This window comes from Virgibacillus sp. Bac330 (genome assembly GCF_003667845.1).
Lineage (GTDB): Bacteria > Bacillota > Bacilli > Bacillales > Amphibacillaceae > Virgibacillus > Virgibacillus chiguensis.
Genome location: NZ_CP033048.1, coordinates 3,748,639 through 3,806,309, shown reverse-complemented (window position 1 = coordinate 3,806,309; position 57,671 = coordinate 3,748,639). Strand labels below are relative to the sequence as shown.

Genomic DNA, 57,671 nt, shown 5'->3' with positions numbered 1-57,671 from the left:
TGCGACTTCGAATTGTTAAGCTGTTATCAGAAGAAAATCGTACATTACAGGACTTAACAGACCAATTAAATATTGGTAAATCTACCATTCACCACCATCTAAAAATTCTTAGAGCAGCAAAATTAGTAGAGATATTGCATGCAAAATATGGTTTAAAAAAAGACGCCATACAGCTGCTATGTAAGGAGTTAGAAGTATATTTAGAGAAATAAGGGGAGGAGTGACATGCAGTCATCTGTTTTAAGGAATCGGTCTTTTGTTTCTGTATGGCTTGGAAATGGTATATCTGAATTAGGGGGAGCTTTTGGCACCTTTTGTAATTCGGTTTTAATCTACCAATTAACGGGTTCGACATTAGCATTAAGTAGTATGTGGGTAGTATACTTTATTCCTTCGCTGCTTCTTCAATTATTTATTGGTCCTTTTATTGATCGTTGGAGTCGCAAATGGGTGATGATCTTTTCGCAATGGATTAGAGGGATGATTTTTTTAGTTCCACTCTTAGCGTTACTTACAGAGACGCTTTTGCCTTGGCATGTATACATGGTGCAGGTGGTGGTTGGTTTAATCACTCCATTATATGTTCCTGCAAATCAAGCAATTTTACCTACCATTGTGACGAAAGAGCAGTTAGAGAAAGCGAATGCCTACATAGATGGAACAGTTAGACTTATGACTTTCATGGCACCAATAGTAGGGGGACTCGTCATTGAGTATATTGGAGTAACACGAACGCTTTCTTTCGTAACAGTTTTATTGATTGGAAGCGGCTTCACCTTGTTGTTTATCCAAGAAGCTAGAAAGAATCAAGGAATGAGAAAGACTTGGGTAAAAGAGTTTTTAGAAGGGATCGCTTATTTCTTTACAAATCCAATCATAGTATGGTTGGGCGTGTTTTTGGCAGTTGTACAGTTTGGAGTGGGTGTAACGATGGTTACCACACTTCCTTATATCACAGCGGAATTAAATGGAAGTTATGCAGAGTACGGATATTTTATGGCTGGGTTTCCCATTGGCTACATATTAGGTGCAATGTTTGTTGGCAAGATAACATCGAAAAACCGTCGCCTCGTCATGCTTGGTAGCTTATTTATTGGTGGACTGACATTTATCGCCTTGTTTTTTAATACGAGCATTGCCTTAGGTATAGCAACGGAAATAGTAGGAGGGATGGTTATGGCTATTTTTAGTATTCATAATACGACAATATGCCAAAAAGTGATACCACACGATGTAATGGGGAAGGTTTTTTCTGTAAGGTTATTCATTATTAGAGGGGTGATGCCTTTAGGTGTTATCGCTGGTGGCTTTCTGAGCGATGCGTGGGGAATTCGCCCTTTATATTTATGGATAGGTTCGATTATTTCCGTTGTTTCGTTATTAGGAATCCTGCTTCCGTATTTCAAGTTTATTAATCACTATCATGCTGAGGAAAGGGCTGCTTCATAATTTAGCATACATAACGCTTGAACCTTCACCTACTGGATATTATATCGTTTAAGTTAGCAAACAGCTTAGTTAGAAGCTAATGTATAGGAGGAGGTTTCGCGTAAATGCGTTTGTTTGAGATACTATTCATTATCGTTAATATTTTCATGTTTAGCTGGATTTTATTTGCCAAAAGAAAGCCGGTACGCAGATTGGTTATTGGATTTGGCGTTTCTGCCATTATTATGTTGTTGCACGGAATTATGGAAGGCTTGCGTTGGCAGATGCTCCCGACGTATGTAATAACAGTTATTCCGTTAGTATTAGTAGCTGTAAAACGCATGTCTAAAAGACAGGATGTTAAGTGGGAGACGAAAAAAACATCGCGGTTGCATTTTATAATGGTGACAGCGTTAGGGATTATTTATTCCGTCATTGCTGTGACGCTACCACTTGTATTGCCTGTATTTATCTTCGAGGAGCCAACAGGTCCGTATAAGATTGGTACCGTCACCTACGACTGGAAAGATAATCAACGAGAAGAGGTACTTACGTCCGATCCAAACGACAAGCGACGGTTGATGGTGCAAATCTGGTATCCAACAGATGCAGAAGTAAAAGGAGATGCAGTCCCCTATTTAGCTTACCCGGATGTATTGGCTGATGGCTACAGTAAACTTTTGCATATGCCAAAACTGTTATTTACTAATTTCGCTTATGTCAAAACACATGCCATGAAGCATGTAGCGCTTTCTGAACAAGAGAAGACGTATCCAGTGCTTATTTTCTCACATGGATTTAGTGGGCATAAGAATCAGAATACATTTCAAGTGGAGCATCTAGTTAGTCAAGGATATATTGTCGTTGCCATAGATCACACGTATAGTAGCACAGCTTCTGTTTTTTCAGATGGTTATGTTGCCAACTATGTACCACAAGATACAAATTCCATTGCCTACTTGGATAAAGCGAATGAGGGCTGGGTAGCAGATGCCAAGTTTGTGTTGGATCAAGTGGAGAAACTGGCAGAGAATGACCCAGACAACCGTTTTACAAATCGTATGGATATGAACAATATTGGAATGTTCGGTCACTCCTTTGGCGGGGCAACAAGCGCGCAAATGCTTATGACGGATGCTAGAATAAAGGCAGCAATTAATATGGATGGTGTCTTGTATGGCAAAGATCGTATTCCGAAAGAGGGGATGGACAAGCCATTTATGATGATGAGCGCGGATGACTCCATAAGGGAAGTGAAAAGTACGGATAGTGAAGAATATGCCAAATTTATGGAAGCCACTTTCCCTCGGTACCAACATGTAGCGACAGGGGGGAGCTACTGGATGAAAATTAAACATATGGATCATATGGGGTTTTCTGACTTATACCTATTGTCGCCAATGTTTGAAAAGATGACAGGAGTCGATGTTCGGAAGGCGCATCGTCTTATTAATGAATACACGCAGGATTTCTTCGATCATTATTTAAAGCAACTACCATCTAAACGACTAGAACAAAATATTGGTAAACAGTTAGATTTTATCCTATTACAAGAAAAATAAGTCCGAGTGAACAGCAGCCCAGTATATTTCTTTGGGCTGTTCCTTTTATTGTGCATATAAGAAACTGTAAGACTCGCGTATCAATGGTGCCGTACCGAACCTCTATGAAGTAATAAGTATCTCAAATCATAGTCATGTGGTGTTAATCATCTATGGGAGAAGCTCTCCTTTTCATGGATTCACTTTATCCGTCTGATAATTTTTTTAGTTTATGCTGTAAACTTTGAAAAAGCACGAAGTTACCCTTTGCAAGGAGGTTGAATTGCGGGCTAATGATGCAGCATAGCGTATTGCAACGTTCGAGTAGAGGCGTTCTTATTTTTTGAGCATATGCAGCAAAAGAACGGAGAAAGCCCTCTTTATCAATAGTTTGTTCTGTATTTGCATAAAGCATCATCATTTCCTCTACAATGGCTTGTACATATGGGCTGTCGGCAGACCTTTTCTGATCTAAAGCTTCATTCAACCGGTTATGAATATATTCCAGCTTTTTAATCCATGTGGTTGGATCGTAGCGGAGTTCATAGTCTGTATGAAAGAAGAAAAAGTCAATATTATTCAGTTCCTTCATAAATTGTGGGTCATTTATAAGTTCTTGTAGCTCATGCCAAGCAGCTGTTTGTTGAGCTGTTAGCTTGGCTTGATGAACAATATATTTATTAAAAAAATATAAAACCGAATTCATCCATATTGAAGGAATTTTGTTAAACATGTTACTATTCTTTATTTTTTTAGCGATGAAATGTTTTCTTTGTTCGACGTTTAATGCTGTTTCATGCACAAGGTCGTGCAGATGACGTAAATGCTCCTCTGGCTGTTGTTTTGCCTTCCGCAAAATGGTAATACTATTCGTTAGTGCGCTAACTTGTGTCGCAAGCGATTCAATCTGCCAGTCGATGGCTTTATCAACAAGCAACTCGCCGGAAAAGAGCTGACTTATTTCATCAATGCTAAAATCCAAGTAGCGCAAGGTTAAAGTTAGATGTAAACGCCATATATCTTCTGATGTATATAATCGATGTCCACCTTCTGTATGTGTAGATGGTTTTATGAAGCCAATTTCGTCATAGTAACGAATGGTTCTAACCTTCGTCCCAACCATTTTGGCTACTTCACCGATTGAGAAGGTGCTCGTCTTTGATTTAGGTTCAGAAACACATGACTTCTGTAAGCTTTTACTGTTATTAGAGTCCATCCATTCACCTCCAGCATTATATTTTACTAATTATCTTTGTTTAAATCATACCAAAATGAATATACAAAAAATAGCTGAAAAGGCACAACGGTATGCCCTCCAAATAATAGGCTATAAGGTGACTTTTTGTCTCTCTTAATTTAACAAATCAAAGGTTGGGGAGTGTATCCTTCTTTTTAGAGGTTCTTAGGTCATATCTTAGCTGCTAATCAGTTCTTAGCTGCTAATCAGTGGGATACAGGATGTTCTCGGTTATTGAAAGTTACCGACAGACGAATAATTATGGGCCAAGGTTATGTATAGTAACGGAGTAAAGGTCTTGTTTTCGGTTTTATCAACATACGATTAGCTTCTTGTTCCTTCTCATCCTGTAACCGTCCAATTTGTCCGCTTCGCTGTATTATTTGTCCCTGTTACGGAAATTGCGATGCTTAGCTTCGGATTTGCTCTTATACTTACAGTAACATGTGAGGGGAGCGAAGAAGATGAAAATATATATGCGTATTTTACTATTGTCATTAGGTGGATTATTTATGGTGCTGAGCAATGGGAAATTTTTAATGGCGCCAGCTGCTTGGATATTTCCGGTATTATTTTTGTTTGCCATTGAGAAGATGTCTTGGAAAAAAGCTTTGCCTGTCTTGTTGGTGGTAACGGCAGTAAGTAATCAGTTGAGCTTTCATAATATGCTACCGAGCTTGGACATCCCGATGTTTAGCTACATTCCAGCAATGGCGGGTTCACTTTATGCTTTCCCATTTGTACTACAACAACTTAGCTTTCGCAAAACGAACTCCTTTGTTGCGACATTGATCTTACCATGTACGTATGCGTTATTGGATTTTAGCAATGTATATTTTAACCCTTTTGGAACATTTGGTATTCTTGGTTACTCGCAGCACGGGTTTTTGCCAGTTATGCAAGTGGCCTCTGTAGTTGGTGTTACCGGAATCACCTTTTTGATTATATGGACAGCATCTATTGTGTATTGGCTTCGTTTAGATAATATGAAAGCAAAGAAGCGAAATGTGGCAATACTAACTACTACAGTGCTTTTACTCATCGTTACGTTAGGTGGTTTACGTGTCGTAACCAATGCAAATACGGAAACAGTGACCGTATCTGGTATTCATACGCTGGATCGGACGGATTCGGATGTGTTAGAGATTTTTAACCTACATGAACAAGAAAACAGTGATTTTTTACAGAAAACGGAAAAAAACCTGGAACAATTAATTGCCATGACAATTACGGAGGCAAAAGCGGGAGCGAAGATTATTCACCATTCGGAAGGGGTTGCTGTGCTGGATGAGACGCAAAAAGCAGATTACTTGGACAGTCTCCGAGAGGTTGCTAAGGAATGGGGCGTCTATATTGTTACGGTGCCTTATGTTTTTACAGAGGAAGGTTCGCCCAATGAAAATGTCTTATATATGATCGAACCGTCTGGGGAGATTGCGTTTGAACACTTTAAATATGGCGGCAATATTATTGAGAAGACGGTAGAAGGAGACAAGGAAATTAAATATGTCGATACAGATTACGGGCGTTTGTCAGGGATAATCTGTTGGGATAAAGATTTCCCATCTATCCTTAATCAAGCAGGTGAAAAGGACGTTGATATGTTGTTCATCCCATCTGCAGATTGGAAAGAGATTTCTCCGTACCATACGATTGTTGGTAATTTTAGAGGGGTTGAAAATGGTGCCAATGTGGTGACACAAACGGTAAATGGTATGTCCATGATTTCGGATTATAAGGGACAAACATTAGCGCAGATGGATCATTTCACCTCCGATCAATGGGTCATGCGAGGACAAGTGCCAATAGAAGGTAAGGAAACCATGTACGCAAAGTGGGGGAAATATTTTGCGGGTTATATTATAATAATCTTAATTATTTCCACGGTGTATATCCGTTTTATTGGTAGAAAAAAGATGGAATCATAAAAAGGAGCCCACATGAAATTAGGACTAGTATGCAACAATAATATACGTGACAACGTATTGGAAAAGTTCCAGTCTTTAGGTATTGAAGTATATCGTAAGGCAGACCTGTATGTCGTCGAAGAAGGGCTTCATACAGGTTTCCTGCCTTGTATCGTCTTTCACCCCGAGCAGCTAGATGAGTTATGGGAAATGCTCCAAGCGTTTGCAATAACGAGCGCCACTTCTAAGATTGTCGGTTTTAAAGATGGAGCGTACCATGTTATTAATCATGTAAGTATTCTTTATTTTGAAGCGTTGGATGCAGGGGTGCTTTGTCATACAGCCACCGATGTATATCGGTTAAAGGAAAAGCTATATCAATTAGAGGAACGGTTGCCGAGTGATCGATTTATTAAGGTAAGCCGATCATTCATTGTTCATATTGATGCCGTTACACGAATTATTCCGTGGTTTAACCGACGCTTATTACTTAAATTTGAGCGTTCAAAAAAAGAAGTGGAAGTATCGAAAAATTATGTCGGACATTTCAAAGCGTTTTTAGGAATGAGGTAGAATTAGTATGAAAAAATTTTATATCGAAGCCCTTGTTGTGTCCGTATTTATTGGGATCTTCATACGAGCATTCGCGCTGTTGTTTACTGGACAATCACTTGTAACTTATATAGAAGGTTATTTTTTTAGTGTGCTCATTGCCATCATTTCCTGCACGCTTTCATTTGCCGTTCATGTCAAAGTGCTAACAAGCAACCGCTATTCTTTTGTTACGAAATATTTGATTTCGTCGATGCTAATTATAGTGATTTACGTCATTGGAAACCTTTATTTTGGAGGATTGGCTGTTGTGTATGAATGGGAATTTTATGCTTATGCTGTCGCTATCGTGCTCGTCTCCTTACCTTTGATTTATTACTTTAACAAGCGGATGTTAAGATTTAATGACTTTTTACAACTGAAAAAATCACAGCATACGGAACGTGTACATGTGGAATAGGTATTCAAGAAACCGTTAGAGTAGTGGGAGGTAATCTGGCGGTTTTTTTGTAGTTATAGGAAATCTTACATAAAGAAAGGCATCTAGTAAATACGGTATACGTGGTTTGGCAGCTCCTCTTTTATGTTCCTTTACTTCATCCCACACTTCATGGGCAAACTTTTTCGAGTGACCTGCATGTTCTACGCATTCATAAACCCTTGTTTTCTTGATATCAATAAATCCTTCAAATATATTTTGTCGAACGAGTTCCCACCACATTTTTTCCCGTGCTTGTTGTTCTATTACGGTCTCTTTTGATTGTTCTTTTACAACATCTGTTGTGTTAGAAAACAGCATTTCTTCTGGCAAACGCTTTTTGATAAACGCTTGTAAATCATCTTCTGTAATTCGCCAGCCTTCTTTACGAGATTTTGGCGGTATTCCTTTGATGACCCCAGTACGGAGCCATCTGCGTACATTTTCTTTTGTTTTAGTAATGCGAAAGCTTGATCGACATCATAGATTTCCATCCTTTCACCAACATTTGTTGTTTTATTTTAAAAAATTACCATTTTTAAAAATTCTGTTGTTTTTAATAGTTGTTTAGTTTAAGGTGAAAATAATGTAAGAGGAGGTGAAAAATGAAAAAAGTAGCAAAAAAAATATTAATTAGTTTTATGGCTATTACATTAATTTTATTTTTAACTCCATTTCTATCACAAACTGCCCATGCTGCTAAAACAGGAGATACTAAAAAAGAAGTTTTTTATATTTCAGCTGCTAATTTAAAAAATGTTGGAGGTAGCATTTCAGCTGGAAGTACAATTGTGAAAGCTTTTAAGAAAAAATATAAAAAACATCCTTATGTTTTAGCATTTGGGGGTACTATGTTTTTAGCTGGATCATATGGTAGTTTAAAAGGGTATAAAGGGTATAAACTTACACTTACATACACCTATGGAAAAAGAAGAGTTTTTGATGGAGCTGTTTGGGTAAACTACAAAGGTTGGGGTGTACCTAAAATTAAAATAAGTAGATATAAATAAAAGAAAATCCGAGTAGTTTAAGTTACTCTGATTTTCTTTTATAAAAACCTTTCAGTGCATCAATTAAAAGTATAAAAATAATTATTAAGTTTATATAATCTACCCAGTTAGAAAGATTATAATCAAAAAATTGCATTAAAGAGGTAATAAGCAAAAACAAGGCTACAATAAATATAAAAACTCTAGACATTAAAAAACTCCTTTTTATTATTTTGAAATTTGGAGCACACCCTGGAATAATCACATTATTATTCCACTTCTATCTCATCATTAATTCATTATTCAATTACTTTCTTTCTTCTTCTGTTAATTCTCTTTGTTCCTTCAAGACACAATTTCTCTTTCCCCAGTTATACATCAATGCATATACATATTCAGTTTAATTAAGCTCCTTATATTTATCGAGCTCCCCATTTTTAATTTTTTTAACGTATCTTTAAATAAACTCGAATAAACAATAAGCCTTTTTCCGATTTATAAAAAACTTGAAATACATGCTTATCTACAAGATATTCACTGTCTTTTGCGGAGTACTTAGCAAGCTCAGAAATTTCTTTTTTGCTGTTTTCCCGCACCTTTCGAACATCTACTTGTGTAATTTCAGTATTATTGGTAGATTCCTGCCATAATTCAAGCCATCTATCACGAACTATAAACTGATTCGTCAAGTATTAATTTTGACGTTTTACCCAGAGAGAATATGAGACAATGTTTGAAAAAACTGTGGTGCGCGAATCTTCAAGCGCCTTTATGGACTTCAAGATTCGCGCTGGATAAATTAAACTTTATTTGCCTTTAACCATTTATGTGAATTTGTTGAAACTTCCTCTTCAATCGTAGGTAAGACTTCCTCAAACTTGTTTCTTGCCTTGTTTTTATTAAACCATTGGTGGGAAGCTAAATCATTCGACTTTCCTTTTCCTTTCTGTGATGATTTTTCTACTTTTGGATAGGTAATGTTTTCAGCGAAATCTGGTTGATAACGTAAGATTTTTAATAAATCGGATGATTGGTTGATTTGATCTTCAGTCATGTTTTTTCTTTTTTGGTTAGGCTCGAGATCGTAAGCACCCGTATTTTCATTAATTTGCCGAGTTTGGATGCGATCAATTGTAATTTGTATACTGCCAAATCCTAAAGGCTTCCCTCGACCAATTTTATGAGCATGCTCTTTAGATTGGTTAATATCTAAAACGTTACATAATTGGTTCAACTCTTTTTCTGTTAGACGTTCAAAGTAAATAGTGAAAGTAAATGCATTCCCTATATCAAGAGGGGTTATTGTCGTCTCCATTTCATCCTTATTGTTTTTTAAAGGATAATTTTTAGGTTCATGATGCCAATAAAATTTCCGTCCACGTATTTTTATTTCACTTGGTTCTAAAGGCGTGCGTGTTTTTCCTCTTTGCGTATAGTCATATGTCCAGTAGGAATTATTTTTTTCAGTATAAAATTCAACTGCTCCTGGCTTCGGTTGTCCTAAGGCAGGTAAGGTCATTTTATTTAAAAATGTAGGTTCTGTTTGTATTGTTGCATCACTAAAGCGAATTCTAGAAGCTTGCATTTCTTGTTGGTTTACGAAACCAAACAAATGGCAAGCAGGGCAAATGGCTTTTTTGCACTCGCAAGGCTGATATTCTCCTTGAGCCTTTAAAATGTCTATAAGTGTATTTTTAAATACTTCTTGAGAAAGGGCGGCGGGCGCTAAATGGCTAATGTTTCCTTTTGAATCTGTTGAATAATATACGGGTAACTTATTGTCCCTTGTTGCATGATCCAGCAAATTTAAATAACTATTGTATGGTTCGCTTTCATAGGACATTTTATGTTCTTTCTCACTATTCTTGTGATAGAGCATGATAACATCTTTTAAGTTGTTTATGTCTTGTTCATTCAAGCTTTTTATTACCTTTTCATTACCGTTAACTTCTATGAATACCGACTCATGATGTTTTTTAATAAATGATTCGCCTAGATAGATAACCCCTTTCATATAACCTTGTTTATGCTCAAAAGAATAATCTTCTACAACATGTGGGGCATATTTTCTCGCCTTAGGATTTCTGGTAAGATATTTATCTTTGGATTTTTTTATATAAATAACTTGTCCCGTTCTAATATTTTTTGAATTTATATGTTTTCCATGTTTATCTGTATTTGTCTTGTATGAGGTGTTTAACATCACACGTTCACTTTTTTGCAACTTCCAACCTTCATCCGTTCTATAAAGCAAACCTGGATGTTTTGCATCCATGGATCGTCTATGGAAAGGTGCTTCATTCACTTGTGACAAACAGCCATTAAACGCTGCTTCAAAGACGCTACGAATGGTACCACGTATTTCTGAACCTGGGATGACAGGTTTTTCATCTTCTGGATAGTGGAAAAATGTTTCTTTATCTTGGCCATCTGGTATAAATACAGGTGACAATGTTTCTAACGTACACTCTATTTTTCCTGTTAGTGGGCCAACTATACGATTACCTTCTTTGTCACATTTATTTTCTAATGGGACAAAATTATATGGATTTACAAAACGTTCATTTTGTTGTTTGTTGCTCATCTGGTTTTTCCTCCTTCCATATTTGATACTCGACTAAGCGATCGTCGACTACGTGATAAGCAAAAGGTTTTTCATTTGCTAAGTCCCAATCTTGAAACGCAATATATTTACGAAAAACAAGTCCTACCTTTTGTTCCTGTTCATATAAATGGGGAAGAGCGATACGAGATCCGCGTTGTTCTGTTAAAATCGACCAGCCTCTATCTAAATGTTTTACTTTCCCCCATAGTAGGTATGTTTCATCAATGTGAGTGGTGTTTCCCTTATTATTCTCTGTGTCTTTTCGTTCACGCCATACAAATTCATCATTTATCCGTGTGATTTTGATTTCCTTATCTTTGTTAAAAATACGTACCTCCTGGATAAAATCAGGGTTAAGCTTCTCGTCGTCGTAAAGCTTAATATTTTTTGACTCTACAATACCTAAAAAAACGCCATAATCCGTTACTATATAAAGCTGTCCTTTGTTTGATGTGATAAAATCTATTAATTCGTCAGCTTTTAGCTTTCCTTTCCTCATTATTGTAGAATCACACCGTGCCAGTTTCATGTTTTGCACCATCCTTTACCCATGTCAAAGCACTCTTTTGATAGATATGCCAGTCCTTAACAAGATCATTTTCGCCGTCTAATTCAAAAACACCTCGCCCTACTGCAGTTTCACCACCGATTGCTAGAAATCCATGCATTAAGTCTTGAATTAACCAATGTAATATTCCCATTATGATAGGGTCATAAGAACTATCCTTTCGCCATCGAATGACTAAGTTCGTCTTTCCTTTACAAACAACTTCACCTGTAAATAAAGCACCGTCTATGGTAGCACCAGAGAAGCGGTCAATCGCATTTCTTGTGATCTTGAACGGTGTTGCCTCCTCAATGACGGATTCTTCAAAAGTTAATCGAGAGGTATTTGTTTGATTTTTATCATGTTTACTGCCAAATATATCTTCTAACTTTTTTTCTATTTCTTTGTTTTCACCTAGTATTTCACAAGCAATTTGTTGTAAACGGTGACGAAATGCCCCAGCCCATGTCGTACCAGGGATGACAGGTTTATCATTAGCACGTAAGTATGTGTAATCATCTTCATTTGTCTTGTAATCACGAATGAGTAATGTTTGTTTAAGTTTAAGAGGCACTTCAACTTCGTGAAACTGCTTTTCATTTTCAATGTATTCATCAAGAGAAGATTTTTCTTTGGAGATATTCTCCCATGACCATTCTAGCCAATCTTCCACTGTTTTTGTATTAGTATAATGAAACTCTTTTTGTTTCACTTCTTTAACCTTTAATCTTCCGTAACCACGATTCGTTTTTCCGCCAAATGTTAATTCACCATGGTTGATTCCACTAATGATCGCTTGAATTAACTTGTTATCATGATGTTCACCTGTGCCATCACGCTCTATATATTCGAATCGCATAATAAAGGGCGTACCTGTTTCAATGACTTCTATGTCAAATTTCCCCATGTTATCCGTTGTTTTATTCTTCGTTAGTTTTACATGATCACGTATTGTAGTCTTGGGGTCTGTAAATTGTAAGTCAGATATAAAAATACGGCTTTGAAACAAGTCACTATCTTGTTTTATTTCTTCGTTTTTTCTGGCACCAAACAAGGAGTCGACCGCTGTTTTATCCATATCATTAGTGTCTAACCATTGCCGACACGCACCAGCCACTGCAGTACCTGCTAGAAAAGGAGTACCCTTATAATCACGTAAAATATCCATGTCAGAAAAATCATCTTCACCTGATCCTGCCAAGAGTGGAGAAGCTAATTCTCCTTCGACTTGAATATACGTACGTTTCGTGATTTTATTTTTGGTTGATTTCTTTTCCATCTTTTCTCACCTCCAGTTTTATCGTGTGGAAGAAAGCATCAATAAAAACTTTAGATTGGTTTTTCAGTTTTTTATCACCTAAAACTTTTAAAGGATTCGGAAATGACTTTGGCAAAGCAAAGTTATTTTCATCGCACCTCACATAGTGCTCTAATTGATATATTTTTGATTTACTGTACTGTTTTAACTCGTCTAACATTTCTTTTGCCAAATGGATGGCTTTTTTATTATCACGAATATCTTTGTTATGTTTTTCTATGGCTTGCTCAATATAGCGGACACAATCGAGAGAATGGTCTATTTGAGTTAATTGTTTTTCTTGTAACTTTTTGCTTATGGAAATACATTCTACTTCATTCGGTGTACCTTCATACTGCAGAACTCGTATTTCCCCACAACCTTCTCCCTTTGCTGCTCCCCATTGTTGTTTTTCTACTAAAGACCAATCAACTTCCTTATTTTCTGTTGAGACAATAAGCACTGTACCTGCATCTAATGCTTGCTTCTCTTGCTTTGGTAAGCGCCATTTCGCGTTGTACCCAGTTAACACCGTCTCTTTAATATACATTTTTTCAACTTTTAACGTTGCTTCTATTTCTCTTTCCAATTGAGTAATGAAGAGATCGACATCAGCGACGTATCGCCCTATTTCATTTTGTAATGTTAAAGGTGTTGCTAAATAAATCGCAACTTTGCTATCCCCTTTTTTTGCTTTTAAAAAGCCTCCCATATGAGGTTCTTTATTCACTACATCTACTTTCGCAGCGCCATATTCAGCGGTACGTGAACGGCCGAGGTGAATGATGCCTTTTACATCATTTAATAACGAAGCGAGCATTTGGACATCTTCTTGCTTACCTTTTAACTCCCCAATGAAACGCTGCCCTTGTTGAAGGGCTGTATAATAATAAAATTGGCCTTTTTTTCCGTCTAAATCCTTGGTGCCTTTTGTATCGTTTACTGCTCGACCAATGTGACGATTTTCAGGTCTTGCATGATGCATGCGAAATTCTTTTGCTGGCTCATGTAACAAGAGTTCATTTTCTTGCATGTAAGCAAGTGAATTTATTTTACGTAACATGATAGTCGGTGTCTTTTTCTCTTCCAACATTGCTCTATTTTCATTTTTTACGCGTTGTATATGAGCGGGGCAAGGCATAAAAACTTTTTCATCCACTTCTGGGTATGCATAACCAAAGGAGACATCACCACGTAAAAATAGGCGCACAAACTCTGGGTCTTTATGGGCTTTCTTGCCTAAGTTATGTTTTTTAATATATAGACTTGCAAAAACACCTAATAAAGCACTACCTGGTACGAAATCGGTACAACTGTAATAGAGTCCTTTACTACCTGCTAATAAAGTTGGTTGTTGCAACGTAATACGGATCGCTTGGTTTACGAACTGTTCTTCTTGGTTAGAATAATTTTCCTTCATTATAAAATTACGTTTTTTCTTTGGTTCACCTTTTATCATTTTCAACTTGCAACTTACTTCACCTAAACCACGTGTACGTCCATATCCTAGATGACGCAAACCTTTTACACAGTCGCATAATAATTTCTTTTGTTCATCATTTTCTAGTTCAATGATACTTTTAAAAACTAACCCCCGATTTATTGCACGAATCGTACGTAACGAGCCTGTTTGAGCTTGTCCATTTTCTGTTGCAGTTTTTGTATAAAGCATTGTAAAAAGAGGTAAAACTTTTGCTGTATCAAGTTGTTTGATTTGTGCTAGGAAGGTATCGTTAACATCTATTTCTTTATCTTCTTCGTTTGCAAAGTATTCCTTTGGTATAGAAGCAAGTTTTGCGTCATATATTTTAATTCCGGACCGATATTGCTCTCCTGGTTTTCCAAATAGCTCATCTACTTTGGATGAAGATGTGAAGCCCCAATCTACAAACTCTTTTGCTACTCCTCGTAATGCACCTTTTAACCGTTTTGCGGGAATAATTGGAATCCCGTATTCATGTGTAATATCATGATCAACAACCCCTGCAATACTGTCGCCACTTCCAGGGCTTACATCGCTATCTAGCGTAATCGTTAGTTCATACTTTGGCATATTCTTCACCTCTGTTCTTACCGAAATCTAGTAATTGTAGTGCATCAAACAACAGGCGTTCTTCGGAGACCTCTATTTTATCGTACCCTCGTGATTCTGCTTCTAAATGAACCAATTCCACTACTTCCTTGCCTTGCAAATACGCTTCATAAAGGGCGATTAAACGGGAATGGGGCCATGTTTTTTCATCATCGTTATTTAAACGCTGCATCATGTTATACAATTCTTCTAATTCTTCTACATTGTAAATCTTCGGATCTAAGTAAGTTTGATTGTCACGTTGTTCCTCCATCGTTTGCACATAACTACCACGCACTAAATAAAAATCAAAATAACATTCTTGTATTTCATCTTCATCATGTTTATGCTTCTCTTTGTAATACACATGTTTTGCATTTTGGCAGCACTGTTCTGCAATGTCATAGGCAAGGTTAAAAGGAAAGTGGCTATGGACAAAGGCGACCCCTGCACAAGCGGAAATTTGGGTATTGAAATCCCCGTTCTTCAGTTGATTTAAAAACTCCAACGTAAAAGGAATCGCTAAGTCACCTTGGCAAATAAATGTAACGTCATCCCCATCTAATATAAGTGGGCGCAGAGGCAATTTTTCTTCCTTTTCACTCGTGTTTCCGTCTGTCCCTTTTACGAATTTGTCTACTGTCTTTTTAAAGATTTCTCTAAAATAGTTTGTAATTTGTAATGAGAGTTCACGGTGTTTTTGAATAGCGGAAGTAAAATCTTTCCCTGTTTCTGCTAGCTTACCATCAATCCATTGCCCCATTCCATTTCCGTCAATATGTACAACACCAATATAACTATCTTCGCCCTTTTTGCGTTTTAAATCTTCCGTTTCTTTCACACAATTTTTCTCGTATTGCTGGAACACGGTATTCTTATAGTTCGCTTGTCGTTTTAACCGTTGTTCTGTTGATACATGTTTGTTGTCTATAAAATCTGTTATCGGATCTCCTTTAAAAGATTCTTGGGCAAAAATAGGCAGTGTTTGATTTAATTTCGTCCGTACCATTTTAGCTTTCGTATTACTTAACTTTTGCATCAGTTCTCTGTACAGTTCAACATAGCTTTTTCCGCAATCTAATTTAAATGGAATGGCTTCTGTTACCATCGTAAGTGAAGCACTTTGTTCTAGTACTGTTTCTGCAAACTTGCGATTCACTTCGTTGTACAATATCCAATCTCGATAGATGACAAGGGCATTGCCACCACCAATGTAAACAACTTCAGCCTGTATTTTATTAACGTCAAAAATAAATATTTTGTTTTTTTCTTTAACCCAACAAGTTTTTACTTCTTTATCTTTTTCAACGCTACCCTTCAAAACATCTACAAAATGCTTTTCTACCATTTTCCCGACAATATAAGAAGCCCCAATATTCTCTTTTAAATAATTAGAGGCGAAAATATAGTCTTGAATACCAGTAATATCATAGACAGCTAACAAAAAATCATCTTTTGATGCTTCCATTCGTTTCACACACTCCTTTTTCTTTTTTTTTAATTGCGTCATTGAACATATTGACATACGCTTGATGTGGAAAGAACATCGGATTGTTAATAATCATTAATAATTGATTAAATTGGAACATAAACGTTAATAAAGGGTTTTCATCGTTTGATTCTGCTTCTTTATTCGATTTGTTGTTATATATTTTTAAATCCTTCAATTTACGTTCTTCTATATTATCTTTTTCGGCACATTGTTTAAATTTTTCATTTGTATTTGCAAAATTAATTGGACTTAAATTTGCAAGCTTCTTATACTCTGAGTTGTAACGTTTTAAATCATAATGATTAAGCTCTTCATACCATTTGGCAAATGATTTTTTTTCATCCGCAATGAATTGAAATTGCTGTTCTTTATCCAAATGTAAAATGAAATCGAAATTCCTCTTCAATTCTGGTACTGATGATATATCATCATTCCTTTCTTCTGTTTTTAAAGAATGTAGAGTACATAAAATGAAAATAGGTCGTGTGGACGTTTGTGATTGTGAACGAGTAATTTTAGCTGTATCTAAAAAACCATGATGCGTACGTGCGCAGGCATTAAGAACGGGTTTTAACTTATAAATTGTCTGCGCCCAAGCTGTCACATTATCCAATATATCTTTCTTCATGGAACGACTTTTACTTTGCACGACTGCAGCAACGGCTTCTATTGGAATAAATTGCATTTCAACATAATTAAATACATATGGCGTATACTCCTCATCAAAGATAGCAATATCTACTTCTGCTGATATTTCCCCATAAGAATCAATGATGAAAACGCTTCGTGCTATTTTGAATTTTTTCGGGATGATCTTCTCAAAGAGATGAAGCCAAACGAATTCTCTGCTGGTACCTGTTGTTACATCATGATTAGGTGTTTCAAGTTGCAATTGAGATGAAATCGTTTTTGCTATTCTTTGATAATACTCATTTAGATTTTTTAGTTCCTGCATCGCTAATTACCTCCTTGAATGCTTTTACATAGGATTCGTGAGGAAAGAAAATGGGATTATTAATGAGCATTAATAATTGATTTAATTGAAACATTAAGGAAAGGAGTACATTTTGATCTCCAACATTTAAGCTTTCTAATGTTCGATTAGACTTATTTTCTTCTGAAGTATCTGCTAAGGCTTTTAATTTATCTTTGTTCTCATAACGGTCATGACAATAATGATTTAAGCAATCACTCCACTTATCTAATGATCTATTTTCGTTAGGAATCATTTTTTTTAATTTAGATTTATCATTTTTTAGAACGAGATCAAATTCACTGTATTCAAAATTATTATCTATCGCAGTACATAAAATTGTGATTGGTCTCGTTGATGTTTGACTTTGTTTTTGTGGCTTTCGAACAGTACAACTTTTTTCAGAGCATTTTTGTTTTTCATATGTTCTTTTTTCTTCTTCAAACTTTTTATACAGACTTTCTAGATTTGTATCCAACACACCTGGTTGAATTCGCACATAAGCATTCATTTCTGTCTTTAGCTTTTGAATGGATTGCAACCAAGTTTCTTCCGCTCCCTGTCCTTCTGTCTCCCCTTTCTTATCTTCTTCATTCTTACATAACACCACCGCAAAAACAGCTTCAATCGGTATGTATTTAATCGTACCGTAATTAAAGATATACGGGGTATATTGCTCGTCATAGATTGCGAGACTCACTTTTTGAGAAACATTTTGATGAGAATCAATAATATAGACATTTTTCTCTACGTTAAACTTTGTCGGTACAATGCGCCTGAATACGGGTTGCCAAATTTCTTCCGCGCTTGACACATTACTTTGCCTGTCAATGTTTAATTCCTCTATTAAGGTTTGCTCTAGGTTACAATAATTTTTCGCTAGCTTTGTAATAACTTCTTCATTCATTTTCACTCACCTCATAAATAATTAATGGTATAGTATCCAAATCCATGTGTTGGATTTCTGCCGATATGAAGCAACCTTCCTGCTTCTAAAATAGGAGTAAATGGTGTGATATCCCCTTCATAACAGGCCCAACCGGTTATCGTATCGATTTCTAGCGTATTATTTTTTTGATTCATGGAATAGCGTTTAAACGTTGTTTGTTCCCAATCACTATTTATAACGCTTACTTTTCTAGCTTTGCTTAACATTGCTTCGTTATCCCAATCTAATTTGTAACCAGCATAGGCGTGTGAAATCAAGCTCACTCTTCGTGTTATCGCTCGAATGATATCTTCAAAAGACGGCGCAGTAAGTAATTTCTTACTCTTTTGTAAGCGAAGCGGAGCAGGAAAATGTAAAAATACAAATGAAGTGGATTTTTCCTCGCAATGTAAGTCATGCAGTTGGACATTTTTCAACCATAGGTGATTTTCACACCATATAATTCGATTTGTTGTTGTATCCGCAATTTTAATTAATTGAAACGGAATACGTGCTGCACCCCAACCTAAGTGATCAATTTGTTGAATAGCTTGTGTAATTAACGTTACACCGCTACGTGCTGTATCACCTAACAAAGTAATATCAAATTCACAAATATCTCCCTTTTGCCATGTTGTTTTACCTTTCGTTAGTACATGTAATACAAACGGGTTTACTGAACCTGCGGCGTTTTTAGGTGAGACGAAATAATTTGCGTAATCACACGTAGCTGCCAGTTCACATGTGAAGCATTTGACTTTAGGGGTAGGGCAAACCATTTTTCGTAAACTATGACCAAGCAACCCTCGGACTGTTGATCCTAAATAAGGAGGGAGTTGTCCATCGCGTTGCGCCATGAACGTAGCACGTAATGTTACCCATTTAATATGTGAAAACATCTTCATCTTCCTTTTATATCTAAGTAAATATGTCCATTACTTTCCACTATATCATAATTGTAACTGTTGTAGTTTTACATAATAGAAAAGAACAGAGGAGCAGCGCCCGTTTAGCATCGTCAAGACTGGAATGAATCAACTGAAATAAAGGACCGTTTGGGATTAGAAGTTAAAACCATGTGTTTGCACAGTGTAAGGAAATTTAGCAAGATCACTTATACTAGTTGACTTTGCAGAAAGGGTATTGTATTGCACAAATATATAAGCCCTTCATTATGAGCTTGCCATTCTTCTATGTTTTTTGTTTAGGGTAGTCTCGGGTTTTCATCTTGATAGATAGAATATGTCCATCCGCCGTTATCGACCTTGGAACATTTATCATTCGTACAATAGAATAGATATGCCTGTTTGTCTGTTTTGACACTTACTTCTAGAGTATAGGGAAATGAACCGCCTTTAAATTTATCTACACCTGCTTGAATAGCTATAATATCTTCTTTCTTTGCCAAATGTTTATAATCTTCACTTTCTACTGTTTTTTGAACCATTTCATTTAGCATAATTTCTTCCTCATCAGTAGGTTCAATTAATTTTTTCACTATAAACGATTTTCCTACTAGGTATACATTGAAGCTGATACTTATTGCAAATAGTAACATAAATATTTTTCTCTTTTTCATCGTTCACACGCCTTTTAGAATAATTTCTCTTAAATAAGCTTAGAGAAATACCGATAATAAGACAGAATACACTATTTTTGGTTAGAAAGGGAGATTTTATGAAAAAAATATCAGCTTTGGTATTGGTTCTTTCATTTGTAATTATGCCGATATTCATGGATGGTTCGGCCGATGCTGCCCCTGCTCCTAGATTAACAAAAGTAAGAATTGTTGCAGTCACTTCAGATGGAAATGATTATGTATGGGAAAATATAGCTCCTAATCAATTAAAAGCAGAAAAACCTTTGAAAGGTGAAATGCTGCATCTTAAAGTCCTCTTCATGGGATATCCTAAGACATATCTTGCAAGAAGTGGGGGGGTGAATATCTATCCTCATATGAAGAGATACGATACGGATTACATTGAAGGACGTGATAGACTTATTTATGGATACTATTATTATTTAAAAGTTCCAATGTCAAAACTTCCAACCAATTCTGTTCGTATTACAGGGATAGATCATCTTTTAGGTACTCAAGTTTTAGCTAACCCGATTCGTTTTGATAGAGAAGGAGATGAATAATAATGAATACGATGTCTACTCGTTATGATATAACAAAAGACCCAAGATTTTTAGCTTTTAATAGATTGGCGACGGAAAACTATGGTAGTGGGAATATAACAGATAGCAATAAATACTCCATAGGATTTGAGGAGTTTTGCGAAAAGATCGAAAATGGGGAGGTCGTCGATTCTAATAATGTATTAAATAATTACAACAGATCTAATTGGGATTCTAGGGTGGAAAGGTCATTTGAAAAAACGGATCCTGCGCTTGGACACAAAGTTTTGGAGATCTTAAAAAAGTCTTATACACTAGGAATGGTTGATAAAAATAATATGTTGTTAAGACAAAAAGCAATCGATGCTTATAAACATTCAATTTAAAAATACGAGCTGGGGTTAGGCTTACAGAGCTACCTCAGCTTTTTTAAAAATATAAGAAAGCATAAAATTCGGAGTTTGTGTATTACAACATAACCGAATAAGCCACTCCGGCTCCAGCCAGCAACTAGGTGACTTTAGTAAACCCCTACGACAAGTCATCTTTGGTTCGTTGTTAAAAGGAAAGCCAACTAAAAACGGGTTTGCCGCTTGATTATTTCAGATGCTTCGCTCCAGTCACTACGTTGCTAAGCGGCCCCCTGGGCTCTTGTTCTAATAATAAATTTCTTCTTTTTCAGTTTATTTAACGTAAAGAAACACAGGTAATGGAAACCCGTCCAGTAATAAAACAAAATGGGGAAACTTCAACAAGAATTTAACTATAAAAAAATGACGCAAGTTGGCTGCTGTTCAGAACATCATCTTTCAAATATGTCTTCCTCTATTTCCACTATTCCTTTACTACCTTAAAAAATAAACGATAAGCAATTCAAAAGATGAAAACGGTCGCTAATTTTAGGTAGAGCATATCTATTAAATCAATATCAGTTTTAGGTCATTGTTTTTAAATACTTTAGTTATCTTAAATATAAGTTTATTATAAAACACCTGGCTTATTAGTTGTGGTAAAATATGCATATTAATTGCTGCTTGAATTAACATCAGGAGGTTAAACGCTATGATTGTTTACGAAGCGAGTAAACAAGAATTTTTAAATCATGTGGATAAGGACGTACTTGTAACCCACATTCTTGATAGATTTGAAAAGAAAATTGGGCATACTTCAGAATCAGAAATTCGTTCATGGGATAATTCCATGTTGCATATGTATCGAGTGTTAAATGACACGGCTATTCCTGATGATGCGGGGGTAGCTATTGAATATCAAGTTCCAAATACATCTAAAAGAGTTGATTTTCTTCTTTCGGGTCACGATGGAGATAAAGATTCTGTAGTCATTGTTGAGCTAAAGCAATGGGATAAGGTTGATAAAGTAGAAGGTAAAGAAGCAATTGTTAAAACAGCTATAAATCGAGGCTTACGTGAAATAGCTCATCCTTCTTACCAAGCTTGGTCTTACGCAACATTAATTGAAGATTTCAATCAAAATGTACAGGAGCAATTCATTCAATTAAAACCTTGTGCATATTTACATAATTATAGAAAAACAGAAAATGATCCCCTAACAGATAACTGTTATAGTTATTACGTAGATTTGGCGCCAGTTTATGTGAAAGGCGATGTAGAGAAACTAAGGGATTTTATTAAAAAACATATAAAATATGGTGATAATAAAGAGATACTTTATCAAATAGACAAAGGGAAAATAAGACCTTCTAAGTCCTTACAAGATGCTTTATCAAATATGCTCAAAGGAAATAACGAATTTGTAATGATTGATGAACAAAAAGTAGTTTATGAAACCGCTCTTCAATTAGCTGAGAAAGCCGTTAAGACGGATACGAAGCAAGTATTGGTGGTTGAAGGTGGGCCAGGAACTGGGAAATCTGTGCTAGCAATAAATTTGCTAGTTGCTTTAACAAATAAGGCGTTGACTTGTCAGTATGTTACCAAAAATTCAGCCCCTAGACATGTTTACTCTACTAAGTTAAAAGGGGATTTTAAAAAAACTAGAATAGATAACTTATTTAAAGGGTCAGGAAGTTATACGGAATCAGAATTAAATGAACTGGATGTAATAATAGTAGATGAAGCACATCGTTTAAATAGGAAATCAGGGATGTTTCAACATTTAGGTGAGAATCAAGTGAAGGAAATAATCCACTCTTCAAAGCTGTCTGTATTCTTTATTGATGAAAATCAGCGTGTTACTTTAAAAGATATTGGAAGCGTACATATGATTGAGCATTATGCGAGTATGTACAATGCTGAAGTTGCTATAGATGAGTTAACATCTCAGTTTAGGTGTGATGGTTCAGACGGGTATATTGCTTGGCTTGAAGACTTATTACAAATTAGAGAGACAGCAAATGCATATGATATGGGGATGGACTATGACTTTCAAGTATTTTCAAATCCACAAGATATGAGAAAAGCCATTGAGCGAAAAAATAGAAGCAATAACAAATCTAGAATTGTTGCTGGTTATTGTTGGGAATGGCCAAAAGATAAGCGTACGCAATCTGATTATCATGATATAAGAATAGAAGAACATGACTTTGGTATTAGTTGGAATTTGGATAACACTTTAACTTGGGCAATAGACGACAAATCACTTAATGAAGCTGGCTGCATACATACTTGCCAAGGTTTGGAATTTGATTATGTTGGTGTCATTATAGGTGATGATTTACGATATGAGAATAGGGAAGTAATCACAGATTATACGAAACGTGCTAAATCTGATCAATCTCTTAGAGGAATTAAAAAGATGATGAAAGAAAATCCCGAAAGAGCCTCTAAGTTGGCAGACCAAATTATTCGAAACACATATCGCACTCTTATGACTAGAGGACAAAAAGGGTGTTATGTATACTGTACAGATAAGTATTTAGAGGAATATATTAAAGCTAGGTTACAAAGACAAATTCAATACCAAGATAGTAACTTTGGAAATGCATTAATTGCTGAAAGAAAAAGGGATTATGAATGAAGCTGGCTTGTCAATTTTCAACAAAAAGGTGAGATGGATATATCGCTATGGACATAGTGGAGATGCACAGATAAGTATTATAACGCTAAGATGAAGCATAAAACATGGTAATGAACACGTTAAAGCAAAACGCATGATAGGAAATTCTTAATTAAAGGAATTTCTGCAAGAAGAAATCCCTCCTTAAGACTTCAACAGACTTCCGAAAGACGTCACCACTTTAAGCAATTCTCAAGAGTGGTAAGTGGCCAATTGGGCGTCGTAAATATATCCGATTGCAAATCGAATGAAAGTTGGCTATTTGGTTGTGTTACCAAGCAAGTTAAATCGGACCATTCATTTTGGAGAAATTAAAGGCGATTATTGCTTTAATCCAAATGCAGAAATTCCTTACTATCATTACAGCGATGTCCGCTGGTTTGCTTTAGATGTTCCGAGAGATAGGTTTGAGCAGGATATTCTATACTAGTCAGGGGGGTTCATGACTGTTTGTAAGATACATAAAAATAATGCAGAAGAACGATTACAAGAAATGTATAAGAACAATTGGCAAGTTGTTCAGAAATCGATAACAACACGTATTGATGAAACGAAAAAGGAATCGGCCGTTAACTTAGAGGGATTTACTTTTTCAGCAAAATCTAAGGCTTCTTTTATTGCTTTATCAAATGCAATTGTTTCCTGAATGGTAGTAGCGGGGAATTATCGTGTGTTGCGTGGTCGATACGCCCACCTTCTACCATTAAAAAGAAACCATCGTCATTTTTTTGCAAAATATCTAATGCTTTGCTTGTCATTTCTGCAACACTAGCTTCTTCTGTTTTATCCCAGTCTAAATCATACAACATGTGGTTGTTGTGAAACAACCCTAATAGCTTAGTAGCGTTGGCTGCTTGTAATTCGTTTTTACTTTCCACGAGTGTATACCCTTTTTCTTCTGCTATTTCTAAGAGGTTTTGACCATCTTCTCTGTCTCCACTTAGATGCTCAGGTAAAAATTGACGTTTTCCCCCAGCCCCCTCCGTTTAGATTGACTTTCTACGTATTTTTACCCTCATCGAAAGAGATTTAAAAAGAAGTATTATACATCATAGATATACACATCTATCATGATGCCAATTGCTAACAAGGCAAGCTTGATGAGGGCATCCGTCTTTTCCATTGTTATATAATAACCGTCATGTTGATGGATACTATCTTGAATGGAATCGTATACAAGCGACCGTTTCTGAATAGAAGCGATCGTAGTGTTATTTTTACATGCTTCTACAGTGTAATGAATGGCACCAAAGTCACCTTTTGCTTGTATGAGCTGTTTATTTTCTTTGTCAATGACCGTCATCGTTGCGGTAGATAGTTTTAACTTTGGTTGAACCGTTGCTAAAAGCTCTCCTTCATTGGAAAGAAGGTGAAAATCGGTCGTTATTCCTTTGTCTTTTTTTACAATCCAGCCTAAAATATGACCGTTACTATCTAAAACCTGTAAATCAAAACTTATGAATTGGTAAGCGAACAGTTTTACTAGTTGATTCGTTATTTTCTTATGGGAAGCCGGAGTTTCTTCTATTTTGCCAATTAATTGGTTGTTTGCGCTTATTGTATAGATTTTTCGTTGTAGTTTATATAGCGTTGTTTTTTGCAGGAAAAATGTACTATATTGCGAAAACATGTGATCCCTCCCATGTGAGAAACGCTTTTCTATATTATTTTTTGTTTAAGGTAGTCTCGGATTTTCATCTTGATAGATAGAATAAGTCCATCCGCCGTTATCGACCTTGGTACATTTATCATCCGTACAATAGAATAGATATGCCTGTTTGTCTGTTTTGACGCTTACTTCTAGAGTATAGGGAAATGAACCGCCTTTAAATTTATCTACACCTGCTTGAATAGCTATAATATCTTCTTTCTTTGCCAAATGTTTATAATCTTCACTTTCTACTGTTTTTTGAACCATTTCACTTAGCATAATTTCTTCCTCATCAGTAGGTTCAATTAATTTTTTCATTACGAATGATTTTCCTACTAGATATACATTTAAGCTGATACTTATTGCAAATAGTAACATAAATATTTTTCTCTTTTTCATATTTCATTTCACACACCTTTCCGTTTCGATTATTCAAAGCGTACAGTTTGATAGTAAAAATAATACACTATATTTGGTTATATAGGAATATTTTAAGAAATTATAACACCTAAAACTGGATATAACATATATAATTAGGTAGAAAATATTATAAAAGAGTTCCGTCAACGCTACAATCCCTCAAATTTAAAAATGAAAATTGCTCACCTTCGTAAGAAATTCGCTCACTCGCAGGAAAATCCGCATCCTCCGTGTGGATTTGTCTCATAAATCTTTAATACTAGCACTGATCATTTCAGCTTCCTCATTCACACCATGCTCACTCAAAAAGCTACCCGTCATACGTGAAAATTGTTTCGCATAACTATCCACATGATTATTTATAATAGAATCCAGTTTTTTTAAATATTCTTCCCGTTCAGACCCAGTAAAACTCTGTGTTATTCGACTGGTATAAAAGGGACTACGGATGAGTGGTTGGTAGCAGATAATACGTATATGGCTCAGCAATTGCAGTCTTCTTATAAAAAGAAAATTTCGAATAATACATCAACAAAGGAAAGCGGATATAATATGGATGAGTTAATGGCTATTGGGACATTGGTGAAAGAAATGCAGTATGTTGATTATAGGTCTCGTCCATTAGGTGGAAACAAGCATAAATCGGAAGAGGAATTTGGTGTTGAGCTTGGGTTTCAAGCTATGAAATATGCCCTCATCAAAGACAACTATGAAATGCGGGACGGGCTCCAATCGAAACTCGATATGGTATTTCAGGAATTTGTAGACAAGCAAAATGAAAAAGCGGCAGATTATATCAAGCGTATGCGAAATGATCCGTTTGTAAGGAATGAGGAAGCATATCGTATGGATTGGAATGACCAACTTGTTCAAGACATCATGGCTTCCCTCGTTGGCAACTTAGATGCTGTAGATGTGAACGGATCTTTTCAGAAGGACATGTCTGCCATTTTGCAGGGGTATATAAATCACACAAAAAATACGGAAACGAGTAAGTTGTCGCGATATCATGAATATCATAACTCCTGGAATAAAAGTAACTATATTGCGGGTTGGAACCGCTTTGTTGAACATATTTTGCCAAGAGATTCTATGCGGACATATTTATTAGAAGAAAACCCATCTTATGTAGATATTACAATATAAAATTTGATAATTTTTAACTTACGAAAAAGAGCTGTGATGAAGTTTTAGGAATCCATCCAGCTCTTTTTTGATTTTTTAATAATATCGTAACAAGCAAAAACACTCGCTACCACATTAAAAAGTTCGGGTTCGTCGCAAAAGCGCTCGCACTCACACGAATTAACTAAAATCAACTAAAATATAATTTTCTCTATTGACGAAAAATTTAAAGTTGTAGTACTATAGAATTATCCCTTTTATAGGTTTTTAATACCTATAATCGGAATAAATAGGTGAGGTGAAGAAATGAATTCGGAACAACGTATAAAAAATTTGGGATTGGTGTTACCTGAAATGCGAGACTCAGCAGGAAATTATGTTCCTTCCGTACAAACGGGGAATCTGTTATTTCTTTCAGGTAGCCTTTCTTATGAAACGGTAGGAAAATTAGGCGAGGATTTAAGTGTAGAAGAAGGATATAAAGCTGCAGAGCAGGCAGGGCTAGAAGCGTTAAGTAAAATAAAAGAGGCTACAGGTGATTTGTCGAAAGTAAAAAAGATAGTCAAAGTGTTGGCGTTTATTAATTGTTCACCAGATTTTAAACAGCAAGCGAAAGTGATGAATGGTGCTTCCGATTTACTCGTTTCGATTTTCGGACCAGAAGTAGGAGAACATGCACGCACATCTATTGGAGCGATTAATCCTCGTGGGGCTGCTGTTGAGCTTGAAGTGGTGGTAGAATTGACAGAGTCATGAAAATAAATAAATAGTTAAGTATTATGCAATAAATGGAAACGCATACAAAGGGCGGATGTTTTGGCTGAATTCTGGGTGACTTTATTCTTAAGTCATACATAGGATAATGTTTTATTTCTGTTATTAATGGACGAACAGTCAATCTGTGTCGTGGATAATGAACGCCCATATGGACAGTAAGTAGAATGCTATATTCGATTAAATTGAAATGAATAACTGATTTTAAAAATACTATATATAATGTATTTTGTAATCCCTTGCATAGAAGGAGGTATTATTTGAAGAATACCAATGGCAAGATGCCGGTTATTGATATACCTGTATTTGTTATTAGTGGTGGGTTATTGCTTGTATTTGTAATTGCTGGTTTTATTAATCAGGACTTTGTTACGAATATCGTCAATGTATCATTTGATTTTTCTGTAACTTATTTTGGCGGCGTATATCAATTTATATTGCTAGCGACATTCATTGTTGCTTTATTTTTAGGATTTTCTAAGTATGGAAAAATTCGCTTAGGTAAAATGGAACGTCCAGAGATTAGTAACTTTAAATGGATTTCTATTATTATGTGTACTTTATTGGCAGGTGGAGGTGTGTTTTGGGCGGCAGCGGAACCTTTGAGTCATTTTATAAGTGTTCCACCGCACTTTGATGGTATTACACCAAGTACGGAAGCTGCTGTATCTCCAGCGTTAGCAACTAGTTTTGTGGATTGGGGGTTTTTAGCTTGGGCCATATTAGGAACGCTTGGGACCATTGTTTTCATGTATGCTCATTATCATAAAGGCGCACCGCTTAAACCTAGAGCATTATTATATCCGATCTTTGGAAATCGAATTATGAAGAAAAGCGTACTAGGGACATTTGTCGATGCATTTTCCATTATTGCAGTCGCAGCAGGTACAATTGGACCAATTGGCTTTCTCGGGTTGCAGGCTGGTTATGGGTTTAACGCTTTGTTTGGTTTGCCAGATACATTTCTAGTACATGCTGTTATTATTATTTTTATCGTTATCGTTGCTGCAATATCAGCTGTTACAGGGATTCATAAAGGAATTCAAATATTAAGCACCTATAATGTTATACTAGCTCTTTTACTCGTTGTTACAGTACTAATTGTGGGGCCAGGGTTATTCATCTTTAATAGCTATTTGGAATCATTCGGTATGTATATTCAAAATTTTTTTAGTATGAACACATTTCGAAGTGATGAAGCTTGGTTAAGTGCTTGGACCGTATTTTTCTTTGCTTGGTTTTTAGGATATGCGCCAATGATGGCCATCTTTGTTAGTCGTATATCGCGTGGACGCACGATTCGAGAAATTGTTACTGCGGTGGCTGTGATTGCACCTGTTGTTACGACATTTTGGTTCACGGTTGTAGGAGGAACAGGAATTTTTCAAGAAATGACTAATCAAGGCTCTGTATCGGAAGCCTTACATAGTAATGGAGCTCCGGCTGCAATGATAGCGATTACAGAACAGTTACCACTTGGGACAGTCATAGGGTTTTTATTCTTAATTGCAACCATTGTTTTTGTGTTGACTACTACCGATTCGATGTCATTAACGATTTCTATGGCAATCACAGGAAGTGGCGATCCGCCAAGATCTATGCGTGTATTTTGGGCTATTTTAATGGGAACAGTGGCTACGGTATTAATTACTATTGGTGAGGATAGCGTAGGTTCTTTGCAATCTTTTATTGTCGTAACGGCTGTACCAGTTGCTTTATTGTTATTAACAACTTTTTGGTCTGCACCACAAGTATGTAAGCAATTAGCGAAAGAGCAAGGAATCATAGAGGAAGCTCAAGACTTTTCACCTGCTTGGAGTGAGCAAAAAGATACCGTTTAGCATTAATATGGAAAATCTAAATTAATGGGGTAAAAAATAATACATGATGGGGGTGGGTGGCTTGATGGTAGTTGAACAGAAAAAACATCAGTTACGTCCTGCTTCTGAAGTAATGAAGTTAGAACGTCTTGGTGCATTTCGGCTTACTAGTTTAAGCTTTTTGCGCATCTTACTAAGAAATATGATGCGGGAGAACTGGGAGATTACGTGTAAAGAATTTCAATTAGATAAACATGGATATGGCTATGCTATATATAGCATTCAAACGCCAAAGCATGCGTTCTCTTTTGTGGTAATTTCTACTAAAATTAGCGACGAAGAACGAAGCGATCGTGTTATTTCTAAAAAGTGGGATGTCACCTTTGCCTTATGTGAAGGGAAACTATCTGAGGGAAAATTAAAGCGCTTGCTAAAGGAATTACCAAAACAAGAAGCAGGAAGAGCAGATGCGTTTGACCTTGTTTGGTCTCGTGCGAATAAAAGTAATCGCGTATTTGATTATGTCATTGATTGTTTAGTAGCGAAAGAACAACCAGACCCAAAGATTTTAAATGAAGTAGGATATTTGCTACGAACAACAGCGGTGTACGGGAATGGGAAATTTGGCTTAGCACCATACGAAAAGATAAAGCATGATCACCCTTTTAGTGGGCCTTTTCAAGCGCAAATGTTTGCTGTTTATATGTTACGTCACTTCAGCTTTGATCTTGTAGAGCATATTGCATCGCAAAAAAGTCCAGAAGCTATCAAACTATCTCAGGAGACGAAACGGTTTATTGGTACTGGTAATGCAACCGGATTGGGAATGGCACCATTTCTTATTTCCCATCCAAGATTGCTTCATCAATGGATTTATATTCGGGAAAAAGCCATTGCTAGAGTAAAAGATATCCATCCTACAGAGGATGACCTTGAGTTAATGATTACGTGGTTGGATAAAGTGGCGGATTATTTTGATGAATCACGTCTCATTGATCGGGAGATTTTAATTCATCCAGAACAAATAGCAGAACAAAGTCGTTTTTTAAAGGATATTGTTTTGGAATACATGGAAGTAGGAACGTTAACGGGGCAGCCGACCAATGATTTGTGGCATCAATTATCGCAAACAGCAGCTGACAAAGTATCCATAGAAATGCAGGAGTTATTGCATACGATCTTTCTAGAAATTTATGCCGATCACGTCGTTGATTTAGAAAAAGATATGAATGCAAAAGAAACGTATCAAATTGAACCAAGAATGACGATGGAGCAATTAAAACGGATTATAGAACGTCAGTATGAGTGGGCATTTCAGTATGATTTTACCGATTCAAAGGAGAAATATTATTTTTGGTATCGTTCTGAGGAAAAAGAAGAACCACGAATGGGAGTACGTGGAGAAGAGCCAGGGGAAGAGTGGGAGTTACCAATGAATGTGGCAGAACAAGTGCAAGAACTTTATGAGGTAATCAAAGATGTTTACCCCGGTAAAATGGTTGCATCGTTTATTTTACAGCATCCTTGTTACAAAGGGATTATTCAACGTATTCAGTCTTTAGATGGTTATGAATACGGGGAGATTCAAGCAAATTTATTAGCAAAAGATTTTCTCCCCATTCACTTGCTTCGTTGCAAATTATCCTTTTTTGGTGCAGAACGATATAATCCTAAGTCTAATCGTTGGCTTCGAATAACCTTGTTTCAAGGTGCGCCACTCGTAGAAGAAATAGGGGACCCTTTTCCAGATAATTGGGTATTTCCGAGTTTACCATCTTAGAAAGGAGAAAAAGACATGCGAGAGCAAAAAGATATGATTGTCATTGATGCATTGGAATTAAGTAATTGGGATCGGGAGTTTCTTCATTTATTAAATCGAGGCGGGGTTACATGTGTCCACGCTTGCTGTGGGCTATGGGAGAATGCTCGTGAGACTTTAAGTCAAGTGGGAAAATGGCATCGTTTTTTTAAAGAAAATAACGATGTGGTGATGCAAATTTTTACCGGTGCTGATATTTTAGAGGCTAAACGATTAGGGAAGATTGGCGTTATCCTAGGTACACAAAATACATCCGCACTTGAAGATGAATTGTCACTCGTATCTGTGTTTGATCAATTAGGTGTGAAAATTATGCAACTAACTTATAATAATCAGAATTTAGTTGGGAGTAGCTGTTATGAAGAAAAAGATACGGGATTATCACGATATGGCAAGATAGTTGTGGAAGAAATGAACCGTGTTGGTATGGTAATTGACCTTTCCCATGTGGGTGAAAAGACGTCATTGGATGCCATTAAAACGTCTAGTCGACCCGTTGCTATTACCCATGCGAACCCGGATTGGATCTATCCAACGAAACGAAATAAATCCGTTCGTGTACTCAGTGCTTTACGAGACAATGGCGGCGTACTAGGTGTTTGTGCATATCCTCATTTAATGAATGGAAAAGATACGACGTTGAATGAATTTTGTGAGTTAATCCTTCAAACCGTAGACTTTATGGGAATAGATCAAGTAGGTATTGGGACAGATTTGACGTTGAATATGTCCGTTGATTTCTTGCATTGGATGCGGATGGGTAGATGGACACATGACATGGATTATGGCGCTGGCTCGAAGGAGAATCCATCTTGGCCGGAGTGGCCTGCTTGGTTTAAGACGCCTGCAGACTTTCCGAATATCGTGCAAGGTTTAACGGAAAAAGGTTTGACGATGGAAGAAGTGTCCAAGGTGATGGGGGGCAATTGGTTACGCTTCTTTACCGAGAGTTTTCGACCAGAAAAGGAGGCGGTTGCATGCGCGTCTCCTTTGTAGAACTGTTTATGCATTGTAACAAGGTGTTTCGTGCTTGTGGCGTCCCTTATGGTTGTGCTGATGATGGGGCAGAAGTAGTTACTTGGAGCGAGTTTGTTGGTTTAGAAGGGATGAAAGTATTGCAAGCAGAAATTACTGAAATGCGACAAGCTGGGATGGAGAGTATACAGCTTTGTAAGGAAGAAAATGGGTTGTTTCGGTTTAATGGTAACGGGCAAAGTGCTATTGTTCTTGGGAAGTTGATGGCTGATTACGCATTAGCTATGGCAGAATTGCGTAAGACAGTTAGAATTCACATGCAAAACACATCGCGTTCCCGTCTTCTTGCGCAACCAGCAAGCTATGTTGCTTCGCGAGGGAAAGGGTGTCTCGTAAATTATAAAACAACTCATGGCGTCAACATGTGGATATTAGCTACGCCAGAAATTGCTTTTCCTGTTTTTGCTGAAGGCAATATCGTAGAGCACATTATGCAAAATCGTTTAACGAACGAATTAGGTAAATATGAAACTGCCAATCTTGGAACGGATGATTTCTGGCTCGTTTGTACAACGGAAACAGATTTAATTACATCGTGTGTACGAAAGCTTAGACAAGAAGCGAGAAAAGGCACTGTTCGTATGACAGAATCATCTCAGTTAAAAGCAAATTGGGAGAAAGCGTTTTACAGTGGTGCCAAAGTGGATCAATATTTATGGGATCAATTAGGAAAAGTAGGAAAAAAAACGCTTGTCGAAGCAACCGAGCTTTCTAGGTTGCGTGGAGCGGGAGAAATGGCTCAATAATTAAGTAGGAATGGTTCTTTATTCGAAAAGAAGGCGCTGTAAGACTGTCAATTCAAGGGTGGATGTGGAATGAACAAGTCTAAATGGCGAACAGCACTTAAATCCTCTGTTTCGTAAGAGGACTTTAGATCATTGCCTCAGGTTAAGAGAGATAAAAGAAGAAACTTCTGATTAAAGATTTACTAGCATAAGTAGATGAACCCTGCTAGACGTTATTTTAGGAAAAAAGAAAGGTCTTTTAGTACCTTCAAGATAAATGGATAAAAAACAATGAGGAGGAATTACGATGACAACGACAACAGCTACAACATTGAAAAACTTTGTAAACGGAGAATGGGTAACACCTTCAAGTGACACGTTAAAAGAAAGGTATAATCCTGCAGATACAAGGGAGGTTGTTTCTTCGTTTTATCAATCGACTTCAGATGATGCAAAGCAAGCAATAGAAGCAGCCGAAGAAGCATTTAAAACGTGGGGAAAGATACCTGCACCTCAGCGTGGAGCATATTTATATAAAATTGCCGATTTAATGGAAGAAAATAAAGATGAACTTGCTAAAACAATTGTGATGGAAGAAGGGAAAACGTACAACGATGCGGTGAAAGAAGTCGGTTATGCTGCCGGAATTGTTCGCTTTTATGCTGGCGAATGTCGCCGAATGAAAGGGACCATTTTAGAAGGCGATATGCCAAATGTGCAAATTGAAATGAAACCAGAATCGCTTGGTGTTGTATTAGTTGTAACACCTTGGAACTTCCCACTTTCTATTCCAGCATGGAAAACGGCTCCAGCTATTGCGAGCGGGAACACAGTTGTCTTAAAAACGTCATCGGAAACGCCATTAACCTCAATGAAATTCATGGAAATTGTTGAAGAATCTGGTATACCGAATGGAGTTGTCAATCATGTTATTGCGCCTGGAAAGCTTGTTCCAGAAATGATTCATCATCCAGCGGTAAAAGCAGTCACATTTACTGGTTCAAATCCTGTTGGTAAGAAAATTTATGCAGAAGCAGCAAAAGATATGAAGCGTTGTCTTTTAGAAATGGGTGGTAAGAACCCACTTATCGTTATGGAGGATGCTGATCTCGATGAAGCGGTACAATTAGCTGCTGCAGGGGCTTTCGGCCAAACAGGACAAGCGTGTACAGCAACAGGTAGGGTGATTGTTCATGAGCAAGTTGCAAAAGCTTTTACAGAGAAATTAGTTGCGAAAACGAAAGCGCTCAAAGTAGGAAATGGAATGGATGAAGGAGTCGATATGGGCCCTCACGTAAGTAGTTCTGAGCGCAATTCCACACTTGATTTCATTCAAAACGCTAAAGAAGAAGGAGCAACCGTGTTAACAGGAGGCGGAGTTCCGGATGACCCGAACTTGCAACACGGGTATTTTGTAGAACCTACTGTTATTTCAGGAGTCACATCAGCAATGAGAATTGCTCAAGAAGAAGTATTTGGTCCTGTGATTAGTATTATTGAAGTAAAAGATGTCGATGAAGCTATTGCCGTAGCAAATGATGTAGAGTATGGTCTTTCATCCGCAATATGTACAAAAAATCTGGAATACATGAATAAAGCGCTTAGTGGTATTGAAGCAGGAATTGTGAAAGTGAATATGACAACTACAGGAACATTCTTCCAAGCGCCGTTTGGTGGATATAAGCAGTCTAGTACAGGGACGTATAAAGAACTAGGTAGTGAAGCGATGGGTTTCTATTGCCAATTCAAAACGCGGTATATTAAAAGCAAGTAAATAATTATTTGCCATAAAACTTGGCTTGTCGCCAATTTTATAGTGAAAGCCTTTGTTTTTCTTAAGCAGTGTGGAGGACGGATATATGGTTCCTCACGCTGCTTAACTTCCTACATCAGGAAGTGCTATAATGAAGCAAATGGATTTGTCAGAGATGGAGGTTTTTATGAAAACAAAAGCAGATGTATCTGCAACGGTATTAAGAGCAATGAAGGTGTTGAAGTATTTAAAAGAAGCGCCTGGTCCACAAAGTGTTAGTTATATTAGCAAGGATTTAGATCTGTCTCCTACCATTGTACATCGTTTATTAACGACGTTAAAAATGGAGGGATTTGTGTTTCAGGATGCGCAATCGAAGCTGTATTCGCTTGGAGCAGTTTTTCTTGATTATGCGAATAAAATTGTAAATGAGCTTCCCTTCGCCCCCATTGTTGAGCCTTGGTTACTACAATTGCGGAATACAAGTGAAGAAACGGTCGGCTTTTATATTCCAAATGGGCATACACGACTTTGTTTAATGGAATATGAAAGCCGACAGGAAATAAGGCGCTCTGTTGGAGTGGGGACACAATTACCAATCTATGCAGGGGCAACAGGTCGGGCTATTATTTCCTTCCAATCGGAACAAAGACAAAAACAAATATTAAACGGCTTATCCAAAGAGGAGCGAGCGGTTGTACAACAGAAAATAGTAGTTACCCAGCAATATGGGTATTCTGTTAGTTTAGAAGAAATTAGTGCGAATGTTTCGGCCATATCTGCTCCTGTGTTTGATCAGCAGAAGCGAGTAGTTGGAGCCATTTCAATTTCAGGACCAGCTTTTCGATTCAATGATGAAAAAATAGCGGAGGTTGTTCCTGATTTGCTACATGCGACAGCTGAAGTATCGAAATCTTTCATATAATGAACGAGGGTGCATAGCTGAGATACCTGTACGATAGCAAGTTATAAGCCAAACGTTGTCGTTTTATCTTGGCCATTACGGTTATAGAAGTGCAACGAACTCTCCCTTCCCGCCTTATATGCGGAGAGGGAGAGTTCGTTGTACTTAAATGAAAAGCTATTCACCGCTCATGTTACCTACAAATTATCGTACTTTAATTTCCTGCCTCTGCTCTTTTCTACAGGGTATTTCTGCGCATTTTTCTGCATTTTTTCCAATATCATTTCTTTAACGTCTAAATCAAGATCATGGCTAAGCATCAGTGCATAAATCATGACATCAGCGAGTTCTTCTTTTATGTTTTCTAGGTTCTCCTCAATTGCTTGTTCACTTGTTTTCCATTGAAAATCTTCCAGTAATTCAGCTGCTTCTAACGACAGAGAGATAGCCAAATCTTTCGGGTTGTGAAATTGTCTCCAATCTCGCTCATCGCGAAAGGTGTTCAATTTTTGGATTAATTTTCCTATATCATTCATGTTGTCCCTTCCTTTATAATTATTTATATAGACCATAGTAGACATCGTTTGGTTCTATAATATAGTGAAGTATAAGTATTATACTTCACTATATCAAATTCCGTTACCTTGAAGAAATGTAATTTTAAATTTTGCAAATCAAATAGGAGAATGGTTTTTGCGAGTTTAATAGGTAGTAAAAGATCGTTCCCCTTGGCTAATAATATTCTATCGCCCCCATTTGATTGAAAATTCGCTTTACAGTGAAATGTAATGATATAAGATGACCTATGCCCCGCTTATCGTGTAAAATAACTATATAATTCCATATATTTTAGTAGAAATGAATATTTATAAAAAAAGAGGTTTATATCTTATTGTAGAAATAATAAGAGGTTATCTTTTATGGAAGAGCGATGCTTATAAACGATTGGTAGATGTGCATTCATCTCAACCTTGGTTTATAAGGGAATGAAAGTTTGTTTTCATATAAATGTCCTACCCAGGAGAAATAGCTCAACGGATACACAGTAAGCAAAAGGAGTATTAGTGATGAAGCCCACTAAATTGACATACGGAATACTGATAGTTATCGGATTGATTGCCATTGGATTAACAGTTAGCTCATTGTTTAAATCTATAGATAAGGATGTTGCTGCTACCCATACTACGGCGAGTAGTGAAAAAAAAGCGCATCCTAATTATCCAGAAGTTCAGGTTGTTACTGAAAAAGCACATGACAAAGTATATAGCATGGAGATTGATTATCCGCAGTTTCAGAGTAAGAAATTAAACCAAAAAATGAAAGAATTTGTAAAAATAGCTAAAGAAGACTTTTTACACGATGTAGAAAAAAATAAACAACAATTAAAGAGTCAAGAGGCGACACTCGCTATCCGTTCAGACATGCAAAAGTTTTCAGATCACATTTATTCTGTTGCAATGCATGAAAAGAGTTGCTTACATGAAAAGCAATGTCAAGACTTATCTGACATCATTATAGTAGATAGCAAGAATAGTAATTACATAAATCAAACTGATATCCTACAAGATACAGAACAGAACCGAGATACTCTTTTTCAATTGTTGAAGCATGCATTTGAACAATCTGATACATATAGAGAACACTTTTCTAGAAAAAAATTATCCGAGTGGGTCTATGATAAGGACAACAATTTTTCCAATATGTATCTTGCAGATGAATCGATCGTTTTTCAGTTTGATAATAATAAAGTGATAGATAAAGAAGCGGAAATCGCTATCCCTTTATCGAAAATGCAAGATGTACTAACAGATGAGTGGAAAGATATGATTAGAGATGAAAGCACTGAGGATAGTAATAATACAGAGAATAATAAACGTACTGAGAACAAAGTAAATACCGGGGATAATGATAGTACAGAGAATAATAAAAGCACGGAGGATAAAGAAGACACAGAGGATAAGCAAGCGAATTCGGCTGTAAAGCAGGAAGAAAAAAATTCAAATTCTTCCTCAGTCAATGAAGAAAAGCGTCACTCTTCGAATCAGAAGCGAGTTGCTCTTACATTTGATGATGGTCCACATCCGCAAAATACTCCAAAGGTGCTTGATCTACTAAAACAGTATAACGCGAAAGCAACATTTTTTATGCTGGGAAATAAAGTAGCTGCAAATGCAACCGTCGTTAAAAGAATGAAGGATGAAGGGCATGAATTAGGTAACCATACTTGGAGCCATAAAGATTTAACAAAATTAGGGGTAGCAGGAATAAGACAAGAAATAGATAAGGCCAATGAAGCTATCCGTAATGCTGCGGGGAAAAATCCTACTTTATTTCGTCCACCGTATGGAGCGACAAATGGAAATATAGAGCAAATTGTAGGTTTACCATCCATTCTTTGGACTGTTGATACACGAGATTGGGAGTCGCTTGATCCAGTGGCAATTCTAAATGAAGTTAAAAGTCATACAACAGATGGTTCTATTTTGTTGATGCATGATATACATACATCTACTGTAAATGGGCTGCAATCCGTATTGGATTACTTAGTTGGAGAAGGTTATGAATTGGTAACTGTTTCGGAAATAAGGAAAAATTAGCAGAAAAAGAGGGACATTGTCTCTCTTTTTCATTGCATTATAAGAAAGTGTAGAATTTCAAGGTTTATAGTGTAAGCAAAAAGATGGAGGACTTCGCCATAAAGTTTTACCAATGAAGCTTTCTTAACAGGATAAGAAAGCTTAAAATTAGGTGCTTGAGATAACGAATAATGATTAGCCCTGTTCAGCCCCGTCGCCCAGCAACGAGGTGACTTCACTTCATTATCCTAAAATAAGTCACCATCGGTTCATACCTCACTGCGATCCCTAAAACTTTCGTTGGTTTGTTCCATTTGCTCGTTGCTAAACGGGTACTTGTCCCTTTGTCTTAATAAGTCCTTTCCAACATTATTTCTCATGAATGTCTGACGAGCCCATTTTCACATGCTTGTAAATGATTGAAGGAGGCATTTCGTAACGGAGAGAAAACAGCTTGCAAATCGGCTGGAATAGTATACGTTAAACATCTTTCATACATAGAAATATTATTTATTTTCCCTTCTACACCTTGATCATAGGCAGCTTTTATATTATCTGGGATTGTTATGAACTTTGCGGAAGCGTCTTCTGGTATGGCAACTTGATAACGGTCAAATAACGTTAGTAAGGCTTCGATTTGGATAACAGCAACTAAATATGCAATTCGCTCATCTAAACAAAATCCTTGGGGGGATAAAAACTCCCCCCAAGGATTGAAAACTCTTTTTATAAAAAGCATGAAAATGCATTAAATGGAAGCTTCATAAATCGATTTAACCGCTTGTTGCAATGCTTGGTTAAATTCTTCATCTGTCTGGTTAACATTTAAATCTTGGCTAAGTGCTCGAGAGAAGCTGGCAATTAATCCATCATTTTCTTTTAGTTTGGTATTTGCTTCATCTCTTGAATAACCACCTGATAACGCAACAACACGCACAACATTTGGATGATCGATAAGCTCTTTATACAAGTTTGGTACAGTAGGGATGGTTAATTTTAGCATCACGAATTCATCTTTCGTTAAGTTATTTAAATGTTTGAGAATTTCTACTTTTAACATCTGTTCGCATTTTTCTTTTTCTGGGCTGTTAATGTCTACCTCTGGCTCAATAATTGGAACTAAACCAGCAGCGATAATTTGTTTACCAACGTCAAATTGTTGATCTACTACAGCTTTAATTCCTTCCGCATTTGCTTCTTTGATTACAGAGCGCATTTTTGTACCGAATATGTGGCGTTCGTTTGCCCGTTTTAATGTTTCATCAAGGTCTGTAATAGGCTTCATGAGTTGGACGCCATTGGCTTCCTCGGCAAGCCCCTTGTCTACTTTTAGAAAGGGTACAATCCCTTTTTTCTCAGCTAAGTAATCGCCTGTATACATTCCTTCAATTTTACGATCCATTGTTTGTTCAAATAAAATAGCCCCTAAAATGTAATTTGAATCAAATGCAGGCGATGTAATGATTCGTGTACGCATTTCGTGTACTAAATCAAACATTTCATCTTTGTTGGAATAAGCGTCTTCAGAAATTCCGTAAGCAGCTAATGCTTTTGGTGTACTGCCCCCACTTTGATCCAGTGCGGCAATAAAACCTTTGCCGTTTTTCATTTTTTCAAATTGTTGTTGCATGATTTCCACTCCTTTTTAGTAATAGTGCTAGCTTCTTCAGCTCAGAACGAATTATACATAAGAAGGTGACAGAAGCAACAGATTTTAGTGACTGTTCAATCAGGAGAATATAACCTTTGATTTCAAAAGTTCCGTATGAAATAAATGTCTGCCACAAGCAGCTTTTTTACGATCTAGGAATTTATAAAATGTAGCAGCTGTGGATAAACTAACTAAGTTATTTAGCCACGTCCGGCTCCAGCGCTCAGCAACTAGGCGACTTCACTCCATTGCCCTAAGCTAAGTCATCATCGGTTCGTTCTAAATAGGAAGGCCGACTAAAGACGGGCTTGCCAGAGGGCGCCGGCATACTCCTGTTGCAGGAGCATGCTTCCTAAAACTTTCGTTGATTCGTTCCAGTCGCTACGTTGCTAACCGGGCGCTTACGCCTTTTGTTCCGATAGATATGTTCTACAACGCAAAAAGCCAGCTTCATTTAAATGAACAGCTCATCTACTATTATTGTAGCACTTACAACAAAAAGGATATAGTTTAACGCATGAAATTGAATTCATTTTACATTAAAACTCTTAGTAATTGTGTCTTGTATGTTGCATAAACGCTTTGTAAGTAGTTTGTGATCCCCGACTTGTAGCATGTATGATACAATAATAGAAAAATAAGAACAATGCGCAACAAATAATTTTAAGTTTAATATAGAAGTTATGCGAGTAAAATAATGATTTAAATCAGTATCTAAACGGAGGGGATACATATGAAAATAAACAATATATTTTGCGTTGGCCGTAATTATGCAGATCATGCCGTTGAGTTAGGGAACGATATACCAGAAAAACCCTTGATTTTTTCAAAACCTACCAACTCGCTGGTAATTGCTGATGGCACTCCTATTGATTTTCCAGCTAACCAAGGAGAAATCCATCATGAATTAGAGATTATTTTATATGTTGGCAGAGATGTTTCAGCAGGAGATAAAGTGGATGATGTAGTGACAAGAATGGCTTTAGGAATTGATTTAACGTTGCGCGATGTGCAAACAAAACTGAAAAAGAAAGGGCATCCATGGCTTCTGGCAAAGGGGTTTAAAAATGCGGCGGTGTATACGAATTTCTGGGATTTTCCTGGACAAACAGCTTGTTTAGAAAACAACTTCACCTTATTACGTGATCAAGAGATAGTGCAGACAGGAAATATTGCTTCCATGATTTTCTCATTTCAAGCAATAATTGATTACTTGCAAGCAAATTTTAGTTTAAAAGCAGGAGATATTATTTATACAGGCACACCTGAAGGCGTCGGGCCAATTCATCATGGTGAAACGTATGCATTGAAATGGGGCGAAGAAGTAAAAGGAAGCTTTCAAGTGCGATAGGAAACCATAAGCAGATCTTGCCAGCTCATTATTTAGAACTAGCAAGGTTGCTTTCCATTCTTATTTTTTTAGGTACTATCGTATAAACAAAATGTACGGCTTTCACTATAAAGCCTGTTTTCTTAGTAACGATTTTCTCCGCTTTACTCATCTAAAAATATTTCTTCCAGAGAAGGCTCATTTACGTCTACGCGGTAAATATCTATGTTGTATTTACCAAGAGCGCGAATTATTTCCGCAATCTTTTTTTCACTCGTAACATGAATCGTAAACTGGGAAGTTTTCATTTCTAGCTGTGTGCCTGTTAATGTGAGCCATTGTTCGAGTGTTGGTAAATGAGTAGAGCGGATTGGTGAATGCTTAATAGTTACAGTAATGGTAGATTGATAGTATGCACGTAATTCATCCATGGAGCCGATCTTGCCTATTTTTCCGTCTTTCATAATAGCGATACGGGAACATATCTTTTCTACTTCATCTAAATTGTGGGATGTCATAAAAATAGTTTTTCCTTGTTGATGTAATTGCTGAATTAAATGATGAATGTGAATAACCGATTCAGCATCAAGGCCTGACGTCGGTTCGTCAAGGAAGATTAGTTGCGGGTCATGAATGATTGCTTGAGCAATAGCAAGCTTCTTTTTCATCCCAAATGAAAATTTGCCCGCTTTTTTATGCGCATGTTCTTCAAGCCCAACAAGTTTTAATATGTCCATACAACGTTCATCAGATACAGGCTTTTCAGAAACAGCTGCTAAAAACTTCAAATGTTTCATCGCAGTCATAGAAGCATATAAAGCAGAGTAATCGGGCATGACGCCAATCTGCTTTTTTATGTCATCATTCGAGCCTTGTACGTCTAAAAGAGAGTACGATCCCGAACTAGGTTGGATGATCCCTGTTAGCATATTAATAAAAGTCGATTTTCCCGCACCATTGCGACCTAAAAAACCTAATATTTCTCCTGATTTCACTTGCAAGTCAATCTGGTTAACGACGTGGTTTTTTCCAAAGGTTTTCATTAACTTCTTTGTTTCAATAGCCAACATTTAGCATCCCCTCCTGTTAAATATTGCTATCGCAATAAATAAGATGACTCCGACTAATAATAAAACCCCAATAAAATGAAAATTACGTTCATTTATATAATAAAAGGGAAGTAGATATTTCATCCAGCTTATCCAAGCATTGGAAGTGAGTACAGTCCATGAATTAAAAATAGGAAATGCTATTCCAAGTACAATACTAAGAAACATGGTAAAGCCTGATTTCGGGATGAGTACGGATAATAAAATAGTGAGAGCAAGATAATACGCAACCAAGCTTGTAGCCTGGAATAAAGTAATCATGTCAAATTTATGTACAAATATGCTAATGACCATGAAGGAAGTAACTAAGCAAACGATCCAAAAAAACCAAATACCTAAAAACTTTCCAATAATGATGGCAGAGCGTGAAGTACGTGTCACTAAAAAACGAATGGTACGCTCATGCATTTCACGATTCATCGTATCATGTGATAGTCCCATAACAAATAGCATACCAAATATAATTAAGAGTCCGGAAATGGCAATTGTGTGAATGACCTCTAGTTCTTCAGCTGTAAAATTAATATTTGCAGATAACAGCAAATCGGAAAATTTGCCTGAATAATAGGCGGTAATTAAAAATATAGCAATAATAATAATTGGTTTAATTCCTTTAAAAGATTCGATAAATTCTCTTTTGCTAATGGCAAGCATGACTTCTCCTCCTCATTCCTATGTAAGGGTCTGTTCAAAACGCGCTAGCTCGAAACATGAGCATATCACTTTAGTGAACTTTTTGAACAACCTCTGTAAATCTATTATAAATAGCCAACCTTAACGTGAAGCAACTAGCACCTTAATTTTTCCTTAATTGATCGATGTTTTGTTTAAGGCGATGGTATGATAAAGAATAGATAAAGTGAATCAATATTTAGAGGGGCTTTTATCCAATCGTGGTTAAATGCTGTTATCTTCTATGGAGACGTGTCCAGCTGTAACTGCCACATCTTGCACTATTTTGTTTATAGTGTAAGAAAAACGAAGGCATTCGTCTAAAAACTTTGATAAAAGGCCAAGTTCTAAACTGGTTCAATATATCTATCATAAAACTGCTGTTAGGAGTGTTTTTATGCAACATTCTCCATTATTAATTGTGGACGATGAACAAGCCATATTACAAATGCTACAAACTATATTAAGCAAAGAAGGATTCACCCATATTGATGTTACAAAGACGGCTGAAGGGGCTATCCAACTGTGTAAAAGTAAGCAATACGACGTCATTCTATTAGATGTCATGCTGCCTGGGGAGGATGGTTTTGATGTCTGCCCTAAAATTAGAGCTATTTCCGATGCAACTATTTTCTTTTTAACAGCTCGGACGTCCGATTTGGATAAGCTATCTGGCTTTGCGGTGGGAGCGGATGATTATATTACGAAACCGTTCAATCCACTTGAAGTCGTCGCTCGGATAAAGGCGTACTTGCGGAGAAAGCAAGGTCGAACGGCTCACCGTCAAAAAACATATTATGATGATGGGAATATACGGATCAACACGCTGTCTGCTGAAGTGATGCTGAAAGGGAAAAAAGTTACATTGCCAGCACAAGTGTATCAATTGTTATTATTTTTTTGTCAGCACCCGAATCAAGTGTTTAGTAAAAGCCAGCTTTATGAGCAAGTTTGGGGCGAGGAGTATTTAGGAGAAGATAATACCGTCATGGTACATATACGTAAATTAAGGGAACAAATAGAAAAAAATCCAAGTATGCCTTACTATGTAATTACCGTGAGAGGGCTTGGTTATAAATTTATACCAAATGGTACATCACATGCAAATACATAGAAGATTAATCGTGCAATTGCTCTTGCAATTACTGATGCTGTTTGTATTTGCGTTTGTACTCAACATAACGATATTTATCTTAATCTCCTATTTCGCAGAACAAACAGAGACAGTGGAAGATCTGACAAAGGCTAGTGATCTATTTATTGAAAATCGTGTAGAAGTAAAAGCAGGAACGGCCGAGATCGAACAGGGGTTAAAAATACGAGTGGAAGAACAAGATGGTTGGCTTGCTGTTTTAACAGAAGAAGGCAAAGTCATTGGTTCTCATAACACCCCTCCAAGCTTGAAAGGCAAACGTATGGAAACGTTATTGTATTCCGAAGACAATAATATAAGTACATACTGGGTATGGGGAGAATTTGCAGAAAAGCAGTACTATGTCGTATTTGGCAAACATAACTGGCAAAAAAATATCATGCAAGCAATCAAAGAAAATATAAGCTGGAAGAATCAAAAGCTGGAGCTTTTAGGGGCGGTAAAAACGAAGCTGGATAAGATAGGTGGTTGGGCGTTACTTGTGGATTATACTGGAAAGACATTAGACAGCTATGGGAAAGATGCTCCAACATCTTATCTGACAGAAGATTTAATTGCTATCAAAGCGGATCAAAAATGGAGTCATGTGGAAAGTTATTTTCATGAGCCTTCTCGACTTACTTTAATTGTTGGAAAAGAGCCAACTTCTTCTTCTAGCCTTGCAGGAAACATGGAGGGGAAGATTAGTAATAGTGTCATTGTAGTGGCTGTTTTCGTTATCTTGTTTTTCTTATTGGCCACTTACTGGTATGCACACAAATTTAGCTCCCCATTACTTATGTTTATAAGGTGGCTTCAAAATCTTGGACATGGCATCTATGAGCAACCAGTACATCCAAGAACTGGACAACCTATGTTGTTCAATAAATATGGTGACATAAAAAGAAAGTATCGACTTTATAAAGATCTATTCTTTACGTTAACACAATTAACGGATATTCTACGGGAAAGAGATGTAGAACGAAGACGTATATCACGGTCAAGGGAAGAATGGGTGAGTGGTATCTCTCACGATTTAAAAACACCGTTGGCTTCTATCCAAGGATATGCGAACATGATGGAGTCTGATGCGTATTCTTGGAATGAAGCTGAAATAAGAGAATTTGCCTCTGTAATAAGCAAAAAATCAACGTATATGAAAGATCTGATTGAAGATTTAAACTTAACATATCAATTAAAAAACCGAGAATTGCCTATTTCAAAAGAGCGGACAGACATGAACGAATGTATTCGTAGAACCATTCTTCAGTTTATGAACAATAAGTTGTATGCGGATAAGGAACTTCGCTTTCAACCATCTCACAACGAAATTATCGGTTTCATTGACCGTAAATGGTTTCAGCGAATTATGGATAATGTCATAGCAAATGCAATTAAATATAACCCTGCAGGGACAATGATTACCATATCCACCGAGTTGATCGAGCAGCATGTAATGGTGATTAAGATTGTAGATAATGGTGTGGGCATGGATAACGAAACCGTCAACCGCTTATTTACCCGTTATTATCGAGGTACGAATACCACCGAAACAGATAGCGGAACAGGTCTTGGTATGGCGATTTCCAAACAATTGATTGCACTACACAATGGATCAATCCGGGTGCAAAGTAAGCCAGGAGAGGGGACGGTAATTCGTATTTTATTGCCTTTGGGTTAGGAATAGATCTCTTTATCATTAGAGAGAACAAGGTAGTAACATTAAATGTATTTATAAACAGTTAAGCAGTTACATTTAATGTTACAGGTCCTTGCTCCTTATAAACTACAAGCCTAATTTTTTTGGAACATCATTCATTCATCTCTTCTTATAAATTTTCTTCTCCGTGCTTTTGTCTTTCTTCACGAATTCTAATCAAATAATCTTTTAACATTTTTGCTTCTTCTTTCGTTATGTCAGATAGAAAATTTAAATGCTCTTCTTCGCCAAAGGCTAGGTAGGATGGTTTCACACAATAAAATTTTGCTAGTTTTTTTATCATGTCGGGGTTAGGAGTTCGATTTCCCTTTTCGTAACGGGATAAATTAACACTAGAAATTCCTATCAGTTTTGCTGCCTCCTTTTGATCTAGATTTTCTAATTTTCTTAATTGAACGAGTCTTTTTCCAATATCATTCAAAATGCTCACCTCTTTTACCAGTTTGGTAATTTACTGCTTGACATGATCAAGAAAAAAAGCTATTATAAAATTAATTACCAAATTGGTAATTTGCCTTTAGGAATGTGGACGGTTCCTTGCTTATTGTGCCTAGAAATAAGCATGTTTTATATCACTTAGGTATGCCCAATATGCTTCTAATTTAGAAAGTTAAAATTTTCGGTTTTATCGTATATACAAAATGGTGGCTTTTCCAATGAAGCTTTTGACGGTAAGTCAAGTTTTTCTGATATTTTGAAAAAATGTCGTCGCATATTGCGAGATTGAATAGGATTTCAACCTTATAAAGAATGCGAATTTTGACTTTTACTTACAATTTTGACGCTAAATCAAGTCTACCTTAAACTATGTAAAACATTTGCTCATACAACTATAAGAACAGCAATAGAACTTAGATCTTGTGGTATGAACGAGGCTTTAAGTACGTTTTAATTCATTAAATATGCTCATTCGATTTACCTTATAGATGTTCTTTTTCTTATGTCGACTTGAAACAATAATAACACTATTTATTATGTCACAATGACTATTTCCGATTTTGCGTTCTTCATCATGTATTGTTTGTAAAGACAACAAAAACGAACAATTATTGAAAGCGCTATCTTATAGGGTGAACGATAAGGAAAACGATGCGTTATTCCTTACTTTCACTTGCGCGTTGGGAATGTGTAACACTTTTAGGATTTATCGTATAAGCACAAAACATTGACATTTCATCGCCATAATGGCATCGCAAGCTTTTCAAAAATAAAGTTTTTAAGTGTACCGGACGAGTTGAAATGAAACATACTAAATGAGCTTTTACACCATAAAAAGTATAAAAGTAAGGGTCTATCGAATAAAGAATAATACAACGTCTTTCTTTATAAAGAATTGGCAATATGTCAAGTTTTTATATGGGACGACAAACAGCGGGGAAGAAGATGAAAAAGTTTTATATGATTGAAAATTCGCTTTACACTTCTACATAGTTATGGGGGTGGCATACTAGTATGAAAGTGAAAGAAACAATAGACTATAGTCAATTTGAATTTTTATCGTATTTTACGAGAGCGGAATTATTTGATTTAGAGAACTTTTTGTTTTTAAGAACATATAAAAAGAACCAATTATTATTTATGGAAGGTGATCCTAGAGAGAGGATTTATTTTTTAAAGGAAGGGTTTGTAAAATTAGAAAAAGTTAGTTCGGAAGGAACCATGCTTTATGTTGACTATGTAAGAGCATATAATATGTTTCCGTACGGTGGTTTCTTTAAAGATAATTTTTATCATTTCTCAGCATCTGCGCTAACGGATATCGTTGTTTATTATATCCCCACAAGAATTTTAGAAGAAAAGGCAATGTATAATACGAAGCAAATTTTCGCTATCATTCATCATTTATCGAAAATTTTGGAATATCATGAAAATCGCCTCCAAACTTTAACCACTTCAAACGTAAGAGATAGGGTAGAGCAGTCTCTAGCATGTTTGATCAAAGATTTTGGTTATAAGGATAACGGGAGGTGGATTATCGATTTACCAATGACGTTAACGGAGCTGTCGAAATTAACAGGAGCGTCTCGTGAAACTGTTTCGCATATTTATAATGATTTAAAGAAATCCGGTATTCTTATATTAAAGGACAGGCGTTTTATTATATATGATAGGGATTATTTTACCGTGTAGGAAACCATAAAACCAGTATGGCTGTTCATGAGCGAACACCTATTTATCTCTTATAATGTGGTGTTGTAAGTTTCACGATAATGAGAAGTTGTTATCTGGTGAAGGCTAGAAAGCAGTAGCGCTTTATTTTTTTCGTTTAGATGCCTTTAGGTCATATCATTGCACTGTAGGAAAGTATGAAAGTTTAAAGGTTCATAGTATAAGCAAAACCTACGCCTTTCACCATAAGGACTTGGAGACAGTCTAAGTTTTTCCAATAAAAGCAACAAGCGATCATGTATAATTGTGATTTATTGAACAAATAAGGAGGGAAAGAAAATGAATATTCTACGGGAGGCGGAAGATCTAATAAGAAATGTAATACAGCAAGCGGTTTTAAAAACGGAGTGGATAGAGAAAATATCGGATGTTCCTCCAATTGTCTTGGAAAAGCCAAACAACGACCAGCACGGGGATTACGCAACGAATATTGCGATGCAACTAACAAAAGTGGCAAAGCAACCGCCAAGACAAATTGCCCAAGCTATTGTCGACCACATCGATGTAGCGGGTACATATATACAGAAGGTGGACATTGCTGGACCTGGTTTTATTAATATTTTTATGGACTATGATTATTTAACACCGTTAGTACCATATATATTGGAAGAACAAGCGAATTATGGCAAGCATGATACGAAAGATTATCGTATTCAAATTGAGTTTGTTTCTGCCAATCCTACAGGGGATCTTCATTTAGGGCATGCTCGTGGTGCGAGTTATGGAGATGCGCTTGGTAACGTATTGGAAGCTGCTGGTTATCACGTCGAGCGAGAATATTATATCAATGACGCTGGGAATCAAATGCATAACCTTGCTTTATCAGTGGAAGCGCGGTATATGCAAGCGCTAGGACGAGAAGCGGAAATGCCAGCAGATGGCTATTACGGGCAAGACATTATCGATATTGGGAAAAAATTAGCTGCAGATGAAGGCGATGTATGGTTGCACAAACCGAAAGAAGAGCGTTTAGCCTATTTTCGGCGCTACGGATTAGCCTTTGAATTGAAAAAGATCGAGCATGATTTAAACCAATTTCGGGTGCCATTTGACCAATGGTTTTCGGAAATGTCTTTATATGAAAAGGGCAAAGTAGATCAAGCACTTGATAAAATGCGCACATCTGGTGACATTTATGAACAGGATGGTGCTACATGGTTTCGCACGACAAAATATGGCGACGATAAAGATCGCGTCGTTATTAAATCAGATGGCAGCTACACGTATTTAGCGTCTGATATTGCTTATCATAATGATAAACTGGAGCGTGGTTTTGATCAGTTAATTAACATATGGGGAGCAGATCATCATGGCTATGTTCCGCGAATGGAAGCGGCAATCCAAGCATTAGGGTATCCAAAAGAGAAGTTGGAGACGGAGATTATTCAAATGGTGAATTTATTTGAAGACGGCGAGCGAGTGAAAATGAGTAAGCGGTCTGGAAAGGCGCTCACACTAAGGCAACTAATGGAAGACGTAGGCGTTGATGCCATGCGTTACATGATGAATACGCGCTCTTGTGATACGCATTTGGATTTTGATATAAATCTTGCCCGTTCCCAATCGAATGACAACCCGGTTTATTATGTACAATATGCCCATGCACGCATTTGTACGTTACTAGATAAAGCTGAAGCAAGTGGGTATGCTTATGAAAAGTATGATAGTTCTTTATTAAAACAAACGAGTGAAATAAACTTGTTAAAGCTATTAGCTTCATTTCCGCAACTGGTGTTGGACGCCGCGGAGAAACGAATTCCGCATAAAATAACGCAGTACGCATTTGATGTAGCTTCTCAATTGCACAGTTTCTATAATGCAGAGAAAGTGTTAGATGAAAGTCAGTTAGAAGTAACGAAAGCAAGGCTAGCGTTGCTACAAGCAGTTAAAATAACGCTTGACAACGCACTTCGTATGGTTGGTGTACATGCACCAGAAAAAATGTAAAATATTTTACATGAGAAGCCGAACAATCTAATGATAATTGTTCGGCTATTTGTATTGCAAAATATGTAGAAGGTAAATCCCGTTCGTCTGAAATGCGCTCGCCCTCGCGCGAAGTTCGCTCCCGTTCGTCGAAACTCGCTCGCCCTCGCGTAGAGTTCGCTCCCGTTCGTCGGAAATCGCTCATCCTCGCGTAGAGTTCGCTCCCGTTCGTCGAAAAATCGCTCATCCTCGCGTGTAGTTCGCTCCCGCTCATCGAAAACTCGCTCATCCCCGCGCGAAATGCGCTCCCGTTCGTCGAAAAATCGCTCATCCTCGCGTAGAGTTCGCTCCCGCTCGTCGTAAATTCGCTCATCCCCGCGTAGAGTTCGCTCCCGTTCGTCGGAAATCGCTCATCCTCGCGAGTAATTCGCTCCCGCTCATCGAAACTCGCTCATCCTCGCGAGTAATTCGCTCCCGCTCATCGAAACTCGCTCATCCTCGCGAGTAATTCGCTCCCGCTCGTCGAAAACTCGCTCGCCCTCGCGTAGAGTTCGCTCCCGTTCGTCGGAAATCGCTCATCCTGGCGTAGAGTTCGCTCCCGCTCGTCGTAAACGCTCATCCTCGCGCGAAATGCGCTCCCGCTCGTCGTAAACGCTCATCCTCGCGAGTAATTCGTTCCCGCTCATCGAAACTCGCTCATCCTCGCGCGAAATGCGCTCCCGATCGTCTGAAATTCGCTCGCCCTCGCGTAGAGTTCGCTCTCGTTCGTCGAAAACTCGCTCGCCCTCGCGTAGAGTTCGCTCCCGTTCGTAGGAAATCGCTCATCCTGGCGTAGAGTTCGCTCCCGCTCGTCGTAAACGCTCATCCTCGCGAGTAATTCGCTCCCGCTCATCGAAACTCGCTCATCCTCGCACGTAATTCGCTCCTGTTCGTCTAAAAATGTTCGCCGCCTCATCTATAAAATAGAACGAGAGGGTGTAAGAATAAAATAACCACACGCTAAATGTGAATAAACTCACATTTAGCGTGTGGGATTCTTATACAAAAGTTGTCGATATTTGCCAGTGAGATAAAGAAAAATTTCACGACTTCACCGTAATCGCTTACACACCAGGGGAAACGAAAGAAAACTAAGATAGATAGTGAAAGATAAAACATTTATTTTAGGAGGTCATTAAAATGAAACATCCATTACATGTTACGTCAGAAATTGGTGAATTACAAACTGTTTTATTACATCGGCCAGGTGAGGAAGTTGAAAATTTAACTCCTGAGTACTTACAACATTTGCTATTTGATGACATTCCATATTTACCTCTTATTCAAAAAGAACATGATTACTTTGCTCAAACATTACGCAATCGAGGAATAGAAGTGTTGTACCTTACAACTTTATTGACAGAAGCACTTCATACAGATGACTTAAAAAAGAAATTTGTGGCAGATGTGCTTAAGGAATCCAATTTAAGCATGAATGGTTCTTCGCAACAAATTGTTGATTATTTACTATCGTTTGAAACAGAAGCAATGGTTAAAAAAATAATGGCTGGTATTAGGAAATCAGAGATTCCAGTAAATAAAAAGACGCATTTGTATGAGTTATTAGATGACCATTATCCATTTTATTTAGACCCAATGCCGAATTTATATTTTACGAGGGATCCAGCAGCAACAATTGGCAATGGTTTAACGATTAATACGATGCGAGAAGTAGCTAGGAGGAGAGAATCCTTATTTATGAGCTACATTATTCATCATCATCCAAGATATGCGCAATATGATATTCCAATCTGGTTAGACAGAGACTACCCGCATCCAATCGAAGGTGGCGATGAGCTTGTGTTAAGCAAGGATACCGTTGCTATTGGAATTAGTGCTAGAACAGCGGCGAAATCTATTGAACGGTTAGCTGTCAACCTGTTTAAACGACAAGCAGATATGAAACGAGTCGTTGCTGTTGAAATACCAAAATCCAGAGCGTTCATGCATTTAGACACTGTTTTCACAATGGTGGATTACGATAAATTCACCATTCATCCAGAAATTCAAAATAAAAAAGGCGAAATGAATATTTATGTTCTTGAAAAAGGAAGAGATGAAGATACAGTCAAGATTACCCACAAAACGAATTTAATGGAGGCGTTGAAAGAGGCGCTAGGTTTGAAGGAAGTAACGTTAATTCCATGTGGTGGTGGGGATGTTATTGCGGCACCAAGAGAACAATGGAACGATGGATCGAACACATTGGCGATTGCACCAGGCGTCGTTGTCACATATGACCGAAACTATGTTTCCAATAAACTACTTCGCGAACATGGAATCGAAGTTATAGAGGTTATCAGTTCTGAATTATCTAGAGGGCGTGGCGGTCCGCGTTGTATGAGTATGCCACTTGTTCGTAAAGATATCTAAATCAATTCTAGGAGAAAAAAGAATAGGGATGAAACAGTTATTGTGAGATTTTGATCAAATGAATGTGGATAGAAGAAGGAACATCTTATCCATTTACCTTCTTCTACCCAACTACGAGGAGGAAGAAATATGGGGACAACTTTAACAAATCAATTAGCCGGTAGACATTTTTTAACATTAAAAGATTTTACAACAGAAGATATTCACTATTTGCTTGATCTTGCTAGCGATCTTAAAGAAAAGAAAAAAGCCGGCATCACGCATCGCTACATGGAGGGGCAAAATATTGCTTTATTATTTGAAAAACCGTCAACGAGAACGCGATGTGCTTTTACGGTTGCTTGTATCGACCTAGGAGCTCACCCAGAGTACCTTGGAAAGAATGATATTCAATTTGGTAAGAAAGAGTCTGTTCGTGATACAGCTATTGTGCTAGGAAGAATGTTTGATGGTATTCAATTTCGAGGATTTGAACAAAGCACAGTTAATGGTCTAGCCGAACATTCCGGCGTACCAGTTTGGAATGGATTAACGAACCAATTTCATCCAACGCAAATTCTTGCTGATTTATTAACAATTAAAGAAAATATTGGCCATCTTAAAGGCGTGAAACTCGTCTATGTAGGTGATGGCAGAAACAATATGGGAAATAGCTTGCTAATTGGTGGTGCAAAAGTCGGTATGGATGTACGCATTTGTTCACCTGAGAGTTTGTTTCCTGAACAAGACGTCATTGCTTATGCCAAGGAAGTGTCTAAAGAGACTGGCGGAAAAATAACAGTTACATCAAACATTGATGAAGCAGTTTCGGGGGCTGACGTGATTTATACAGATGTCTGGGTGTCTATGGGAGAAGAGGATCAATTTAAAGAGCGAATAGAATTACTGTCTCCTTATCAAGTAAATAAAAAAATGCTCGAAAAAACAGGGAATGAGCAAGTGATGTTTTTGCACTGCTTACCAAGCTTTCATGATTTAGAGACGGAAGTAGGTAGAGAAATTTATGAAAAGTTTGGTCTTAAAGAAATGGAAGTAACAGATGAGGTCTTTCAAAGTGAAAATTCCTTTGTATTTGAAGAAGCAGAAAATAGGTTGCACACAATTAAAGCTGTGATGGCTGCGACAAACGGAAATGTAAAAAGCTAAGAGGGAGAAACGTTTTTCTCCCTACTCTTTAAAAGAAGGTGAATAAAATGGGCGAAGACGATAAAAGGCTAAGTCTCGTTGCGTTGATTGCGCTTGTAGTTGGTTCCATGGTCGGTGGAGGCGCATTTAACTTAGCGGGAGATATTGCGCTTGGAGCCAATGCTGGTGCCGTCATTATCGGCTGGATTATAACTGGAATTGGGATCATAGCACTTGCTTTTGTCTTTCAAAATTTAACAATGAGAAAACCCGAACTTGACAGTGGTATATACAGCTATGCGAAAGATGGGTTTGGCACGTTTTTAGGCTTTAATAGTGCCTGGGGCTATTGGTTATCCGCTTGGTTAGGAAACGTAGCCTACGCGACCTTGGTATTCTCCTCCATTGGTTATTTTATCCCAGTATTTGAAGGGGGGCAAAATATAGCCAGTATACTAGGAGCATCTGTTGCTTTATGGCTCGTGCACTACCTTGTACTGCGAGGGATAAACTCTGCTGCATTTATTAACACAATTGCTACGATTGCAAAAGTAATCCCCATATTCCTGTTTCTTATCATTGCAATTATTGGATTCAAATGGGATACTTTTACATTTGAGTTTTGGGGAAGTGAAGGGTTTTCGTGGGGATCTGTTGCAGACCAAGTGAAAAGTACGATGCTTGTAACATTATGGGTGTTTATTGGTATTGAAGGCGCAGTTGTTATGTCGGGTAGGGCGAAAAATCGCTCTGATGTTGGAAAAGCAACTGTCATTGGTTTGATCAGTGTCTTGCTTATTTATATTTTAATTTCTTTACTCTCCTTAGGGATTATGCCTAGAGAGGAGTTAGCCGCATTGCCTAACCCAGCTATGGCTTATGTGATGGAAGAAATTGTCGGAAAATGGGGAGCCATTGTTATTAACCTCGGGCTAATTATTTCTGTTATGGGAGCATGGCTAGGATGGACGATGTTTGCGGCTGAATTGCCTTATGTCACTGCAAAAGATAATGTGTTCCCTAAATGGTTAGCCAAAGAAAATAAAAATAAAGCACCTGTTAACTCTTTATGGCTAACAAATGGACTCGTACAGCTATTTCTAATTACTCTTTTATTTTCAGAAACGGCCTATAACTTTACTTTTTCACTAGCATCTTCAGCGATTTTAATTCCGTATATGCTGTCTGCATTTTATCAAGTAAAACTGACTTTAACGGGCGAAACGTATCAATCAGTGAAAAAACGTAAAAAGGAAAAAATCGTCGGTGTCATTGCAAGTATTTATGCAATATGGCTTGTATATGCAGCTGGAATCGATTATTTATTGTTAACAATGTTGCTGTATGCACCAGGCATTATTCTTTATAAATGGGCATTAAAAGAAAATAATATTCAAAAACAAGATACAAAAATAGAAAGAATGTTCATGTTTATCATTGTTATCCTAGGTGTTATCGCACTAGCTGGATTATTGACAGGAAAAATAAATATTTAAAAAACTAAATATTCTGTAAAAGGAGTGGGAATATGAGAGGTAAACGCATCGTTATTGCGCTTGGTGGAAATGCGATTCAATCTGGAAGCGCCACTGCTATAGCGCAACAGAAAGCATTAAATCAAACAGCAGAACAATTAATTGAGATTATAAAACAAGGTTATCAAGTAGCTATTACCCATGGAAATGGTCCTCAAGTTGGCAATATATTATTACAGCAAATACAGTCAGATAGTGAACAAACACCTGCCATGCCTTTAGATACATGTGGGGCAATGAGTCAGGGAATGATTGGTTATTGGTTGGAAAATGCGTTAGACGAACAATTGCAGAAAGAAGGATTGAATAAAGAAGTTGCTTCTATTGTTACACGTGTAGAAGTAGATCCTACTGATGAAGCTTTTCGTCATCCAACAAAGCCTATTGGTCCTTTTTACTCCGAAGAGGAAGCTAAAAAACAAATGCAAACAGATGATGTACAATTTCGTGAGGATGCTGGACGAGGCTTTCGGAAAGTTGTCCCTTCCCCACAGCCTGTTAGCATCTTAGAGCATGCGGTCATTAAAACAATGGTTAATAACGATACTGTTGTCATTAGCACAGGAGGCGGAGGTGTTCCAGTATATCGACAAGACAATAAAATATTTGGCTTGGAAGCAGTCATTGATAAAGATTTTGCCTCCGAGACATTAGCTGAACTCATTCAAGCAGACACTTTAATGATTTTAACTGAAGTCGAGCATGTATATACGAATTATAATTCTCCACAGCAACAAGCGCTTCATGAAGTAGGGGTAGAAGATCTAAAAAGATTTGCTGAAGAAGGACAGTTTGCTGCGGGTAGTATGCTTCCCAAAATAAGGGCTGCCATCGCGTTTGCTGAATCAAAACTAGGAAGGAAATGCATTATTACGTCACTGAATAAAGCATTAGAAGCGATAGAGGGTCGTGCTGGAACGATCGTTAAAGCATAGGAAAAATAGGAGAGAATCGTAAATGTAAATGATGTGGGTGTATCTTTCCATCATAATATGTCGAAGCGGGTTAGCTTTACGTTTTGTGGATCGTATTGAAAAGAGTATAAACATGCATTTACATGTTTACAGATTCTCTCACATATTCCAGGGGGAAACTAGTATGAATAAGCAAAAGCGCCAACGCAAAATAAGAGAACTTATTATGACAAATGAAATTGGAACGCAAGCGGAATTACGCAAACGATTGTCTGACGCTGGCTATCATGTAGCAAAGTCCACACTCTCTAAAGATTTAAAAGAAATGGAGATAGGTAAAAAGCGTTTCCCAAATGGGGATAACGTATATGGCTTTTTTGAGAAGTTTAATAAATATATGAATCACCCGATAAAAAAAATGCAAGAATTATTTTCTGATACGATATTATCTGTTCATGTTTCAGGTAATTTTGTAATTGTAAAGTCAGAACCAGGCAATGCTAAAGCGATTGGTTATTTCATCGAGTGCCTTCATTGGAAAGAGATTGCTGGTATTATTAGCGGAGACGACAACTGTTTATTGCTTTGCCGAACGAAAATGGAGGCGAATAACATAGAATATCGATTTAATTCCATAAATTTCCTTACAACGACAAATTTAAAAGAATTCTAGTTTTCACAGAATGGATGCTATGTATTGGATAAGTCTATCATCTAAATACGCTGTTTCCTAAGGGGGTTTTAGGAAGTATAAATTATAGTCTTTATAGAAGATGTAACACAACGGCTTTCAACGATGATAAGCTACGTTTCCAAAGGTTACGAACAGCTGCCAATGAAAGAGCACTCTATCTTGAACTTCCTTGTGACTGGATTTACCTTCGAACTTTCTTGGTTTTGTTATTAAAAACGAATTTTTAGTACTAGGAAAGTGTAAGTTTTAAGGAATATAGTGTAAGTAAAATGATTAGCTAAGTTTTTATAATATTGAAAATCCGGTTGCTTCATGCAAGTATTATCATTTATAACTACATTGTTAGGGGAGAAGATATGGTCACTAACAAGAATAACCGACATATTTTTAAACAAAAATCAATAAAAACAAAATTACTTATTCCTTTTACACTGCTCATTCTATTTGCAGGTGGAACAGTTGCACTTATTAGTTATAATTTTACCATTAAAATGATGGTGAATGAACTGACAAATAGTTCAGAAAGCCAAATGAAAAGCATGAGTGAAACTTTTGACATGTTTTTTAGTAATACAGACAATATTATTCAAGAGTATACTGTTAATAGCTTGCTGTTGGAGTATAAACAAGAAAATCATGCGGAATTAATATCACGTTTACAAGAGACTAAAGATGCTCATGCTTCGATTGCGTTTATATATGCAGGTGATGAAAAGACAGGGGATATGATTGATCCTACAGGTGATTTAGATGAAAACTACAACCCGAAAGAAAGACCTTGGTATCAACAGGCTGTAAAAGCAGATGGAGAGACGATTTGGACGCGCCCTTATGTGGATGAGGGTACAGGAAAAACGGTGTTGACAGCAGCAAGGGCTTATTATGATAAACAGAAGTTGCAGGGTGTATTTGCTGTTGATGTAACGATCAATACATTAATGGATATGGTAAATCAGGTAAGTATAGGAGAAACGGGATATGCAATGGTACTTGACCAAGCAGGGCATTATATTGTTCATCCAGAGGAAGAAAAAGTAGGACAGCAGATGGATGAGACTTTGTTTGAAAAGTTAACAAATACGCAAAAGCAAGGATCTTTGGAATACGAAGTAAATGACGAAGAGAAAGTGATCAGCTTTGTTACAAATCCAACTACTGGCTGGATTATTGGTGGAACAGTAGATCAAGCGGAATTTGCCAGTAAAGCCAAAAGTGTCATTATACCTATTGTTGTTGCTTTGATTATCGTTATTATTATCGGTGTCATTCTTTCCTTGCTCATTACGAATCGAATAACAAAACCGATTAAATCTGTTATGTATCGCATGAATAAGATTGCTGCTGGTGACTTGAGCGACCCACCATTAATCGCACATTCAGCAGATGAAACAGGGCAACTCGTTCGTGCTTCTAATAAGATGGGGGAAAATATGCGCCATTTACTGGATGAAATGCAGACAGCTTCCGAGGCGGTTCGT

Annotated in this window: 52 protein-coding genes and 1 pseudogene (2 of these 53 only partly in view); 32 read left to right on the top strand and 21 right to left on the bottom strand. The window is 37.1% G+C overall.

The features are described 5' to 3' along the window. From D9780_RS17655 to D9780_RS17645, 3 genes are all read left to right on the top strand, one after another. On the top strand, positions 1–212 hold the 3' end of the coding sequence (locus tag D9780_RS17655; protein ID WP_121641038.1) for an ArsR/SmtB family transcription factor. Its footprint begins 832 nt before the window's first position; only the last 212 of its 1,044 coding nucleotides appear in the window; its start codon lies beyond the left edge, outside the window; it ends in the stop codon at positions 210–212. Between the two features lie 13 nt (positions 213–225). Further along, positions 226–1,449, top strand: a complete 1,224-nt coding sequence (locus D9780_RS17650; RefSeq protein WP_121641037.1) for an MFS transporter — start codon at positions 226–228, stop codon at positions 1,447–1,449. 104 nt (positions 1,450–1,553) lie between these two features. Continuing rightward, entirely contained in the window at positions 1,554–2,990 is a 1,437-nt protein-coding gene (locus tag D9780_RS17645) for an alpha/beta hydrolase family protein (RefSeq protein WP_121641036.1), read from the top strand. A 184-nt stretch (positions 2,991–3,174) separates the two neighbouring features. On the opposite strand, the gene D9780_RS17640 is transcribed toward D9780_RS17645, so the two are convergent. After that, positions 3,175–4,185: a MerR family transcriptional regulator gene (locus tag D9780_RS17640; RefSeq protein WP_121641035.1), complete on the bottom strand. Its 1,011-nt coding sequence runs from the start codon at positions 4,183–4,185 to the stop codon at positions 3,175–3,177. Between the two features lie 485 nt (positions 4,186–4,670). Here D9780_RS17640 and D9780_RS17635 point away from each other — a divergent pair, with 485 nt between their 5' ends. The 3 genes from D9780_RS17635 to D9780_RS17625 are packed head-to-tail and all read left to right on the top strand — an operon-like array spanning position 4,671 to position 7,125. Beyond that, positions 4,671–6,134: a nitrilase-related carbon-nitrogen hydrolase gene (locus tag D9780_RS17635; RefSeq protein WP_121641034.1), complete on the top strand. Its 1,464-nt coding sequence runs from the start codon at positions 4,671–4,673 to the stop codon at positions 6,132–6,134. Between the two features lie 12 nt (positions 6,135–6,146). Beyond that, on the top strand, positions 6,147–6,686 hold the full coding sequence (locus D9780_RS17630) for a LytTR family DNA-binding domain-containing protein (protein WP_121641033.1): 540 nt from the start codon (positions 6,147–6,149) through the stop codon (positions 6,684–6,686). Between the two features lie 7 nt (positions 6,687–6,693). Then, complete coding sequence (locus D9780_RS17625; RefSeq protein WP_121641032.1) at positions 6,694–7,125, top strand: hypothetical protein; 432 nt, start codon at positions 6,694–6,696, stop codon at positions 7,123–7,125. Positions 7,126–7,140: 15 nt separating this feature from the next. On the opposite strand, the gene D9780_RS17620 is transcribed toward D9780_RS17625, so the two are convergent. Next, positions 7,141–7,464, bottom strand: coding sequence for a hypothetical protein (locus D9780_RS17620; RefSeq protein ID WP_162985920.1), 324 nt, complete (start codon positions 7,462–7,464; stop codon positions 7,141–7,143). 284 nt (positions 7,465–7,748) lie between these two features. Between D9780_RS17620 and D9780_RS17615 the strand changes: the two genes are divergently transcribed. Beyond that, a complete protein-coding gene (locus D9780_RS17615; RefSeq protein WP_121641030.1) occupies positions 7,749–8,153 on the top strand; it encodes a hypothetical protein in 405 nt (134 codons plus the stop codon). Positions 8,154–8,578: 425 nt separating this feature from the next. On the opposite strand, the gene D9780_RS21715 is transcribed toward D9780_RS17615, so the two are convergent. The 10 genes from D9780_RS21715 to D9780_RS17565 all read right to left on the bottom strand — a co-directional run bounded on the left by D9780_RS21715 (position 8,579) and on the right by D9780_RS17565 (position 19,624). Beyond that, the gene (locus D9780_RS21715; protein WP_121641029.1) at positions 8,579–8,821 is read right to left on the bottom strand and encodes a protein rep; all 243 of its coding nucleotides are present in this window, start codon (positions 8,819–8,821) and stop codon (positions 8,579–8,581) included. Positions 8,822–8,931: 110 nt separating this feature from the next. Continuing rightward, positions 8,932–10,716 (bottom strand): TIGR03986 family type III CRISPR-associated RAMP protein, encoded by a 1,785-nt coding sequence (locus tag D9780_RS17605; protein ID WP_121641028.1) that lies wholly within the window; start codon positions 10,714–10,716, stop codon positions 8,932–8,934. Beyond that, positions 10,694–11,266, bottom strand: coding sequence for a type III-D CRISPR-associated protein Csx19 (gene csx19, locus D9780_RS17600; RefSeq protein WP_121641027.1), 573 nt, complete (start codon positions 11,264–11,266; stop codon positions 10,694–10,696). The genes D9780_RS17605 and csx19 overlap by 23 nt, the downstream gene beginning before the upstream one ends. Beyond that, a complete protein-coding gene (locus tag D9780_RS17595) occupies positions 11,247–12,563 on the bottom strand; it encodes an RAMP superfamily CRISPR-associated protein (protein ID WP_121641026.1) in 1,317 nt (438 codons plus the stop codon). Before D9780_RS17595 ends, csx19 begins: the two co-directional genes overlap by 20 nt. Next, positions 12,538–14,634: an RAMP superfamily CRISPR-associated protein gene (locus D9780_RS17590; protein WP_121641025.1), complete on the bottom strand. Its 2,097-nt coding sequence runs from the start codon at positions 14,632–14,634 to the stop codon at positions 12,538–12,540. The genes D9780_RS17595 and D9780_RS17590 overlap by 26 nt, the downstream gene beginning before the upstream one ends. Beyond that, positions 14,621–16,120, bottom strand: coding sequence for a Cas10/Cmr2 second palm domain-containing protein (locus D9780_RS17585; RefSeq protein ID WP_121641024.1), 1,500 nt, complete (start codon positions 16,118–16,120; stop codon positions 14,621–14,623). The genes D9780_RS17590 and D9780_RS17585 overlap by 14 nt, the downstream gene beginning before the upstream one ends. Next, positions 16,101–17,099 (bottom strand): DUF6602 domain-containing protein, encoded by a 999-nt coding sequence (locus tag D9780_RS17580; RefSeq protein WP_121641023.1) that lies wholly within the window; start codon positions 17,097–17,099, stop codon positions 16,101–16,103. Before D9780_RS17580 ends, D9780_RS17585 begins: the two co-directional genes overlap by 20 nt. Continuing rightward, positions 17,074–18,024, bottom strand: a complete 951-nt coding sequence (locus tag D9780_RS17575; protein ID WP_121641022.1) for a DUF6602 domain-containing protein — start codon at positions 18,022–18,024, stop codon at positions 17,074–17,076. Before D9780_RS17575 ends, D9780_RS17580 begins: the two co-directional genes overlap by 26 nt. 11 nt (positions 18,025–18,035) lie before the next feature. After that, positions 18,036–18,944 carry a CRISPR system precrRNA processing endoribonuclease RAMP protein Cas6 gene (gene cas6 / locus D9780_RS17570; RefSeq protein WP_121641021.1) on the bottom strand — a complete coding sequence of 303 codons (909 nt, stop codon included), beginning with the start codon at positions 18,942–18,944 and terminating at the stop codon, positions 18,036–18,038. Positions 18,945–19,249: 305 nt separating this feature from the next. After that, on the bottom strand, positions 19,250–19,624 hold the full coding sequence (locus D9780_RS17565) for a hypothetical protein (RefSeq protein WP_205601097.1): 375 nt from the start codon (positions 19,622–19,624) through the stop codon (positions 19,250–19,252). A gap of 98 nt (positions 19,625–19,722) precedes the next feature. Between D9780_RS17565 and D9780_RS17560 the strand changes: the two genes are divergently transcribed. From D9780_RS17560 to D9780_RS17540, 5 genes are all read left to right on the top strand, one after another. Then, positions 19,723–20,187: a DUF4879 domain-containing protein gene (locus D9780_RS17560; RefSeq protein WP_121641020.1), complete on the top strand. Its 465-nt coding sequence runs from the start codon at positions 19,723–19,725 to the stop codon at positions 20,185–20,187. 2 nt (positions 20,188–20,189) lie between these two features. After that, positions 20,190–20,552: a hypothetical protein gene (locus tag D9780_RS17555; protein WP_116278596.1), complete on the top strand. Its 363-nt coding sequence runs from the start codon at positions 20,190–20,192 to the stop codon at positions 20,550–20,552. A 676-nt stretch (positions 20,553–21,228) separates the two neighbouring features. Beyond that, positions 21,229–23,163 carry a DUF2075 domain-containing protein gene (locus D9780_RS17550; protein WP_121641019.1) on the top strand — a complete coding sequence of 645 codons (1,935 nt, stop codon included), beginning with the start codon at positions 21,229–21,231 and terminating at the stop codon, positions 23,161–23,163. A gap of 307 nt (positions 23,164–23,470) precedes the next feature. Continuing rightward, positions 23,471–23,632, top strand: coding sequence for a hypothetical protein (locus tag D9780_RS17545; RefSeq protein ID WP_162985919.1), 162 nt, complete (start codon positions 23,471–23,473; stop codon positions 23,630–23,632). A gap of 12 nt (positions 23,633–23,644) precedes the next feature. Then, entirely contained in the window at positions 23,645–23,848 is a 204-nt protein-coding gene (locus D9780_RS17540) for a hypothetical protein (protein WP_121641017.1), read from the top strand. Here the strand turns inward: D9780_RS17540 and D9780_RS17535 are convergent. From D9780_RS17535 to D9780_RS17525, 3 genes and pseudogenes are all read right to left on the bottom strand, one after another. Continuing rightward, a pseudogene (locus D9780_RS17535) lies at positions 23,817–24,164 on the bottom strand (alkaline phosphatase); the annotation flags it as partial. The gene D9780_RS17540 and the pseudogene D9780_RS17535 sit on opposite strands and share 32 nt — an antisense overlap. Before the next feature lie 80 nt (positions 24,165–24,244). Further along, positions 24,245–24,832, bottom strand: a complete 588-nt coding sequence (locus tag D9780_RS17530) for an LURP-one-related family protein (protein ID WP_121641015.1) — start codon at positions 24,830–24,832, stop codon at positions 24,245–24,247. A gap of 45 nt (positions 24,833–24,877) precedes the next feature. Further along, positions 24,878–25,252 (bottom strand): hypothetical protein, encoded by a 375-nt coding sequence (locus D9780_RS17525; protein WP_073008377.1) that lies wholly within the window; start codon positions 25,250–25,252, stop codon positions 24,878–24,880. Positions 25,253–25,729: 477 nt separating this feature from the next. On the opposite strand from D9780_RS17525, the gene D9780_RS17520 reads away from it, so the two are divergent. From D9780_RS17520 to D9780_RS17485, 8 genes are all read left to right on the top strand, one after another. After that, positions 25,730–26,419 (top strand): hypothetical protein, encoded by a 690-nt coding sequence (locus tag D9780_RS17520; protein WP_121641014.1) that lies wholly within the window; start codon positions 25,730–25,732, stop codon positions 26,417–26,419. Positions 26,420–26,704: 285 nt separating this feature from the next. Further along, positions 26,705–27,154, top strand: coding sequence for a RidA family protein (locus D9780_RS17515; RefSeq protein WP_121641013.1), 450 nt, complete (start codon positions 26,705–26,707; stop codon positions 27,152–27,154). Between the two features lie 299 nt (positions 27,155–27,453). After that, positions 27,454–29,013, top strand: a complete 1,560-nt coding sequence (locus D9780_RS17510) for a BCCT family transporter (RefSeq protein WP_116278621.1) — start codon at positions 27,454–27,456, stop codon at positions 29,011–29,013. Between the two features lie 64 nt (positions 29,014–29,077). Next, on the top strand, positions 29,078–30,772 hold the full coding sequence (locus D9780_RS17505) for a hypothetical protein (protein WP_240458722.1): 1,695 nt from the start codon (positions 29,078–29,080) through the stop codon (positions 30,770–30,772). 15 nt (positions 30,773–30,787) lie between these two features. Further along, on the top strand, positions 30,788–31,807 hold the full coding sequence (locus tag D9780_RS17500) for a membrane dipeptidase (protein ID WP_121641012.1): 1,020 nt from the start codon (positions 30,788–30,790) through the stop codon (positions 31,805–31,807). Further along, positions 31,789–32,592 carry a DUF3726 domain-containing protein gene (locus D9780_RS17495; RefSeq protein ID WP_121641011.1) on the top strand — a complete coding sequence of 268 codons (804 nt, stop codon included), beginning with the start codon at positions 31,789–31,791 and terminating at the stop codon, positions 32,590–32,592. The genes D9780_RS17500 and D9780_RS17495 overlap by 19 nt, the downstream gene beginning before the upstream one ends. A gap of 286 nt (positions 32,593–32,878) precedes the next feature. Next, positions 32,879–34,345 (top strand): aldehyde dehydrogenase family protein, encoded by a 1,467-nt coding sequence (locus tag D9780_RS17490; RefSeq protein ID WP_121641010.1) that lies wholly within the window; start codon positions 32,879–32,881, stop codon positions 34,343–34,345. Positions 34,346–34,475: 130 nt separating this feature from the next. Continuing rightward, the gene (locus D9780_RS17485) at positions 34,476–35,249 is read left to right on the top strand and encodes an IclR family transcriptional regulator (protein ID WP_240458721.1); all 774 of its coding nucleotides are present in this window, start codon (positions 34,476–34,478) and stop codon (positions 35,247–35,249) included. Positions 35,250–35,425: 176 nt separating this feature from the next. On the opposite strand, the gene D9780_RS17480 is transcribed toward D9780_RS17485, so the two are convergent. Continuing rightward, complete coding sequence (locus D9780_RS17480; RefSeq protein WP_073008372.1) at positions 35,426–35,764, bottom strand: nucleotide pyrophosphohydrolase; 339 nt, start codon at positions 35,762–35,764, stop codon at positions 35,426–35,428. A gap of 531 nt (positions 35,765–36,295) precedes the next feature. Between D9780_RS17480 and D9780_RS17475 the strand changes: the two genes are divergently transcribed. Beyond that, the gene (locus D9780_RS17475) at positions 36,296–37,825 is read left to right on the top strand and encodes a polysaccharide deacetylase family protein (protein WP_121641009.1); all 1,530 of its coding nucleotides are present in this window, start codon (positions 36,296–36,298) and stop codon (positions 37,823–37,825) included. A gap of 355 nt (positions 37,826–38,180) precedes the next feature. Here the strand turns inward: D9780_RS17475 and D9780_RS17470 are convergent, their stop codons facing one another. Both D9780_RS17470 and D9780_RS17465 read right to left on the bottom strand, forming a co-directional pair. After that, on the bottom strand, positions 38,181–38,543 hold the full coding sequence (locus D9780_RS17470; protein ID WP_121641008.1) for a ferritin family protein: 363 nt from the start codon (positions 38,541–38,543) through the stop codon (positions 38,181–38,183). 9 nt (positions 38,544–38,552) lie between these two features. After that, positions 38,553–39,437 (bottom strand): fructose bisphosphate aldolase, encoded by an 885-nt coding sequence (locus tag D9780_RS17465; protein ID WP_121641537.1) that lies wholly within the window; start codon positions 39,435–39,437, stop codon positions 38,553–38,555. A gap of 751 nt (positions 39,438–40,188) precedes the next feature. Between D9780_RS17465 and D9780_RS17460 the strand changes: the two genes are divergently transcribed. Then, on the top strand, positions 40,189–40,806 hold the full coding sequence (locus D9780_RS17460; protein WP_205601096.1) for a fumarylacetoacetate hydrolase family protein: 618 nt from the start codon (positions 40,189–40,191) through the stop codon (positions 40,804–40,806). Between the two features lie 143 nt (positions 40,807–40,949). Here the strand turns inward: D9780_RS17460 and D9780_RS17455 are convergent, their stop codons facing one another. Both D9780_RS17455 and D9780_RS17450 read right to left on the bottom strand, forming a co-directional pair. Next, positions 40,950–41,855: an ABC transporter ATP-binding protein gene (locus tag D9780_RS17455; protein WP_121641006.1), complete on the bottom strand. Its 906-nt coding sequence runs from the start codon at positions 41,853–41,855 to the stop codon at positions 40,950–40,952. Beyond that, positions 41,856–42,548: an ABC transporter permease gene (locus D9780_RS17450; RefSeq protein ID WP_121641005.1), complete on the bottom strand. Its 693-nt coding sequence runs from the start codon at positions 42,546–42,548 to the stop codon at positions 41,856–41,858. It lies immediately after the preceding gene. A gap of 415 nt (positions 42,549–42,963) precedes the next feature. On the opposite strand from D9780_RS17450, the gene D9780_RS17445 reads away from it, so the two are divergent. Beyond that, positions 42,964–43,680, top strand: a complete 717-nt coding sequence (locus D9780_RS17445) for a response regulator transcription factor (protein ID WP_121641004.1) — start codon at positions 42,964–42,966, stop codon at positions 43,678–43,680. Then, entirely contained in the window at positions 43,667–45,379 is a 1,713-nt protein-coding gene (locus tag D9780_RS17440; protein WP_162985918.1) for a sensor histidine kinase, read from the top strand. Before D9780_RS17445 ends, D9780_RS17440 begins: the two co-directional genes overlap by 14 nt. Positions 45,380–45,527: 148 nt before the next feature. Here the strand turns inward: D9780_RS17440 and D9780_RS17435 are convergent, their stop codons facing one another. Next, a complete protein-coding gene (locus D9780_RS17435) occupies positions 45,528–45,848 on the bottom strand; it encodes a helix-turn-helix domain-containing protein (protein WP_305847181.1) in 321 nt (106 codons plus the stop codon). A gap of 1,022 nt (positions 45,849–46,870) precedes the next feature. Here D9780_RS17435 and D9780_RS17430 point away from each other — a divergent pair. The 8 genes from D9780_RS17430 to D9780_RS17390 all read left to right on the top strand — a co-directional run. Further along, a complete protein-coding gene (locus tag D9780_RS17430) occupies positions 46,871–47,548 on the top strand; it encodes a Crp/Fnr family transcriptional regulator (RefSeq protein WP_073008341.1) in 678 nt (225 codons plus the stop codon). 318 nt (positions 47,549–47,866) lie between these two features. Further along, positions 47,867–49,534, top strand: coding sequence for an arginine--tRNA ligase (gene argS / locus D9780_RS17425; RefSeq protein ID WP_121641001.1), 1,668 nt, complete (start codon positions 47,867–47,869; stop codon positions 49,532–49,534). A gap of 1,158 nt (positions 49,535–50,692) precedes the next feature. Beyond that, positions 50,693–51,925, top strand: a complete 1,233-nt coding sequence (gene arcA, locus D9780_RS17415) for an arginine deiminase (RefSeq protein WP_077701858.1) — start codon at positions 50,693–50,695, stop codon at positions 51,923–51,925. Between the two features lie 129 nt (positions 51,926–52,054). Then, on the top strand, positions 52,055–53,071 hold the full coding sequence (argF, locus tag D9780_RS17410) for an ornithine carbamoyltransferase (RefSeq protein WP_121640999.1): 1,017 nt from the start codon (positions 52,055–52,057) through the stop codon (positions 53,069–53,071). Between the two features lie 47 nt (positions 53,072–53,118). Continuing rightward, positions 53,119–54,546 (top strand): arginine-ornithine antiporter, encoded by a 1,428-nt coding sequence (gene arcD, locus D9780_RS17405; RefSeq protein ID WP_073008329.1) that lies wholly within the window; start codon positions 53,119–53,121, stop codon positions 54,544–54,546. A gap of 32 nt (positions 54,547–54,578) precedes the next feature. Continuing rightward, the gene (arcC, locus tag D9780_RS17400) at positions 54,579–55,520 is read left to right on the top strand and encodes a carbamate kinase (protein ID WP_121640998.1); all 942 of its coding nucleotides are present in this window, start codon (positions 54,579–54,581) and stop codon (positions 55,518–55,520) included. Between the two features lie 163 nt (positions 55,521–55,683). Further along, entirely contained in the window at positions 55,684–56,172 is a 489-nt protein-coding gene (locus tag D9780_RS17395; RefSeq protein ID WP_162985916.1) for an arginine repressor, read from the top strand. Between the two features lie 377 nt (positions 56,173–56,549). Next, positions 56,550–57,671: the 5' portion of a methyl-accepting chemotaxis protein gene (locus tag D9780_RS17390; protein ID WP_121640996.1), read on the top strand. 888 nt of this gene lie beyond the right edge of the window; the window shows 1,122 of its 2,010 coding nt (coding positions 1–1,122); the start codon lies at positions 56,550–56,552; its stop codon lies beyond the right edge, outside the window.

Excerpts from the sequence above, each read along its gene's own strand:
- csx19 (WP_121641027.1), bottom strand. The coding sequence starts at position 11,266 with ATGAAACTGGCACGGTGTGATTCTACAATAATGAGGAAAGGAAAGCTA.
- D9780_RS17550 (WP_121641019.1), top strand. The coding sequence starts at position 21,229 with ATGATTGTTTACGAAGCGAGTAAACAAGAATTTTTAAATCATGTGGAT.
- D9780_RS17445 (WP_121641004.1), top strand. The coding sequence starts at position 42,964 with ATGCAACATTCTCCATTATTAATTGTGGACGATGAACAAGCCATATTA.
- argF (WP_121640999.1), top strand. The coding sequence starts at position 52,055 with ATGGGGACAACTTTAACAAATCAATTAGCCGGTAGACATTTTTTAACA.
- argS (WP_121641001.1), top strand. The coding sequence starts at position 47,867 with ATGAATATTCTACGGGAGGCGGAAGATCTAATAAGAAATGTAATACAG.
- D9780_RS17470 (WP_121641008.1), bottom strand. The coding sequence starts at position 38,543 with ATGCTTTTTATAAAAAGAGTTTTCAATCCTTGGGGGGAGTTTTTATCC.
- D9780_RS17495 (WP_121641011.1), top strand. The coding sequence starts at position 31,789 with ATGCGCGTCTCCTTTGTAGAACTGTTTATGCATTGTAACAAGGTGTTT.
- cas6 (WP_121641021.1), bottom strand. The coding sequence starts at position 18,944 with ATGTTTTCACATATTAAATGGGTAACATTACGTGCTACGTTCATGGCG.
- D9780_RS17580 (WP_121641023.1), bottom strand. The coding sequence starts at position 17,099 with ATGCAGGAACTAAAAAATCTAAATGAGTATTATCAAAGAATAGCAAAA.
- arcC (WP_121640998.1), top strand. The coding sequence starts at position 54,579 with ATGAGAGGTAAACGCATCGTTATTGCGCTTGGTGGAAATGCGATTCAA.
- D9780_RS17460 (WP_205601096.1), top strand. The coding sequence starts at position 40,189 with ATGAAAATAAACAATATATTTTGCGTTGGCCGTAATTATGCAGATCAT.
- D9780_RS17500 (WP_121641012.1), top strand. The coding sequence starts at position 30,788 with ATGCGAGAGCAAAAAGATATGATTGTCATTGATGCATTGGAATTAAGT.
- D9780_RS17395 (WP_162985916.1), top strand. The coding sequence starts at position 55,684 with ATGAATAAGCAAAAGCGCCAACGCAAAATAAGAGAACTTATTATGACA.
- D9780_RS17625 (WP_121641032.1), top strand. The coding sequence starts at position 6,694 with ATGAAAAAATTTTATATCGAAGCCCTTGTTGTGTCCGTATTTATTGGG.
- D9780_RS17555 (WP_116278596.1), top strand. The coding sequence starts at position 20,190 with ATGAATACGATGTCTACTCGTTATGATATAACAAAAGACCCAAGATTT.
- D9780_RS17640 (WP_121641035.1), bottom strand. The coding sequence starts at position 4,185 with ATGGACTCTAATAACAGTAAAAGCTTACAGAAGTCATGTGTTTCTGAA.
- D9780_RS17540 (WP_121641017.1), top strand. The coding sequence starts at position 23,645 with ATGACTGTTTGTAAGATACATAAAAATAATGCAGAAGAACGATTACAA.
- D9780_RS17615 (WP_121641030.1), top strand. The coding sequence starts at position 7,749 with ATGAAAAAAGTAGCAAAAAAAATATTAATTAGTTTTATGGCTATTACA.
- D9780_RS17650 (WP_121641037.1), top strand. The coding sequence starts at position 226 with ATGCAGTCATCTGTTTTAAGGAATCGGTCTTTTGTTTCTGTATGGCTT.
- D9780_RS17440 (WP_162985918.1), top strand. The coding sequence starts at position 43,667 with ATGCAAATACATAGAAGATTAATCGTGCAATTGCTCTTGCAATTACTG.
- D9780_RS17560 (WP_121641020.1), top strand. The coding sequence starts at position 19,723 with ATGAAAAAAATATCAGCTTTGGTATTGGTTCTTTCATTTGTAATTATG.
- D9780_RS17620 (WP_162985920.1), bottom strand. The coding sequence starts at position 7,464 with ATGCTGTTTTCTAACACAACAGATGTTGTAAAAGAACAATCAAAAGAG.
- D9780_RS17565 (WP_205601097.1), bottom strand. The coding sequence starts at position 19,624 with ATGAAAAAGAGAAAAATATTTATGTTACTATTTGCAATAAGTATCAGC.
- D9780_RS17575 (WP_121641022.1), bottom strand. The coding sequence starts at position 18,024 with ATGAATGAAGAAGTTATTACAAAGCTAGCGAAAAATTATTGTAACCTA.
- D9780_RS17450 (WP_121641005.1), bottom strand. The coding sequence starts at position 42,548 with ATGCTTGCCATTAGCAAAAGAGAATTTATCGAATCTTTTAAAGGAATT.
- D9780_RS17480 (WP_073008372.1), bottom strand. The coding sequence starts at position 35,764 with ATGAATGATATAGGAAAATTAATCCAAAAATTGAACACCTTTCGCGAT.
- arcD (WP_073008329.1), top strand. The coding sequence starts at position 53,119 with ATGGGCGAAGACGATAAAAGGCTAAGTCTCGTTGCGTTGATTGCGCTT.
- D9780_RS17585 (WP_121641024.1), bottom strand. The coding sequence starts at position 16,120 with ATGGAAGCATCAAAAGATGATTTTTTGTTAGCTGTCTATGATATTACT.
- D9780_RS17645 (WP_121641036.1), top strand. The coding sequence starts at position 1,554 with ATGCGTTTGTTTGAGATACTATTCATTATCGTTAATATTTTCATGTTT.
- D9780_RS17485 (WP_240458721.1), top strand. The coding sequence starts at position 34,476 with ATGAAGCAAATGGATTTGTCAGAGATGGAGGTTTTTATGAAAACAAAA.
- arcA (WP_077701858.1), top strand. The coding sequence starts at position 50,693 with ATGAAACATCCATTACATGTTACGTCAGAAATTGGTGAATTACAAACT.
- D9780_RS17510 (WP_116278621.1), top strand. The coding sequence starts at position 27,454 with ATGCCGGTTATTGATATACCTGTATTTGTTATTAGTGGTGGGTTATTG.
- D9780_RS17590 (WP_121641025.1), bottom strand. The coding sequence starts at position 14,634 with ATGCCAAAGTATGAACTAACGATTACGCTAGATAGCGATGTAAGCCCT.
- D9780_RS17530 (WP_121641015.1), bottom strand. The coding sequence starts at position 24,832 with ATGTTTTCGCAATATAGTACATTTTTCCTGCAAAAAACAACGCTATAT.
- D9780_RS17455 (WP_121641006.1), bottom strand. The coding sequence starts at position 41,855 with ATGTTGGCTATTGAAACAAAGAAGTTAATGAAAACCTTTGGAAAAAAC.
- D9780_RS17475 (WP_121641009.1), top strand. The coding sequence starts at position 36,296 with ATGAAGCCCACTAAATTGACATACGGAATACTGATAGTTATCGGATTG.
- D9780_RS17630 (WP_121641033.1), top strand. The coding sequence starts at position 6,147 with ATGAAATTAGGACTAGTATGCAACAATAATATACGTGACAACGTATTG.
- D9780_RS17490 (WP_121641010.1), top strand. The coding sequence starts at position 32,879 with ATGACAACGACAACAGCTACAACATTGAAAAACTTTGTAAACGGAGAA.
- D9780_RS17515 (WP_121641013.1), top strand. The coding sequence starts at position 26,705 with ATGAATTCGGAACAACGTATAAAAAATTTGGGATTGGTGTTACCTGAA.
- D9780_RS17505 (WP_240458722.1), top strand. The coding sequence starts at position 29,078 with ATGGTAGTTGAACAGAAAAAACATCAGTTACGTCCTGCTTCTGAAGTA.
- D9780_RS17595 (WP_121641026.1), bottom strand. The coding sequence starts at position 12,563 with ATGGAAAAGAAATCAACCAAAAATAAAATCACGAAACGTACGTATATT.
- D9780_RS17605 (WP_121641028.1), bottom strand. The coding sequence starts at position 10,716 with ATGAGCAACAAACAACAAAATGAACGTTTTGTAAATCCATATAATTTT.
- D9780_RS17635 (WP_121641034.1), top strand. The coding sequence starts at position 4,671 with ATGAAAATATATATGCGTATTTTACTATTGTCATTAGGTGGATTATTT.
- D9780_RS17430 (WP_073008341.1), top strand. The coding sequence starts at position 46,871 with ATGAAAGTGAAAGAAACAATAGACTATAGTCAATTTGAATTTTTATCG.
- D9780_RS17525 (WP_073008377.1), bottom strand. The coding sequence starts at position 25,252 with ATGAAAAAGAGAAAAATATTTATGTTACTATTTGCAATAAGTATCAGC.